A 54,979-nucleotide genomic window follows, 5' to 3' on the forward strand; every position below is an offset into this window, starting at 1 on the left:
CGACGATGACCGACTTGCCGGTGTCGACCAGCCGGTCGAGCATGCCCAGTAGCTGCTCGACATCCGCCAAGTGCAGTCCGGTGGTCGGCTCGTCGAGGACGTAGACCCCGCCCTTGTCCGCCATGTGCGTGGCCAGCTTGAGCCGTTGCCGCTCGCCACCGGACAGGGTGGTGAGCGGCTGGCCGAGGCTGATGTAGCCGAGTCCCACGTCGTCGAGCCGGCCGAGGACGCGCCGCGCGGCCGGTGTGGCGGCCTCGCCGTCGCCGAAGAACTCCATGGCCTCGGTCACCGGCATCGCCAGCACCTGGCTGATGTCACGGCCGCCGAGGTGGTAGTCGAGTACCGAAGCCTGGTAGCGCTTGCCCTCGCACTCCTCGCAGGTGGAGGCGACACCGGCCATCATCGCCAGGTCGGTGAAGACGACCCCGGCCCCGTTGCAGGTGGGGCAGGCGCCCTCCGAGTTGGCGCTGAACAAGGCCGGCTTGACCCCGTTGGCCTTGGCGAACGCCTTCCGGATCGGGTCGAGCAGCCCGGTGTACGTGGCCGGGTTGCTCCGTCGTGAGCCGCGGATCGGGGTCTGATCGATCGACACCACAGCCTCGTCGGCGGGAATCGACCCGTGGACGAGGGAGCTCTTGCCGGAGCCGGCGACGCCGGTGACGACGGCGAGCACCCCGAGCGGGATGTCCACGTCCACGTCACGCAGGTTGTTCGTGGTGGCGCCGCGGATCCGCAGCGAGCCGGTCGGTTTCCGGACGGCCTTCTTGACGGTCGCCCGGTCGTCGAAGTGGCGGCCCGTGACCGTGCCGCCGGACCGCAGACCCTCCACGGTGCCCTCGAAGCAGACGGCGCCGCCGCTCGTCCCGGCGCCTGGTCCGAGGTCGACGACATGGTCGGCGATCACGATCGTCTCCGGCTTGTGTTCCACCACGAGCACCGTGTTGCCCTTGTCGCGCAGCCTGAGGAGCAGGTCGTTCATCCGTTGGATGTCATGAGGGTGGAGCCCGGCCGTCGGCTCGTCGAAGACGTAGGTGACGTCGGTGAGCGAGGACCCGAGATGGCGGATCATCTTGACGCGCTGCGCCTCGCCGCCCGACAGCGTGCCGGCCGGACGGTCGAGCGCGAGGTAGCCGAGACCGATCTCCACGAACGAGTCGAGGGTCTGCCGGAGCGCGGTCAGCAGCGGTGCCACCGACGGCTCGTCCAACCCGCGGACCCAGCCGGCGAGGTCGCTGATCTGCGTCGCACAGGCGTCGGCGATGCTCATCCCCTCGATCTTCGACGACCGTGCGCCCTCGCCGAGCCGCGTGCCGTCGCACTCGGGGCAGGTCGTGAACGTGACGGCACGCTCCACGAACGCCCGGATGTGCGGCTGGAGCGCCTCCTTGTCCTTGGACAGGAACGACTTCTGGATCTTGGGGATCAGTCCTTCGTAGGTCAGGTTCACCCCCTCGACCTTGACCTTCGTCGGCTCCCGGTAGAGGAAGTCGTGCATCTCCCTCTTGGTGAACCTGCGGATGGGCTTGTCCGGGTCGAGGAAGCCCGACTCGGCGTACACCCGCACTGTCCAGAAGCTGTCGGACTTCCAGCCGGGGATGGTGAAGGCGCCCTCGGCGAGCGACTTGGAGTCGTCGTAGAGCTGAGTGAGGTCGATGTCGGAGACGGAGCCGCGGCCTTCGCACCGGGGGCACATGCCGCCCGTCCGGTGGAACGTCGCCTTCACCGCCTTCTTGTTCCCGCGTTCCACGGTGATCGCGCCGCTCGCCCTGACCGAGGGTACGTTGAAGGCGTACGCGCTCGGCGGACCGATGTGCGGCGTGCCGAGCCGGCTGAACAGGATCCGGAGCATCGCGTTGGCATCGGTGGCGGTGCCGACCGTGGAACGGGGGTCGGCGCCCATCCGCTGCTGATCGACGATGATCGCCGTCGTCAGACCTTCCAGCACGTCGACCTCCGGGCGCGCAAGCGTCGGCATGAACCCTTGGACGAAGGCGCTGTACGTCTCGTTGATCAGCCGCTGCGACTCCGCGGCGATCGTGTCGAACACCAGCGAGCTCTTCCCCGACCCGGACACCCCGGTGAAGACGGTCAGCCGCCGCTTCGGGATCTCGATGCTCACGTCCTTGAGATTGTTCTCGCGCGCTCCGTGCACGCGGATCAGATCGTGACGGTCGGCATCGTGCGTCGCGGACGGCGTCGCGGTCGTCCTGGCGGCCCTGCTCATCATGTCTCCATCCGTCGGCCGGGGACACCTTCCCCGGCTCCGTGGCGTTCCGCCCCCGCCCGGCACGCCGGTCCGCGACGCCGGCCCCACCGACGCGTCGCCCGAGCCCCTCACTCCTGGCGCGCCCCGCCGTACCCCCGCGTCCCGGAGGCGTGGCGGCCGTGGCCGTCGCACGCGGGTGCCGCTCCGGGCCCGCCGTCGACGGTTTCCGGGGGACGCGGCCCGGGTGCCTCTAGAGGTCCACGGCCGTCACGCTAGTCTCGGCCGGGCGACCGTGCTTCTCGATTTCTGATCGGTCGCGTGACCTGCTTCGACACGCATGACGGCAGCTCCGGCGACGCGGGAGCCGACTCCCGGCGGTAGGCGCTGGGCGGCATCCCGACCAGTTCCGTGAAGCGGCTGCTGAAGGTGCCCAGCGACGCACAGCCGACCGCGAAGCACACCTCGGTCACGCTCAGGTCGCCACGCCGCAGCAAGGCCATCGCCCGCTCGATGCGGCGGGTCATGAGGTAGCTGTACGGCGATTCGCCGTAGGCGAGCCGGAACGCCCGGCTCAGATGCCCGGCGGACATGTGGACGCCGCGAGCGAGCGCCTCGACGTCGAGCGGCTGGGCGTACTCCCGGTCGATCCGGTCCCGGACGCGCCGCAGCCGCGCGAGATCGCGCAGGCGCTCCTGCGTGGTGGGTCTGCTGGTCACTCTCGGAATCGTGCCACAGCGCCGTCGCCGTTGGCCGGTCGACGGCGAAACGTTCCGACGCGGAGGGCCCCGGGGACCGGGCCGGGGCGCCGGGTGTTCGGATCGCTCGTCTCAGCCAGGCGTCGATCGCCGCGTAGTCGGCATCCGACAGGCCCCGGCGCGGATCGACCCGGTGGAGCAGCGCACCGGCGGGGCAGTGGACGGCTACCCAGTCGCGATCGGCGTCCGTGAGCTCGTCGTCGACCCAGACGAACGGGCGTCCGCCCGCCCACGCCGCCAGGGCGCGGGTCTTCCAGTCCAGGCCCTCGCGTGCGTCCCGCTCGTCGGCGTCGGACGGTTCCGGCCAGCGCACCACGGCCGGCCGCGGCAGCCCGAGCCGGGGAGCGACGCACTCGTTGGCGTCCTCGTCCCAGGTGGTGGCCCAGATCAGCTCGCAGGGGAGCGCCGCCAGCCGGGGACCGTGAGCGGGATCGACCCTGTCGAGCAGGGGGTTCGCGGCCGAGTCGGACGGTTCGCCACCCGTCACACAGCGAGGGAGACGGGGCGGATCTCCCCCGAAGGGGATCAGTGGCCCGTCCACGTCGAGGAAGAGCAGGGGGCGGCGCGGGGAGTGGTTCACCCCGGCACGGTATCGGCCCCTCGCGGGACCGGCGGTCCGACCGGGAGGCGGCCGGACCCCGATGGGTGCGGGAGCGCGCCCCGGACACCCCCTGCCCGTCGCGACCGGGCTTCGCGTGGAAGGTCGACGTCGAAGGCCGTGCACCCCCCCGGGCCCGCGGCCGGTCGGGTCAGCGCTCTCCCGTGAACTTCCACGAAGCGATGTCCCGGTAGCGGATCGGCCCCGGGCCGCGGCCGATGTTGCTGGCGACGAGGTGGAGGCGGTCGGCCCGCCAGGGCCGGCCGGTGAAGGAGGCGATTCCGTCGGCGGCCTCCACGACGCCGGAGAGATCGTCACGACGAGCGCGGGCCAGCGTCAGATGCGGACGCAAAGGCCTTTCCTCGAACGCGATCCCGCACTCCCTCACCACGGTGCGGACCTCGCCGGCGAGCCGGTGGAGCCCGTCGAGGTCGCCGTCGATCCCGCTCCACAGCACCCGCCCGTCGAAACTTCCGGAACCGCGGAGCGCCAGGTCCACGGGCCGACGGGCTTCCGCGAGATCCGCCAGCGGTGGACGCAGCGGCGGAACGGCCGCCACCGGGAGCTCGCCGAGGAATGCCAGTGTGACGTGCCAGTCCTCGACGCGGTTCCACCGCAGACGGGGATACGCCCGGTAGGCGGGTTCGAGCTCCCGCGCCAGTTCGTCCTTCGCGTCGTCGGGCGGGGCGAGCGCTATGAACACGCGGACGGTCGAGGAAGGGATCTGTTCGTTCACGAGGGACTTCGTACACCACCGTCCGCCGCGCGTGTCGCGTGGCCCGCCCGGAAGGCGCCCACCCAGCGGCGCTCCGGTCCGTCCTGACCGGTCTCGGAACCCGCCCGTCGGGTCCGCCGGGCGGCGACGGTGATCGGCCGGGTCTGCCGGGACAGGAGGAGGGAGAGGACGTGTCAGGGCGCCGACAGGGCCGCGTGCACGGCGCCGTGGACGGCTCGGGCCAGGCGGGCACCCCACACCGAGCGAGGCCCGGCGACGCCCGGCCACCGTGATCGAGGTCCCGCCGCCGCGCGCCTGCGCCCATCACATCGCCCCAGCTGCCCGGCCAACGGCAGACGGCCGTGCGCCGCCAGGCTCAGGGCCAACCGCAATCAGTCGGCCTCCAGGGCGTCTGCCCGCCTCGTCAGGTCCGCTGCGATGCCATCCCAGTCCGGTCCGTACAGCCACAAGTTCTCGGCAGCCTCGCGCATCAGCGCCGGCTCATCAGGTTGCTGCAGGAGCACCAGCCGATAGGAGAGGTTGCGCACCCAGACCGGGAGACGGCCATCGACCAGGTGCGGGCTGAGCTCACGGAGCATGGCGAGGATCGAATCCGCGTCAGCGAATGTCAGTTCCTCGATGAAGTAGTGCTCCCGGTGGTCGAGATCGCACTCAGGCGCCGGGCGGTACTCGTCTCCGTAGAGACACCGCGCGTGGTCCGTCAGGGTGCTGTGCATGTCGTGGAGCCTATGACGCCTTGACCTGCCGGGACGAACCTGGTCGTCGCCGAGGGCGAGAAGGATCACGAAGAACTCGGCAGTGGTTCCGGCAACGACGACGTCGATACCGTGCCGGGTGATGGGCGTCCACGCACGGCCGTTGCCCATGCCCTCCGTGTTCGTGACCCATCTCGTGCCCCGGCCGAGCGGTTTCGCCGCCCTCGTGGCTGCCCGCCCGGAGTGATCGGGATCCCGGAGAGGAGGGCGCGAGTAGAGGGGATCGGGCCTTCCCCCGCATCGGCAGGTGGATCAGCGACCGCGGTGAGAGGGCCGCGAGCGTTCATAGCCCACCGATTCGGTGGGCGGCATCCTGATCGAGGTAGGTGTCCAGGTGTCGATCGTGGTCGATGAGCACTGCGTGGACCAGGGGGCGGGCGGGTCGGATGACCTTGAACTCCGTGGATCCGAGCCGTGCTTGGTGGATGGTGATGGGCAGCTTCATCGGTTCTCCGGGTCTCGAGCGTGCTCGACAGCAGACAAACGCGGGGTTTAACCAGTTGACCGGGTGGCAACGGCTGGGCAGGCTCCAGCACGACCCGCCTGCCCCTACCGGGAGACCTACGGATGGCTTCGCACCTCTACGCGCTCTGCTTCGACGCGCACGACCCGCTCCGTCTCGGGCGCTTCTGGGCGGACTTTCTCGGCTGGGAGACGTTCGATGACACCTCCGACGGCATCACACTGCTTCCCAGCGATGACACCGGGTTCCGGCTCCGCTTCCGTCCGACCCAGGAGCGGAGGACAGGCCGGAACCACATGCACTTCGATCTGACGAGCACGTCCTTCGACGACCAGAAGCAGGTGGTGGAGCGGGCGCTCCGACTCGGCGCCCGGCACATCGACATCGGTCAACGCCCCGAGGAGGGCCATGTGGTGCTCGCCGACCCCAACACGTCTAACTACCAGTTCTGAGCATACGCGCACGTCAGAGAACACAGAAGCCCCGCACGGCAGTTGAGCCGCACGGGGCGTTTTGCCGTCTGCGAGGGGCTACGCGCCCCGCTCAAGCTCTCCGGGCAGGGGACCGGGGGGCAAGTTCCGCCGCGTGGTCCGGGAACGCGTAGAGGGTCGTTCCGGGGCCGCTGGTGCTCTGAATCCAGCGGACTGCCACGGGGGCGTTCGTGAGCTTGTGGCACTTGATGCACAGCGCCACCGTCACGGCGGGCACGCCGGACAGTCCCTCGGGGCTCACGCTGCCACCCGCTCTCGCTTCACGAGACTGCCGAGCGGCAGCGTCGGATAGTCGTAGTCCACGCCGAGCGCGGCGAACTCGGCAGCCCACACCCGTTCGCGCTGTAGGTCGGGCAGCTCTCGCGTGTGCTCGTTGCGGAAGATGGCGCGCACCTCTTGTGATGACGGTCCGCGCCACGGGCGGGACCAGGGCGACACGGGTGCGGGCTCGGGCTCGGGGGTCTGTGCGGCGAGGAATTCCGCGCTGTGGCGTCCGGGCTTGCGGGGGACGAGTAGGGCGAACACCCATGAGAGGGTGCGGGCGATATTGAGCCGAAACTCATCGGTTGCCTGGTCGTTGATCGGGTGTGATCGAGGGTGGGGATATGCGTCGGCTGTCGCCGGATGCGCAGGAGGATCTTCGGCTGCGGGTGGTTGCGGCGCTGGAGTCGGGGCGGGTGGCGACGTACGGCCGGGCCGCGGAGATGTTCGGCGTGTCCGAAAGGTCGGTGGGCACCTGGTGGCGGGCCTTCAAGGCTGGTGGCAGGCCGGCGCTGCTGGCGGCGGAGCGTGAATCGCGGGCGGGGAAAGGCGAGTTGCTCGATAGCTGCGCACGCGGTGCGGTGTTGCGGGCGATGCGGGACTACACCCCGGCCGACCTGGGGCAGAACGGGGTGATGTGGACCCGTGCCTCGACGAGAGCCTTGATCCGGCTGGTGTGTGGGGTGTCGATGACGGAACAGGGGGTGGGCAAATGGCTGCGTCGGCATGGCTTCACGCCGCAGCGTCCCGCCCGCCGCTCCTACCGGCAGCAGCCCGCACAGGTGCGGGCCTGGCTGGAGGAGGAGTACCCGGCGATCGCCGCACGGGCCCGACGGGAGAAGGCCGAGCTGGTCTGGGCCGACCAGTGCGGCCTGCGGTCCGACACCGCTCCGCCCGGACGCTCCTGGGCCCCCGCCGGGCACACCCCGATCGTGCGGGTCAACGGCCGCCGCTTCAGGGTCAACATCATGTCCGCGGTCGCTTCGCGGGGCGCGCTGTGGTTCACCGTCTTCCCCGGGAAGTTCACCGCGAAGGTGTTCTGCGCGTTCCTGGACCGCCTCGCCGCGCAGGCCCGCCGGAAGGTTCATGTCATCGTCGACCGGCACCCGGTCCATCGCAGCAAGGCCGTCAAGGAGTGGCTCGTCGAGAACGCCGAGCGGATCGAGCTGCACCTGATGCCCGGCTACAGCCCTGAACTCAACCCCGACGAGCTGCTGAACGCCGACCTCAAACACCACATCCACGCGGCCCGCGCCACCTCGATCGACGACCTCGCCCGCGAAACCCGGCGCTTCCTACACCGCCGACAGCGCCAACCCCACATCGTGTCCGGCTACTTCCACGGCCGCCACGTCCGCTACACGATCCAGTAGGAAACCCATCAGTTTCGGCTCAATAACATCGCGCATGGTCGGTTCAGCTCTCTACTAGCTGTCTCGGCAAGCCCCGGCGGACCGGTCCTACGCGGTTCGTCGGGGCGTTTCTCTGTCGACGGTAGCCAACTCCTATAGCAACGTCTACCCACGTATAGGTACGGCCGTCGGCGTGGCCGGTTGTCTACTCTCTCCCTATGAGCCCGAGCATTGACTACGAAGCCCCGATGCCGCCGTATCAGCAGATCGCGGCAGAGATCATCCGGGATATCGAGTCGGGCACTCTCCCGGTGGACCGTCCGATTCCCTCCGAATCGGCACTGATCCAGCGGTGGGGCGTAGCTCGGGACACCGCCCGCCGTGCGGTGCGCCACCTTCGGGAACTCGGGTACGTCTACACCGTGCCGCAGCGGGGCACCTACGTGCGCGACCGCAGCGGCACGGGTGCACGGTAGACCCGCCTATGCACCACGGGGCAGCACAAGGGCGGGACAGTACCGGGGTTCAGACGGCTTTGCGGTGCTCCGACCAACGCTGTGCCGCATCAAGAACCATGGCCGTCCATGGGTCCGGATCGGCACCCGCGATCTCTTCCCAGAGGTTCGCCGTCGCCAGGGCGAAGGCCGTGACAGCTTCCTGCGCTCCGGTCTGCCACGCTGGAATTCGCGCCGCCCACTTCTCCGCCGACTGGGGGTCATGCTTGCCCGCTGCCATGAGCCATACGACCCAATAGGCAGCGTCAAGCCATGCAGCACCACGGGATGCCCACGCCCAATCAACGAGGTAGGCGGAGCCATTCACCATGACGTTCTCGTTGTTCAGATCCGTGTGAACCAGTGAGTTCCCCGCGAAGTGCTCAACGTCAGTGGGCTTGGCCGCGTACGCCGCAAGGCGCTGGTCCGCGCGCCGCAACTCGATATCCGGGCAGGTGACTCCCCCGAGCCGGCGTAGCAGGTCAACCACCTTTGGAAGGTCCGCAGACCCCGGTGAGTAGTCCGCGTGGTGGCCGCTAAGTGCCTCAAACCCCAAGAGCACCCATCCGGCGTCTTCCACCTGCCAGAGAAGCGCGGGCGCGATTCCTCGTAGATACGGATTGACTTCGGCTTCGCGGCGCTGAGTCCATACCCGCTTGTGGTCGGCTCTCAGACCCTTGACGAAGAAGGAACCGCCAGCGGTGAAAATTCGCGCCGCGATTTCGCTATTAAAGCCCTGCCGTACCGTTTCGGTCTTGATGATCTCCCCGGCGCGAGATTCAACGCCATCAAGTACGGCGGACGGTAGATCATCGAATGACATTCGCTGAGTTGCCACGGTCCCCAGACTCTCACACGACGGCCCGCACGGGCCCCGCAGCGGGTATACGCCATGAAGCCCGCACGGAGTCCCACGGGTGTACCGGCGCGGCTACCGGTACGGGTTGTCGTCGTTGCAGCCCGGCACGGTGCCTTCGGTCAGCGACTCGACGTCGTCCACGATGACCAGTCCGGCCGGTTCCGGGGTCGTCGGCTGGTCGCCCGTGGCCGGTACCAGGCTCACCGCCGGGCGGGCGGTGATTTCGACTGCTACAGCGCTCATACTGTGTCGTCTCCATTTCCGTGTTGACAGTAGGTGTTCAGTGGTGCCTTCGCTTCCTGGTACGCCTTAGCGAGTGGCCGACATACCCGGCATGTAGCCGAGAGTTGGCAGCCGCTACAGCCACCGGAGCGAAGCATTTGGGCATCTGCGATTGCCGGCAGACGCGAAAGGCCGTCCAATCCCTCAGCCATAAGGCTTACAGGGTTTTCACGGCCAACCTTGCACATGGTGGCGAACCCGTGGGGGTCCACGTGAAAGAACGTGTGTCCAGCCGGGCAGCCCTGAAAGACCGTGGACTTATCCAGGAAGCCGGGAGCCTGAGCGGCGAGCGGTTCAGGGTTGCCGTCATAGGTGGGCGAGATGTTCGCGTATTCGGTGTACGCCGCTGCGTACTCTCGTGCGATTTCTCGCATGGTCTCAACTTCGTGCGCGTTGTGCTTGGTGACGATCAACGCGAGTTCGAGCGAGACGCCCGCCTCCTTGGCTGCTTTGAGCCCTTTCATGAGAAGCCGGTAAGCCCCCGGCTTGCGCGTGAGGGAATCGAAACTCTCGGCACTTGCGCCGTACAGGGAGACCGTCACCTTGTGCGGGGGCAGCGAAGAAAGAAGCTCGATGGTTTCCGGTCGGTGCAGTCGAGACCCGTTCGTCAGAATCTCGATGAGCATTCCCAACCTGAAGGCCGTCCGATAGGCGTGCGGGAAGTCCTGGTCAATGGTGGGCTCTCCGCCGGTGAACTGGAGCCACAGCACCCCCGCGTCACGGAGCATGGAGAGCAGACGGTCCTTCTCTTCGCACGGCAGTCCCTCAAATTTCCGTTCGGCAAGGTAGCAGTGCTCACAGTTGAAGTTGCAGCCCTTGTTGATCTCCCACGTTGCCCGGCTGTAATTCAGCGGGGTGAGGGGGCGAACCAGAACGGTTCCCTTGGCTCGGCACCCGGCAAGGTCAATCCCCCATGCCTGCCGTGCAGCGTCGGCCATCCATCCCGGTACCGCCTGCCCGCTGGCCACGGCACCGGCAAGCTCCTGGTGCATGGCGTACGGAACGTGCATTCCCTTACGCGCACCGGGGCGCGCAATGATGAACTTGTCACCTTGCGGACTGGCAATGACCTGATGCATTGGGGATTCCTCCGGGGTTGTGGTTCCCCGCCCGACTACGGCTGTCCGTTCACGTAGCCGGGCGGAGGATTGCCCCGCCCCTGCCTTGAGTGGATTTCCGTGGGAACTGGAGATCCGGTTAGACCCGACAGGGGCGGAAGTTTCAGAGGCGAATTGCCGTTCCGATGACGAAACCGCATGATCCGCTGATAGCGATGATCAGCAACGGTCCCGCGTAGGCGGCAATTCGGCAGTAGAGGGTTCTCACGGTGCGTTCTCCTGGTCTCGACACCCGCGCTTGCATGACTCCCACCGGCACGGGACGTGCTTGGAACCGGGCGGGAAGTAGACCACTCCGGATTTCACGTCCAGCGCTCCCCCGTATTCGGTCCACCAACCTTCGGGACTGTTTTCGTACGGGGTTCCGGCGAAGGGGTCCACGGTGGCCTTCTCTACCGTCTGAGCGTTCACAGCAGCCGCCCCAGCGTGCCCAGCCGACGCCGACTCTCGAAGTCCTCGCGGATGCGCTCACGGAGCGCCGTAAGGGTCGGGCTGTCCGCCTCTTCCCGCTCGTGCTGGACGTTTGGGGGCCTCTTGAGCTTGCAAGTCGGGTCGGGGCACTTGCACGGGCCGAAGCCTGCGGACGGCATCCGGCCCCATTCGACCGTCACTGTTTCGCCCCCTCGTCCTGGTCGGCCCGGTGGGGGGGGTGCGCAGAGATCACCCGGTTGAAGTGGGTAACGCGCTGGGGGGGGCCTGTTGTGTCCGTGCGGCCGTCCGGCCCCGGTCCGCCGCGAAGCACACCCGGCAGTCAGGATGCGCCACGGGCTCAAGGGCCGGCCTGGCGGCTGCCGCCGCCAGCTCCTCTATGCCGCGCGTCCGGGCGGGGCTCGTCGGCCGGTCGGTCATGGTGTTGCCGTCCCCTTCGTCTGCGGGTACTGCTGTCTGTAATGACGCACTCACAGAGTCGGGCTTTGGCTCTACGCTCGATAGACGGCAGCGCTGGACACTGCAAACTGTCCAACGATCAAAGGGCGTTCGTTCGCATGAGTGTCGAAAACGAGAACGATGATCTGACCGACCCGTCAGCGTCTCCCTTGGTGCACTTTGGCAGCGAAGTGCGCATTGAGCGTGAACGTCTCGGTTTGTCCCGCAAGGAGTTAGGCGCGGAAGCGCACTGCGGGTACTCCCTGGTGGCCAAGATCGAAGCAGGCGAGCGCGTACCCGCGTTGGAGTTCGCGGAAGCGTGCGACCGCGTGTTCCCCAACGCCAACGGGCGCTTCGTTCGACTCTGGCCGTTGGCGCTTCGCTATGCGTTCCCGCCCTGGTTCCGTCGGTACGTGGAACTGGAGGCGAAGGCGACCGTGGTCCGGATGTTCCACCCCACGCTCCTGCCGGGGTTGGTGCAGACGCGCCCCTACGCCGAAGCGGTCTTGCGCACGGGGCGGCCGTCCAACCTTGAGGACTTGCTGACTGCCCGGATGGAGCGGCAACGCATCCTCACCCGCGAAGACGGCCCCGCTCGCTTGTGGTTGGTGTTGAACGAGAGCGCCCTACGCAACCCCGTTGGTGACGCTGCCGCCATGCGCGCTCAGCTTGAGCACTTGCGGGACCTTGCGGAGATCCCCCGGCACCGGGTGCAACTCGTTCCCCAGCGCAAGGCGAACAACCTGGTGGTCAGCCCCTTCGGTTTGCTCGGGTTCAAGGAAGGGGCCGACGTGGTGCACGTGGACGGCTTCCCAAGGGGGTACATCCTTGCTGAGGAAGCGGACGTTGCGGCGGCACAGGATGCCTATGATCTGCTGACCGCCATGGCTGCGCCGCCGGATGAGACGGCAGACATGATCAACACCATTGCGAAGGACTGTTACTCATGACGCACAACCTTGTTCCCGACTGGACCAGTTCGAGCTACAGCCAGAGCAACGGCGGTGAGTGCGTCGAGTGGGCCCCGGAGTACGCGCGCGCCACGGGTGACTTCCTGGTCCGTGACAGCAAAGACCCGAACGGCCCTCACCTCGCCCTGACTGCCGAAGGGTTCGCCGGTCTGGTGGCCTTCGCCAAGTCTCAGGGCTGATCGCTTCCGCAGCATGCGGGGGGGGGGAGGATCAAAACCCCCAAAAGGAAATGCCCCGCGCTCTGGCGTCCAATCCGACGCCAGCACACGGGGCATTTCTAGCTCCACAGAAACGCTCAAATGAGCCACGCGAGTTTTTTGCCTCCCTGCCGTGCTTCCAGGGCTCGGGGAGGGGGTCACCCCCTGGTCGGGGGCTCGGGCAAGCGAGGACGGACACGCTCGGCAGCCCATCCACCGGGCTGGTGCTTCGCGGTCTCGCGGTTGTGACACGACGTACACAGCGGACGCAGCCGCGACCACGCATCCGGATCGGACACGCCACGCGCGAGCAGCGAACGACGCGACTCCGGGAAGTGGTCAGCCACCGTCGCCGGCTTCGTGCACAGCACGCACCACGGATGGGCGTAGAGGTAGCGGCGCCGGATGTTCGGCCACCGTCGCCCGTACGCGCTCGTCCCCGGTGTCTCCCGCTGTGCGTTCGCCTCACGCTCGTGAGCGGCACAGCGGCCACCACGGGCAGTCAGCTCGGGGCACCCGGGTACCGAGCAAGGGGGGCGGGGTCTACGCGGCATGGTTACGGCAGCATCGGCAGCGGATCACCGCGCTAGTGGGCGGTGCGGTGTCTTCCGGACCGTCTGCGGAAGTGGCCTTCCCGAACTCCGTGCTCGTCTTGAGCTGGTGACACCCTCGGCACAGCACTTGAACGTTGCCGTCCGTGTCGGTCCCTCCCATCGAGAGGGGCCGCACGTGGTCCACGTCCACGTCCACCGCGGGGAAGTCGTTCAGGCACCAGTCACACCACGCGGTCCCCTTCCGCTCGATGATCCGGCGGAGCCGTGCAGCAGCATCGTTCCGGGCCGCTCGTCGTCGGCTCCGTGCTCGCCGTGTGCGGACGGTCGGTCGTCGCTCGTACGCCGCGTGGTGCGTCTTGCAGCGGCCCCGATGGGTCGCCGGCTCCGTGCAGTCGATACAGCGCATGGCGCCCCCTCGATGTCGTCGGCCTGGTCGTCGTTCTCTGCGTGCCCACCCCCGGACTCGAACCGGGAACCTTCGCGGTCTAAGCGCGACGCCTCTTGCCATTGGGCTAGGCGGGCTCCGATGGGGTGAGGGACCGTTTCCCCACCCCGGGGCATTCGTTCAGCAAGACATGAAGAAGATCGTTACTGCCGCAGCACTCGCCCTCTCGGCGCTCGCTCTCGCCGCTCCCGCCCACGCCGCAGATGACCCGGACCTCTCCGGTGCCATCAGCGCGGCCGACAACTGGTCGCACGTCCCTGGCCTCACCCCCGTGGCCCCGACCGTGGACCAGGCAGCCGCAGGTATTGAGCCGAAACTGATGGGTTTCCTACTGGATCGTGTAGCGGACGTGGCGGCCGTGGAAGTAGCCGGACACGATGTGGGGTTGGCGCTGTCGGCGGTGTAGGAAGCGCCGGGTTTCGCGGGCGAGGTCGTCGATCGAGGTGGCGCGGGCCGCGTGGATGTGGTGTTTGAGGTCGGCGTTCAGCAGCTCGTCGGGGTTGAGTTCAGGGCTGTAGCCGGGCATCAGGTGCAGCTCGATCCGCTCGGCGTTCTCGACGAGCCACTCCTTGACGGCCTTGCTGCGATGGACCGGGTGCCGGTCGACGATGACATGAACCTTGCGGCGGGCCTGCGCGGCGAGGCGGTCGAGGAACGCGCAGAACACCTTCGCGGTGAACTTCCCGGGGAAGACGGTGAACCACAGCGCGCCCCGCGAAGCGACCGCGGACATGATGTTGACCCTGAAGCGGCGGCCGTTGACCCGCACGATCGGGGTGTGCCCGGCGGGGGCCCAGGAGCGTCCGGGCGGAGCGGTGTCGGACCGCAGGCCGCACTGGTCGGCCCAGACCAGCTCGGCCTTCTCCCGTCGGGCCCGTGCGGCGATCGCCGGGTACTCCTCCTCCAGCCAGGCCCGCACCTGTGCGGGCTGCTGCCGGTAGGAGCGGCGGGCGGGACGCTGCGGCGTGAAGCCATGCCGACGCAGCCATTTGCCCACCCCCTGTTCCGTCATCGACACCCCACACACCAGCCGGATCAAGGCTCTCGTCGAGGCACGGGTCCACATCACCCCGTTCTGCCCCAGGTCGGCCGGGGTGTAGTCCCGCATCGCCCGCAACACCGCACCGCGTGCGCAGCTATCGAGCAACTCGCCTTTCCCCGCCCGCGATTCACGCTCCGCCGCCAGCAGCGCCGGCCTGCCACCAGCCTTGAAGGCCCGCCACCAGGTGCCCACCGACCTTTCGGACACGCCGAACATCTCCGCGGCCCGGCCGTACGTCGCCACCCGCCCCGACTCCAGCGCCGCAACCACCCGCAGCCGAAGATCCTCCTGCGCATCCGGCGACAGCCGACGCATATCCCCACCCTCGATCACACCCGATCAACGACCAGGCAACCGATGAGTTTCGGCTCAATATCGCCCGCACTTACCCCGCCTGTCGGCAGCGCCGTACTCCCGCAGCCGTAACCCGTGCCCACCCCGGGACTCGAACCCGGAACTCTGCGGCCGATATCCCCGAACCGGGGCCGGTACCGCGCACCTCTACCGATTGGGTCAGGTGGGCTCTGGTGGCAGGCGATCCGCATCACCCCCGCCTCGGGCACCCCGACCTGTCGCCGTTCGGTGCCGTTCCCCGTCGTCCTGGTGGCCCTCGCCGGCTCGGCCGGGTCGGGCCACTCCAGAAGTTGCCGATTCGCCCCGTGAGCGAGTTTCTCTAGGGCATGATCGTTAACGGTGCGGGCAGCAGGCCCGCCCATAGCACCTGGAGCGAATATGTCCGAACGTCAGAATGGCGTAGTGAAGTGGTACAGCGATGAGAAGGGCTACGGGTACATCACACCTGAGAACGGCCCGGACCTGATGGCTATGCGCGCGCGCATTCAGAACTATGGTGCTGTGCCGATCGTCGAAGGCATGCCTGTCACGTTCGTAGCGACGCAGACTCATCAGGGCGTTCTGGCTGACCAGGTTATTCTCGGAGGCTGATCCTCCCCGCTCGGGGACTGCACGCGCTTACAACCCCTTCCGGCGACTCGTAGACGAGCCGGTTACTCATGGGCGGTGTGGTCTCCCCGCGCTCTGCCTCACGACCCCTGCGGCCACCCTCGCGGGTGCGTGGTGCACGGGCAGAGCTGGTGTGAGGGTCGGGCACTCAGTCCGCCGATTCCGGGCTAGCGGGGTGCGCGGTAATCCCTGTCCCTCTGGAAGTAGTAGGGACGGAGGGATTCCCGAGCCCGGCCCATGACGACATGGCGGTTGGGATGCCGTCTTGGGTTTCTCTCTTATTTTTTATGTGTAATGCGAGAACAACCCTTAACCGTCATACCGTCATGGCTCCGCCCGCTGGTCGCCCCGCTGCGGGCACAAAAGAGCCCCGGCGGGTCTCGGAGACCTACCGGGGCTGTTCAGGGGCGTTCGTGAGGGCTACGCGGCGGCGGGGACCAGCTCGGGGGGCGTGCTCGGCGAGCCGTGCCGCGCTGCCCGGTGCCGGGGGCGCGTCGTTGCGGGTCTCGGCTTCCTGGTCCGCCACGGTGGCGATAGCGGCTTCCGCGGCGGGGTCCAGCTCTCCGCGCATGGTGAAGTCCACGCGGCGCGTGTCCAGCTTCCGCCACCCGCCACGGGTGCCGCGCCGTACGTCCAGCCGAACCCCGGCTTCAATGAGCACGGTTCGCCGGCCCGCAGTGTCCTTCTCCGCCCACTCGTCGGCGAACGTGCGGCCCGTGGGGGTCACGATGCGCTGTGCCTCGCGCTTCTCTCGGGTCTCAAGGTCGGCAATGCGTGCGTCCAGGGCATCCGCGCGTTCCTGCCATGCCTGCCGCGCGTGACGGGACTTCTGGCGTCCCTTCTGTTCCTGGTGCTCGTTGAACTCGGCGAGGGTGGCGCGCAACTCGGGTTCGGGGTCGTAGCCGGGAATCTCGACTACGTGTGTCGTCTGGACGGAGCCGACCAGCCGCAGGAACTCGGCGGTCACGTACTCGTCCGTCCAGTCCCCGCGGATGTTGGCGAGCGTCGCACTTGTCGCCCCGCGCGTGGCTGTTGCACTTGTACGTGGGGGCTTGGTTCTTCTTGCTGTCTTGCTTGTTCAGGTACATGCGGCCCCCGCAGTGCGCGCAGTGGATCACGCGCAACAGCAGTGCGTCCGTGTCGGACCGGTCCGCGTTGTTGATGCTGCGAGAGTCGAGAACCGCGCCGATCCGGTCGAACTCTTCGCGGGTCATGATCGGCTGTTCCGTCTGCATGACCGGGTTGCCCTCGGCGTCCCGGACGGGCTTGCCGTTGTGCATCTTCCAGCCGATGAGCGAGGGGTTCCGGAGCATCCGCGTAATGACCGCGGGGTTCCAGAGGAACGCGTCTTTGGTGTTGCCCTTGACTCCGCCGGTCCGGCCCCCGGTCTTGCGACCGTTCTTCACTGCCCAGTGATCGCGCGGGCTCGGCACCTGGTCCACGTTGAGCCCGATAGCGATAGCGGAAACGGTCTTGCCTTCCAGCAACTCACGAACGATGCGCTCAATGACCTTGACGGCATCCGGGTCCGGTACGAGCGTCCAGCCCACTCCGCCGTGTTCCTTGGGCATGGGGGCGGGCATGTAGCCGTACGGGGGACGACCGCCACCGCGCCACCGAAGGGGCATCTTGCGGATTGCCGCCATGGCACCGGTTACCCGGTCCTTGATGCTCTGTGCCTCCACCTGCGCGGCAAAGGCAAGCATCATCATCATGAGTTCGGACGTGGGGTCCATGGGGTTGCGGAAGTCGAACGTGAGGCGACCCCCGCCGATGCCCTCGGCAAAGACGAGCATCTTTCGATGAGCCTTTGCCCACTTGGCTAGTACTCCAGTTGTAGATCGCGATCTTCATGTCCGGTCGACTTAGCATTGATAGTGGCTGGCCTGAGATCTGGCCTGGTGGCGGCATCGCCAGCGGGACCAGACGAAACGGTGGGCCGCGTCATGGACGGACTGGACGATGATGGTCATGAATACCGCTGGATTTCGTTGCAGGACTGCGGGATCAGGTCGGTGGGGCCGGCCACTGTGGGCGCTTCTCCCTACCCGCCTTCGACTCCATGAGTCATCCACCATGCCTGGCCTGACCTACTTTGACAGGGCATGGGGGTACACCTCCGAGTACAGGGGTCAATTCGCGCCACCAAGCTGACTTCCGGCCCTCTTCTCGAGAGTGATGGACTGGTGCCGCTCCGTGATGCGACGCTCTGGCCGGGTCGGTATTGCGCCGGCAAGCAAGGAGAGGCCATGACTGAGACCACGCCCGACGCAAAAGGACCGGCCCCGGTTCAGCTCACACCTGAAACAGCGGTTCCGGCGCCGATCTCGGCTGACGAGGTCAAGCCCGAAGACGTGGGCACACTGTCGATCGAGTACCGCGACAGCAAGCCCGTGATCGTCGTTAGCGGAGGTAAGTACCTTCCGGCGGGGCTCATGGTCGTGAACGAGTCTGGGCCTGTTGCGATGTACAAGGCAGAGCTTGTCGCCGCGCGCGTGGCCACCTGGCCCACGAATTTGATCGTTTTCGACAATTACCGGTGATCATCGGTGTGTGAAGACAGAAGATCAGACGGTGGCCGCGGGTCACAGTATAGATCCTGCCCGTTGGCAGGAGGCGTTCGAGGCCCTGATGGGCCGTATTGCGGGACGGTTCGTCCGGGTGGAACCCCGGCGCCGGGCACGGGCGTTCGTGCTCGGGTTGTTGTCGGGCCTGCCGCGCAAGAACTGCTGGACGCTCGCCGAGCATGCTGGGGACGCGGCCCCGTACGGTCTGCAGCACCTGCTGTCGAGGGCCAGGTGGGACGCCGACGCGGTACGCGATGACATCCGCGGCTTCGTCGTTGAGTACCTGCACCACGAGGACGCGGTGCTGGTCGTGGACGAGACCGGCGACCTGAAGAAGGGCACCGGCACGGTGGGCGTGCAGCGCCAGTACACCGGCACCGCAGGCCGCATCGAGAACAGCCAGGTCGCCGTCTACCTCGCCTACTCAACCCCGCTCGGGCACGCGGCGATCGACCGGGAGCTGTATGTTCCGCGCTCCTGGACCGAGGACCCGGCCCGCTGCCGGGCCGCCGGGATACCCGACGCCGTCGGCTTTACCACGAAACCCGCCCTCGCCGCCCGCATGATCGGCCGCGCCCTGGATGCCGGCGTTGCCGCATCCTGGGTGGCGGGCGATGAGGTCTACGGAGGCAACCCGCATCTGCGGACCGAGCTGGAGAGACGCGAGACCGGCTACGTGCTCGCCGTGGCCTGTGACCACCAGATCGCCACCCGAGCGGGCAAGCTCCGCGCCGACGCCCTGGTCAAGATGCTGCCGAAGCGGGCCTGGCAGAAACTCTCCGCTGGTGCCGGCGCCAAGGGGCACCGCTTCTACGACTGGGCCCTGGCCGACATCGCCGACGACCGGCCGGGCCACCGTCAGCTGCTCGTCCGCCGCAACCGGCGCACCCGTGAACTTGCCTTCTACCGCTGCTACTCGGCAATCCGGGTTCCGCTGTCCACTCTGGTGCGGGTCGCCGGGCGCAGATGGACGGTCGAGGAGACCTTCCAGTCCGGCAAGGGCCTGGCCGGACTGGACGAGCACCAGGTCAGACGCTGGACGTCCTGGCACCGCTGGGTCACCCTCGCGATGCTCGCCCACGCCTTCCTCACCGTCGTCCGCGCCGACGAACATGCCCGCCACTCGAAGCCGGACGGGCTGATACCGCTCACCTGCAACGAGATCCAGCACCTGTTCACCGCGCTCGTCGTCCGGCCCGTCCACGACGCGGCTCACCGGCTCGACTGGTCCCACTGGCGACGCCGCCACCAGGCCCGATCCCAGGCCAGCCACTATCAGCGACAAGCCGCCCAGACATGAAGATCGCGATCTACAACTGGAGTACTAGGTCGTGCATGTCGCCCATGGACCGGATGGCACGGTCAAAGCGCCACCACACCAACACGTCAAACTCGTCCGGACGGGCGAGCCACGACCCGAGGGCGGGACGGTCGAACGGGGAAATCTTGCTCGCGGACACGTCAAGGTCCACGGCTTCGCGGAGCCCGTCACCCTCGCCAAAGTCGATGTTGAGCGCTGCCGCGGCTATGTCGTCTGCCTCGCGCTGCCGCTCGGGGCTGGTGGTCTCGTCGGTGAGCACGGAGAGCCGGACGCACCGCACACCCCGAAGGGTCTCGGTGTAGACCGTGCCCCCGAGCGGGTTCCTTGGGGTGCTAGTCGTCATCCCCTGTGTAGGGACGGACGGGTTCCCGTTACCAGGCTTGACCAGGACCGATGCCACCATGCCGACACTCCAAAACCGCTAGAACGGAGTGTTGGGAGACCCCGACGGTCACGAGTTCTGTGTGCTGACCCCCCGATAAGCCCGCACCTCGGCCTCCGTCGCGGTGGAGACCGCGTTGACGAGGGCGGCGTGGTGAGGGCCACCGGCAGCGCGACGACGATGTCGATCGTGCCGGGGCCGCCCGTCGCGGGGGCGGGTTCCCCGGCCACCGCGGCCCCTCCGCGGACCCAGATGCCGGCGGTCGCGACGACTTCGGCGCCGTCGTCACATGTGATCGCGTGCCGGCATACGTCGGCGGCCGTCATCAGTCCGGTTCCGGTGCCTCGTGCCCCCGCTGCCCGGGGGCGGCGCGGGGTGACGGGACAGCGGGGGAAGGGCCGGGCTCCAGAGGCGAGGTCGGTGATCAGTCGATGGTACGCGCGCTCCCGCGGCCCGCCCCCTGTCCCCGCTCCGCCGGCCTCAGGCTCCGTCCGCGGCGGCGATCAGCGCCGCCACGTCCAGCTTCCCCATGCCGAGCATGGCCTGCATCGCACGCTGGGCGCGTGCCGGGTCCGGGTCGGCGAGCAGGTCCTCCAGCACGGCCGGTACCACCTGCCAGCTCACGCCGAACTTGTCCTTGACCCAGCCGCACGGTCCGGGCTGCCCGCCCTCGGACAGCCTGGCCCAGTAGGCGTCGACCTCCTCCTGGTCCGCGCAGCCGACGAGGAACGACACGGCCTCGTCGATGGAGAACTCGGGACCGCCGTTGAGGGCGGTGAACGGGGTGCCGTCCAGTACGAAGTCGACGGTCAGCACAGTTCCGGCCGGGCGTGGTCCCGCCTCGCCGTAGAAGGACACCTTCCTGATCTCCGAGCGGGGGAAGACCGAGCAGTAGAATTCGGCGGCCTCCTTGCCCTGCGTGTCGAACCAGAGGGTGGGGGTGATCCGGGGCATGCCGTCCTCCTGAAGGTCGTCGAAAAGCGCCGGGCCGTGGCGCCTCCTCATCCGTACAGACCGCCCGGCAGCCCGGGACTCATCGGTCCTCGCGGTCCGGATCGGCGGCCCTCTCGCGGGGCAGGGGGGAACACGACGGGGCGGGCGAAGCCGGGGCGAGGGGACGCACCGGACACCGGGTCAGGTGCGCGGAACCCGTGGCTCGATGCGGAAGTCGAAGGCGAGCGTGCCCGGGTCGAGGGTCGTCGCGCCTCCGTCGACCGTGAGTACGGCCCCGTTGACGAAGGAAGCGGCGGGTGACAACAGCCAGGCCACGGCCTCGGCGACCTCGCGCGGCTCGCCGGGACGTCCAGCGGGCAGGACCCGCGTGACCTCCTCGTAGGCCACCTCGACACCGTCGTCTCCCAGGCCCGCGTCCTCGGCGAACCGGTTCATCCGGCGGTCCGCCATGTCGGTGCGTACCCAACTCGGGCACACCGTGTTCGCGCGCAGCCCCGCGGGGCCGTAGTCGACCGTGAGCGAGCGGCAGAGCTGGAGGAGCGCCGCCTTGGAGGTGGTGTAGGCGGCGCTGCCCGCACCGTTGCGCAGCGCGGCCACCGAGGCGACCGCGACCACGGCGCCGCGTGCGTCGAGCAGGTGGGGCAGCGCGGCGCGCAGCAGATGGAACGGGCCGGTGAGATTGGTCCGCATGACGGTCTCCCAGTCCTCGAGCGTCACGTCGCCGACGCTTCCGCCGCGCCCGATGCCGGCGTTGAGGACGAGACCGTCGAGGCGGCCGTAGGTGGTGACGGCCGTCTCGACAAGCGCGCGGACCGCGTCGGGGTCACCGATGTCGGACGGTACGGCCAGTGCTCCTGTCTCCTCCGCGACGAGTCTCAGTGGTTCGGGCCGGCGCCCCGAGACCACCACACGGTGTCCCGCGTCCCGCAGCAACCGGGCGGTCGCGGCTCCGATTCCCGTGCCGCCGCCGGTCACGAGGTACACCCGCTGGTCCGCCATCGTCGAGCCTCCGTCGTGGATCGGTCGTCCGGATCGTCGTCCGCCGTACGGGCATGCGCCGGGGGCGTTCGCGCGGCTTCATGATCACATGTCCGGTGGTCGCGGTCCGCGCGAACCTCCTCCACGGTGGGTCATCCGGTCCCGGAAGGACCGACGGCGGGTCGGTCCGGCCGGGGTGGCGCACGCGACGAGAAGAAAGATGCTACCGACCGGTAGTGAAGAGGTCGCCTGGCGGTCATCATGTTGCGCGAGCATGACAACTCCTTCGGCTCGGTCCCCGGATCGCGCCGTCGACAGGTTTCACACCCCAGGAGACCCCCCATGCACCCACGCCCCACGGCCTCACGCGCCGCCGCGGCACTCGCCGCGACCTTCGTCCTCATCGCGCTCCCCGTCACCTCGGCCGCCGCCGCGGAGCCGGTCCCGGCCCGTGCGCCCGCCGCGACCGCGCACGCCCTCTCGGCCACGGCCGGCGGTCAGGCGGTCGACTACGCCGCCTGGCAGCGGGACGTCGCCGCCGTCGTCGCCGAGGCGCGCCCCTGGATCGAGGCGCGCACCGCGAACGCGGGCACCCGGAAGCAGGCCATCGTGCTCGACATCGACAACACGTCCCTGGAGACGCACTTCCACCCGTTCTGGCAACTGCCCACCCCGGCCGTCTCGTCCGTCCGTGACCTGGTCCGCTACGCCGACTCACGGGGCGTGGCCGTCTACTTCGTGACGGCCCGGCCGGGCATCATCCGCTCCCTCACGGACTGGAACCTGAAGAAGGCCGGTTATCCGGTCGACGGGTTGTACGTCCGTGACCTTCCCGACCTGTTCGCCGAGGTCAGCGCCTACAAGACGGAGAAGCGCGCCGCGATCGAGGCCAAGGGCTACACGATCATCGCCAACATCGGCAACAACACCAGCGACCTCGTCGGCGGCCACGCTGAGCGTGCGTTCAAGCTCCCGGACTACGACGGCCGACTCGACTGACCGACTGGGCCGCCCCGAGAACGTGGCGGCGGGCGCGATCCCGGCCCCGTACCGTCCGCGGCGCCCGCACCGGCCCCCGTGTCCACGGTCGGGCGCACCCCGGGCCGGTGGGCGGGTGCCGACGGCCCGGCGGAAATCCGTGGCGGCGCCGATGCCCGGCGTGCGAGGCTTCACCCACCGAAGGGGTGTAGCTCAGAGGCCAGAGCGCCGGTCTCCAAAACCGGATGCCGCAGGTTCGACTCCTGTCACCCCTGCCGAGACCGTGCCGGACCCCCGCCCGTGGCGCCCTCACCGCGCCTCGGCCGGGAGTCCGGCACGGGCGGCGCGTCTGCCGTCCGTGCCTTCTGTCGTCCGAGGGAGCGGGGCCGCGCGACCCGGCGAGGCGTCGGGTGCCGCTCCCACCACGGTGACACCGACGGGCACCGCCCGCGGCGCTCGAGCCGTGCACGAACCGGCCCGACCTGGCGCGCCGGGTGAGCGGACCCGAAGGGGGCAGCGGAGGCGACGCCGCCGGTCCCGCCGCGGACATCGGACGCGGACATCGGACAGGGCTCCGGTCATCGACGCGTGCGGCCCGCCCCGTGCACGGCGGCCAGGAGCAGCACGACGACCGCGACCGGCAGGAGGACGCCGGGTACCGGCCACCCCAGGTGGATGAGCGACGCACCCAGCAGCCCGCCGCCGAACATCGCCGCGAGTGATACCGCGCGTCGGTGCACGGAGGCGCTCCCGGTGCTCAGCGCGGGGTCGCGGCCGAGGACGGAACCGCTCAGCAGGGCCGTCATGCCACGCGTGACCACGGTTGTCGGCATCTCGGGGATGTTGATCCGTAGCGCGGTCACGTTACGGATGCCCATGGCCAGGGCGAGGAGCCCGATGACGACGGCGTGACGAGCGGAAGGGGCGCCGTGCGAGGGGGCGAGTCCCCAGCCGACGAAGCCGGCGAGGGCGATGAGCAGCCCTTCGGTCACCAGCGCCGTCACGAACCACCGATGGCGGTGGGCGCCGAGCCGCGCGTCGATCCGGGCGGCGATCACCGCTCCCGCGGCGAACGTGCCGACCGACACGGCCGGGGCCAGGACCGACAGTCCGCCCACTCCCACCAGGCCGAAGGCGAGGAACAACAGGCTGCCCGTCTGGGCCGCGGTGAACACCGGTCCGAGCTGCAGTACCGACACGGCCTCCACCACGCCGGTCGTCAACGTCAGGACGGCCATGAACGGAGCGAGGATGCGGATTCTCTGGTTCGCGTCCGTGTCCATGGTGGCTCCTCCGGTGCTTCGGCTTCCCCGAGTCTCGGCGCGGCGCCCCGACCGGCGTGGCATTACGCCGATCAGGGGCAGCGGCGGGACCAGGCAGTGCCGGCAGGAGGGCGTGTACCGGCCCGGATCGTCGGACTCCGCGCGGGTCCGGACTCCCCGCGGTTCCGGCGAACGGCCGCGCGGGCAACGCTTCCGGCCGTTCTCGCATGGGTGCGTCACCCGCCGCATCCGTACCGGGCCGGACGGCGGTAGGAGGGTAAGCGGCCCCCACCTCCTGACGTCGGCGGAGGTGGGGGCTCGCGTGCTCGCCCGTCCGGCGGGCCGCGGTCATGGCGGGGGAGGCACGCACAGCACCGGGACGGTCGACAGATGCAGGAGGCGGTGCGGGGTCGATCCCAGGAGTGCGCCGCGAAGGGGGCTCTCCCCCCGGCTTCCCACCACGATGACGCGTGCCGCGTGCCGGTCGGCGGCGTCGGTCAGGGCCTCGGCCGGCTTCGCGTCGAGCACCTCGACGACGCTCCTCACCCCCGCCAGGTCGGCCTCCCGGACCGCGTGTTCCAGCGCGGTCCGGCCGGCCTGGCGGATGGCCTCGTGGTGGGCGCGGTGTTCCTCGCCCGCGGTGCCGGGGACGGCGGCCCCGTAGACCAGGACGAGCCGCTCGTCGAACGCAGCCGCCACCTCGATGGCCAGGCGCAGGGCCGGGACGGCGCCCGGCGACTCGTCGTATCCCAGTACCACCGACATCCTCAGTTCTCCTCGCCGAGTACCAGCCGGGGGTCGACGACACCTGGGCGCTCCGCCCAGAACGCGGGTGCCCGCAGCCGCCACACGCACATGACGACGACGCCGACGAGGGCGATGCCGATGCCGATGACCAGTGGGGGCCCGAGGCCGAGCCACGAGGTGCCGCTGTAAGAGTTCGCCGGATCGGACATGTCGGCGACCGAGCGCACCAGGAGCCATCCCAGGAGGGCGGCCCCGGCCACGGGGCCGACGCCGATCAGCAGGAAGTCGCGGACGCTCCGGAACAGGTGCCGGCGGTAGTAGACGGCACAGGCGATGCCCGTGAGCGCGTAGTAGAAGGCGATGAGGAGCGAGAGGGCGGTCAGCGAGTCGAAGAGGGCGTTGGCGCTGATCTGGTTCACCGCGAGGTACCAGGCGATAGCGATGCCGGCGACCCACCAGGTACTCACGTCGGGTGTGCGGAAGCGTGTGCTGATGTGCCCGTAGTACGCGGGTAGCGCCTTGCGGCGGGCCATGGACAGCGCGGTGCGGGAGGCGGGGATGATCGTGGTCTGGGTGGAGGCGATGGCGGAGGTGGAGACGGCCAGCAGGAGGATCCAGTCCCAGCCGCCGAGCACGTCGGTGGCGAGCTGCGCGAAGATGAACTCCTCCTCCTCGGCGTTCTCGGCCAGGAACGCCGGACCGGCGTACGCGACGACCGCGAACCCCACGGACACGTACGTGACCAGCAGGATGACGGTCGACCAGACACCCGCCTTGCCCGGCGCGGTGGCGGAGTCCTCCACCTCCTCGGTGAGGTTGACCGCCGATTCCCAGCCCCAGTAGATGAAGACGCCCAGGAGGAGCCCGCTGGTGAGCGCCGCACCACCGGCTCCGAACGGGTTGAGCCAGTCGACTGAGGGTTCTACCGAGTCGTAGGCGCTCGTGCCGGCGTACACGCTGTACAGGGCCACCCCCACGAAGACGAGCAGGAAGGCGACCTGGGCCAGGATGAGGACGTTCTGTACGTGGGCGGACAGTTCGGTGCCGATGACGCAGAGGGCGGTCATCACGAGGATGACCAGCACGGTGAGTGACTGGCGCACGAAGGCGTCGTCGACCCAGGAGTCGAGGCCGACGGCGAGCAGGGCGAAGCTCACCGCCACGTCGGCGAGGGAGCCCACGACCAGGACCCCGGTCATCGTGATGGCCCATCCACCGAGCCATCCGGCCCAGGGGCCCATGGCGCGTGTCACCCAGGAGAACGTCGTGCCGCAGTCCTGGTCGACCTTGTTGAGGTAGTAGAAGGCAGAGGCGATCAGGAGCATCGGTACGAACGACGCGAACATCACGCCGGGGGCGTAGATCCCGACCAGGGCGACGATCGGTCCGATGACGGCCGCGAGGGAGTACGCGGGGGAGGTGGAGTTGAGCCCGATGACCAGCGCGTCGACGAATCCGATCGCGTTCGGCTTCAGGCTCGCGGACCGGTCCGCTGGTGCGGCGTCGTGCGCGGCCATCGATTCCCTCGTTCCGTTTGCGCCTGACAGCTCTCGAAAGAAGGGGCGTCAGGCGATACGCCGGACTTCAGGGTAGGAAGCTGTGGTTCCGTGCGCATGCCAGGAACGGCCGCACGGGTGGGAGGGCGAAGAGGCGCCGCTGCTCGGGCGCGCCTCACGGTGGCATGTCCGGAGTCACCGGGCCCGGGCGGACGCGTCGTCCCGGGTCCGCACGAGGTGCGGTCCCGGGAACTCTCCGCCGGGAGCTGTCCGGTGCGAGCGGCCGTGAGCGTTCACGGAATCCGGACCAGGAAGACTTCGTCCGGGAAGCACCAGGCCCATTCCTCGCCCGAGGCGAGGGACACCGCGACCGGATGCCCCGTCGCGAGATGGTGCGCGTAGGCGTGCGCGCCACGGGAACTGTCGCAGCATCCGACATGGCCGCACGTCGCGCACCAGCGGAGCCGTACCCAGCTCCAGCCGCGCCTGACACACGCGCCGCACGTCCGGGAGACCTCGTCCGTCGGAACGCTCGCGGTCCCGGCATGAGCACACGTCCGCCCTCGCGGACGTCCGCCGTCTGTCGCGACGGTCCAGGCCGCCGGGTGCCGGGGAGGTCCGGGGGCGTCATCGGCCTGATGCGCGGCGGAAGACATGAAGCACCCCTCGTTCGTCGTCGTCCCTCTTTCCGGCCCGGGATGTTCCCGGATGCACCAGAGCCCCGCCGCCCGCCCGGGCGAACCGGCCACACGGCCGCCCCCGGGTATCCGTCGGACGTCCGTCCCGTGCGGCGCGGCCCGGTCCCCGGAGCGGGTGTCGTCACCCCCGGTCGGAGTACAGGGTGTCCCGGTGCCCAAGCAGGAAGCGGGCGTAGAACAGGTGGCCCACCACTTCGGCGGTGATCAGGAGGACCACGAGCCACGGTGCCAGGTGATCCGACCCGGCCACCACCAGCAGGGGGATCGCGATCCCGGGCACCGCCCAGACGGCCACCGACCGCGCCGGCCGGCCGAAGCGGAAGGCGATCGCGGCGTGGGCGGCGTGGTAGAGGGCCAGGCCGCCGGCCAGCGCCCAGACGGCGCCGCGCGGCAGGTGCGCGTGCCCGGCGTCCTCCACCGCGGTGGCCAGCCCCGCGGCCATGCACAGGACGGCCGCCGTGACGAAGAAATGCAGGAAGCCGGCGACATCGCGCGCCAGCAGATACAGGTCACGTCCCCGGGCTGCGCCGAACGTCAGCTCCGCGGCGGTGGAACCGAAGTCGAAGTACGACCACCACAACGCCGCCAACAGCACGAAGCCCAGCAGGGCGACGATGGCGGCCCGCCGCGTCCAGTCGGCGTCGAGGGAGGTCACGAGCGCGATGACCGACTCGCCCAGCACGATGATGACGTAGAGACCGACCCGCTCCACCATATGACCGGCGTCCAGCCGCCCGGGAACCCCCTGCCCCCGCGCGGTCAGCAGCAGCACCATCTCGGCGAGGAGTACCGCCGCCCACATCCCGTACCGCCAAGGCGAGGGGACCACGGCGGAGACCGCCCACAGCACGGCTGAACCCAGGCAGTAGCCGAGGGGCCGCCAGCGTGGGACCCGCAAGGGCTCGGGGTACTTCGTGGCCGGCCACCACAGGCCGAGGAGCACCAGGCGCGTGCCGGCGTAGCCGAGCGCGTAGGCCGCCGCCCGATCGCCGGCCGCCTCGGGCACCGCCGCGGCCATGGCCGCCAGGCACAGCATCGCGAAGAGCATGAGCAGGCGGCGCCGTGCGGTGTCCTCGACGAACAGGTTCGCCGAGACGGTGAGGTTGATCCACATCCACCACGGCGGGAAGTACAGCGCCAGGAACCGGGCGAAGTCGCCGAGATCCGGATCTCCGTGGAGCTGGTGGGAGAGCTGTGCGGCCAGCGCCACGAAGACGAGATCGAAGAACAGCTCCAGCCAGCCGGCGTGCCGTGGCTCACGGGCCTCGGTCTCCACGCCCGCCTTCGCCTGGGGTCCGTCCATGTGTTCCGTCCGGTCCGCTTGGAACCCGCGCGGGTGCTCTGCCTGCGGCGCGGGTGCTCTGACTCCCGTATGACACCACGACGCGCCCCGTGGCGCCTGCGACGCTGCGCCGTATCACGCCCGCGCCCGGGTCCCGCGCCCGCCGGGTCCGCGTGCGCACCCGGAGACGTCCCCGGTCCGCTCCGGCGACGGACGCGCCGCCCGGTCCGTACCAGCGGCCTGCCCCACACGGGCGGGTCTGAGGGGGTGCCCGGAGTGTTCGGCCGGAGCGAGGGCATCTTCCGGACATAGTGCGAGGCATGACACGACGTCTTCCCCCCACACGTCTGCGTGCCCGTGCGCGCGCCGCCCGCAGAACCCTGCTCTGCGCCGCGCTCCTCGCTCTCACGGCCCAGACCACCGCTGTCGCGCCCGCGTTCGCCGGAGACCCCGGCCGCCACGGCGCACGCGACTGCGTGCGGACCCGGCACCCCCTCAGCGGCCAGGCCCGTCAGATCCTCGACATCACCCGCAAGGCCAAGGACGAACTCCGGCTGAAGGCCGTGGAGCTGCGGGTCACCATCGACGGACGCGAGATCGTCACCGACGCCCTCGGCGAGACCATGACCGGCGTCCCGGCCGAACCGGACATGCACTTCCGCGCCGGGTCCGTCGCCTTCGCCCAGATCGGGACGGCCCTCCTCCAGCTGGTCGAGGAGCGCAAGGTCCGCCTCGACGACACGGTGGAGCGCTGGCTCCCGCGCCTGCCCAAGGCCGACCGGATCACGCTGCGGATGCTGGCCACCAACACCAGCGGCCTGCACGACTACGTCACCGACCCGGACTTCCTGGCCGAGCTGGACGCCCACCCGTTCCGGCACTGGACCCCCAAGGAGCTGGTCGGCTACTCCCTCGACCACCCGTTCTGGTACGAGCCCGGCACCAGCTGGAACTACTCCCACGCCAACTACGTACTCCTGATCAAGGCACTCGAGAAGATCACCGGCACCCGGATCGACGTGCTGCTGAAGCAGCGGATCACGGAACCCCTGGGACTCCGTGACACCCGGAACAGCTTCACTCCCGAGATCCCCGCTCCGGTGCTGCACGCCTTCACCTCCGAACGCGGCACCTACGAGGAGTCCACCTTCTGGAACCCCTCCTGGACCACCGGGCCCGGCGCGGTCATCACCACCCACGTGTGCGACCTCGCGCGCTCGGCCGAGGCGCTCGGCGGCGGTGAACTCCTCTCCCCGCGTGCCTACCGCACCCTTCTCAACCCCGGCACGGTCGGTCTCGGCGGAGGCACCGCGACCTGCCCGGAGACGGTCTGCCAGAAGCAGACCGAGGCCACGCACTTCGGCCTCGGCGTCATCGTCCTGAACCGGTGGGTGATCCAGAACCCGTCGTTCTCCGGCTACGCGGCGATCCAGGCGTACCTGCCGTCCGAGCGCCTGGCCATCGCGGTCTCCACGACGAAGACCGAGGACACGCCCGACGGCAACACGGCAGGAGTGATCGCCGGACGTATCTCGCGGGCACTCGCCCCGGAGGACCCGCTGGTCACCGGCTGACCCGCCACCGGGGTCCGGGGGCGGAGGAGGCCCGGGGGGGCCGGCACGCCCGGGACGGGCCCGCCGGTCCCGGACCCCGCCCGCACGGTGTCCGGGCGCGGGGCGTCCGGACGGACGTCAGTCGACCCGTTCGACGACGAACAGGGGGATCTCCCGGTCGGTCCTGAGCTGGTAGTCGGCGTAGTCGGGGAACGCGGCCACGGCCCGCTCCCACCATGCCGCCCGTTCCTCGCCGTGGACGACACGGGCCTCCATGTCCCAGGTTCGCGTGCCGTCCCGCAGCTCGACCCGCGGGTTCGCGACGAGATTGTGGTACCAGACGGGGTGTTTGACCGCGCCGCCGTTCGACGCGACGAGCGCGTAGGCACCCTGGTGTTCCACCCGCATCAGGGGCGTCTTGCGGACCTTGCCGCTCTTCGCGCCCAGGTTGGTCACCAGGACCACGGGAAGGCCCCGCATGGTGGTGCCCCGCGTCCCCCCTGAGGACTCGTAGAGCTCGACCTGATCCCGTACCCACGTCGAGGGACTGGGCTCGTACTCCCCTTCGAGCGGCATGTTTCTCCTTCCCCGGGCGACGGCCACGCCGTGATCCTCGGCAGGCCACGACCGTATCGGAGGCACTACCCGGTGGCGACCCGCCGACGCCCCTCAGCACACCCGACAGCCCCTCAGGCTCCGGGCGCGCCCACCGGCAGCCGCAGGCCCCCGGCGTCGGGACGCGGGACGCCGGTCGCCCGACGGCGGGTCCACCCGCCCACCCCGACGGCCACCGCCGCCACCGCGTACGCCCATGTCGTCGCACCCGGCACGAGGTAGGCGACGGCCCCCGCCGCGGCGACGCCGAGCCACTCCCAGCGTCCGTCCAGGGCGACCAGAGCGACGAGCAGGAGCGCGTACCAGGAGTATCCGGGGGTCAGCAGAAGGAACGCCGTCCCCACGGTCACCATCGCGCCGCGCCAGGGTTCTTCGGCAGGTCCCCGCCACCAGACCGCCACCGCGAGGCCGGCGAGAGCGAGCAGTACGGCGGGCAGGGCCCACGCGTCGGGCAGCACGAGCCGCACCAGCGCGTACCGGCCGCCGGCGGAGGCGTCGTCGTAGCCCTCCTCCTGCGTGTATCCCCCGAGGTAGCCGAGGACGGAGCCGTCCGAGAGAAGGACGTACGGGAGATACAGCGCGGTGACCGCGGCAACGACCGGTACCAGTATCGCCAGCGCGGCGCGCGGCCTGCGCGCCCCGGAAAGCGCCCCGGGCACCAGCAGCGCGGGCAGCAGTTTCGCCGCGACGGCCACACCGAGGAGCACCCCGCCCGTGACCCGGCGCCGTGCCACGACGACGAGGGCCGCGACCGAGAAGAGGACGGCGAGGACGTCGACATGGGCGTTGTTGACACCCTCGACGGGGACGGCCGGGCACCAGGCCCAGAGGGCCGCGAGCCAGGTGGGGCCCCGACGGCGCAGGACGGCGACCAGCAGTCCGGCCACGGCCAGGCACAGCAGGGCGCCGCCGGCCTGCAGGACCTTGTGGCGGACACCGGTCGGGGACAGTTCGTCCACCAGGAGGAACCAGCCCTCGGCGACCGGCGGATAGATGGTGTGCACGAAGGGCCGGTTGATCCGTGTGCAGCGACCGTCCGCGATCGGAGCCAGGTCCGGGTCCTTCTTCGCGCACACGGCGGCGCCCGGGAAGAGCCACGCGTCACGCAGGCCGGTGAGCGCCGGGTCGGCCGGGGCGTGGTCGTACGGGGAGATCCCGGCGGCCTGCACCCGGCCGTCCCACGCGTACCGATAGGAGTCGGTGCTCGTGCGCGGCCCCGCGACGAGACCGGTGGCGGTGACGGCCACCGCACCGGCCATGATCAGGGGAACGACCCTGCGGGCGGGGACGTGGCGCAGGACCACGACGGCCAGCGCGAACACCAGCCACGCCCCCGCGTACCCGGTCAGGAAGCGCGCACCGCGCGACTCCCCGTGGAGCAGCGCCGCCAGCGCGGCGGTCAGGGCCGTGAGCAGCAGCACGAGCGAAGCGGTGGTGACGGCGAGGCGCGGGCGTGTCATGGTCGCAGCCTCGCAGCCGCCCGGGCCGGCCGGGGGGTGACCCGACGGGGCGTTCGGGTTTCGTAAGGTGTCGCGTCGCCACAACGGCGGCCCAGGGCGGTGTCATGGACGGCATGACTTCCTCTCCGCGCCAACGGCGCCTCGCGCTGCCACCGCTCCGGCCGCCCGCCTTCACCGGGCGTCTGCACGACGCGCGTACGGCGACGGCCGTGGGACGGTTGCTCGGCGTGGCGTTCGCCGTCTGTTTCCTGACCGGTCTCCTCAGCCACTATCTGCAGCATCCCCCCGGCCCGCTCGCCGACCACCTGCCGGCACGGCCGGTGTGGGGCTACCGGCTGACCCAGGGCGTGCACGTCGCCACCGGGCTGGCCGCGATCGTCCTGCTGCTGGCCAAACTCTGGACCGTGTACCCGAGGCTGTTCGTCTGGCCGCCGGTGCGGAACGTACGCCACGCGCTGGAACGCCTGTCGGTCGCCGTCCTCGTCGCCGCGGCCGTCTTCCAGGTACTGACCGGACTGCTCAACATCGTCGAGTGGTATCCGTGGCCGTTCTCGTTCGTCCCGGTGCACTTCGCCGTCGCCTGGGTGGTGGCCGGCTCCATCCTGCTGCACATCGCCGTCAAGGCCCCGGAGATCAAGGCCCACTGGACCCGCCGCTCGGCCGGCACGCTCACCCTGCCGGCCGAGGACGCGGCCGACCGGCGCTCGCTGCTGCTGGGGGTGGGCGCCGCGGTCGGTGTGGTGACGCTGACGACGGTCGGCCAGTCCCTGACCCCCTTGAAGACGCTCAACCTGCTGGCGCCGCGCCATCCCGACCACGGGCCGATGGGACTGCCGGTGAACCGGACGGCCGCCGCCGCCGGAGTGTCGGCCCGCGACCTCGCGCAGTGGCGCCTGGAGGTCGCCGGCCCCCGCCCCTACGCGCTGACGCTCGACGCGCTGCGGGCGCTGCCCCAGGCGCGGTCACAGCTGCCGATCGCCTGCGTCGAGGGCTGGAGTGTCGACGCGGGCTGGGCCGGGGTGCGGGTGCGCGACCTTGTGGACATGGCGGGTGCCCGACCGGACGCGGCGGCGGTGCGGGTGACGTCCCTGGAGGAGAGTGGTGCCTACCGCGTGATGGACATGGGCACCACGTACGTCGACGATCCGCTCACCCTGCTGGCCCTCAGCCTCAACGGGCAGCCCCTCTCCCTCGACCACGGCTTCCCGGCGCGAATCATCGCACCCAACCGGCCCGGAGTCCTGCAGACCAAATGGGTCTACCGCCTGGAGGTGCTGTGAAACCGGTGAGTGTGCTCCGATGGGTGACCGGCGGCCTCGGGCTCGTGCTCGTCGGCATCGGCGCGTGGCTGATCGTGACGCAGCCGGCCCCCTGGGAGGTCCTGGTGTGGATGGCCGGCGCGCTCGTCCTCCACGACGGGATCGTGGCCCCGCTGGTCCTCGCCGTGGGTCTGGTGCTGCTGGGGCGCCGTGAGCGCGGCCTGTTGCGCGGGGCGTTGATCGTCGGCGGAGGTGTGGTCTTCGTGACGCTCCCGGTACTCCTGCGCCCGGGACCGGCGCCCAACCCGTCCGCGCTTCCGCTGCCCTACGGACGGAATCTCGTGATCGTGCTGGCGGCGGTGGCCGTGGCCACCGGCGCGCTGTTCCTCGTGCGGCGGCGGTGGCAGTGGTGGGAGGCATGGCAGGTGTGGCTGCGTGGACGAGCCGCCTCCGACGACTGACTGACGGACGGCGGGCCGGCCGGGGGAGCGGGGCCGTGCCGGGACCCGCGGTGCCGGGGGAGGCGTCGGAGCGCCCGCTGAGCGGAGCGCGCCGCCCGCCCCCGGAGGCCCGGCTGCCCCGCCCGTCCGCGCGGCCCCGGTCCGTCCGGCGTTCCGGCGGCGCGGGTGTCAGCTCACCGGCTCGCCGCGAGGGAGAGGAAGGTGCGTCCGCGCTCCGTCCAGCGCTCCGTCACCCGCCATCCGGTGCGCGACGCGTACCCGGTCAGAGCCCCGGCGCCCGCACGCGCCCATGGGAACGGCGCCCCCCGGGCCCCCCGCCCGTCGTCGACCCGCACCTCACAGCGCTCGTCGACCTCGATGGGCGCGCATTCGGCGATCACCAGACCCGAACGGGACACGACGCGCCGCAGCCGGCGCAGCAGGGCCGCCGGATCGCCGCCGATCCCGATGTTTCCGTCGATCAGCAACGCGGTGCCCCAACGCCCCTCTCCGGGAAGGGAGTCGAAGACCGAACGGCACAGGGCCATACCGCCCAGCCGCACCGTGCTGGCCACCGCCTCCGGACTGATGTCGATGCCCAGGGCCCGCCGGCCGTCCGCGGCCAGCGCGGCGGCGAGCCGTCCCGGACCGCAGCCGACGTCCAGGACCGCGCCCCGCGACCGCTCCAGCACGGAGCGGTCGGCCCGGTCCGGCGCCTCACACCAGCGCTCGACCTCAAGCGGAAGCAGCCAGCCGTCGTCCCGGCGCAGGAAGAGCGGTCCCTGCCCCGTGCGCAGGGCGTCGGTGTACGGATCGGCGAGCCAGGTGGTCGTCGCGGTCACGTACCCACTCCCGCGCCCGCCACCTCGTGGGCCGTCAGCGCCGTGTGCACGGCCGCGAAGCGACTGCCCGGTGCCAGCGCCGCGACCCGTCGGGCGTCCGCGGCCGTGTCGACGTCCCGGACGGTGGGCAGCGTGCCGACGCGCAGTCCGGCCGCTCGCAGGCGTTCGTACTGGACCGCCCCGGTGTCCGGCCGGGACATCGGCACCCCCCGGACGAGGGCGGGGTCCGGGGACGCGAGACCGAGGGCCCAGAATCCGCCGTCGGCCGCCGGGCCGAACCAGGCGTCGTGCGCGTCCCAGCGCAGCGCGGGCGCGAGGAGCGCCGGGGTGACCTGCGGGGTGTCCATGCCGATGAGCAGCGCGGGCCCCCGACAGGTGGCGAACGCCGCCGCGAGGCGCGCGTCGAGGCCGCCCGCCGCCTGGGGCAGCACGGCGAATCCGGCCGGAAGCCAGGCGCCGGGCTCGCCGTCGAGGACGAGGACGTGCCGGTCCGCCGGAACGCGGGCGGCGGTGGCGAGCGTGTCGGCCAGCGCCGCCTCCGCGAGAGCGGCGGCCTCCTCGGGCGTGAACGGGGGAGTGAGCCGGGTCTTCACCCGGCCCGGCAGGGGCTGCTTGGCGATGACGAGGAGCGTGGTCATCCGCGCCCACCGCCGACGGCCACCGGTTCGTCCAGGACCCGCCGCATGTCGTGCACGGCCTGCCAGGTGCCCTTCCACGTGCCGGTCACCTTCGACCGGCCCGCCCGGGGCAGGTAGGGCACGTCGACCTCCCGCACCCGCCATCCCGCGTCGGCGGCCCGAACCACCATCTGCAACGGGTATCCGCTGCGCCGGTCGGACAGGTCCAAGCCCAGCAGAGCCTCCCGGCGTGCCGCGCGCAGCGGGCCGAGGTCCCGGAGCCGCAGCCCGGTGCGGCGCCGCAGCAGCCGGGACAGGGCGAGGTTGCCCGCCCGCGCGTGCAGCGGCCAGGCGCCGGGCGTGGCGGGACGGCGGCGGCCCAGGACGAGATCGGCCGAGCCGTCGGCCACCGAGCCGACCATGCCGGTCAGCAGCCCGGGGTCCAGGGACGCGTCACAGTCGCAGAAGCAGACGAACTCGGCTTCACCGGCCAGCAGTCCGGCGTGGCAAGCGGCGCCGAAACCCCGACGGGGCTCCTGGACGACGGTCGCGCCGAGCCGCTCCGCCAGGGCGGCCGAGCCGTCGGTGGAGCCGTTGTCGACGACGATCGGCCGCCATCCGACGGGGACGTGGGCCAGGACCCAGGGCAGGGCCTCGGCTTCGTCGAGACAGGGAAGGACGACATCTACGGTCATGGGTGTCACACCTCCCACCGTAGGAAGCGGCGGGGCGATCGGGGCCGCGGAACTCCTTACGAAACGCGGACGTCGGCGTTCGTACGCCCGTGTGGCGGTGCGCCCCGGGAGCCTGTGCGACGCTGTCTGCCATGAACGAGCGCAGCGCCCGGGAGCCCACCGCCCGGATCCTGGTGGTGGAAGACGACCCGACGGTGGCCGAAGTGGTCACCGGATACCTGCGGGGGGCGGGCTTCTCCGTCGAGCACACGGCCGAGGGCACCGACGCCCTCAGGCGGGCCGCCGACCGGTGGCCGGACCTGGTCGTGCTCGACCTCATGCTGCCGGGTCTCGACGGTCTCGAGGTGTGCCGGCGGCTGCGTGCCACCGGACCCGTCGCGGTGATCATGCTCACCGCGCGGGGCGACGAGGAGGACCGGATCACCGGTCTGGAGGTGGGCGCGGACGACTACGTCACCAAGCCGTTCAGCCCGCGGGAACTGGTGCTGCGGGTCGAGTCCGTGCTGCGCCGCACCCGCGCGACGGCCCTCGGCGCGGGGGCGGCCCCGGTGGTCCTGCGGGCCGGCGACCTCACCGTCGACCCCGCGACCCGCCGGGCCACCCGCGGGGGTGAGCAGCTCGCGCTCACCCTGAGGGAGTTCGACCTCCTCGCGTACTTCCTGGAGTACCCCGGCGCGGCGCACACCCGGGAGGAGCTGATGCGCCGTGTGTGGGGTTGGGACTTCGGAGACCTGTCCACCGTGACCGTCCACGTCCGGCGGCTGCGCGCCAAGATAGAGGAAGACCCGGCCCGGCCTCGTCACATCCAGACGGTATGGGGTGTCGGATACCGCTTCGAAGCGGCTCGCGAGGCGGCGGACCAAGGGGACGTGGCATGAAGGACGTCCTGCTCATCGCCGCGTTCGCACTCGCCGGAGCGGCCGGCGCCGGGATCGCCGGGGCCGTGGTCCTGCGTCTCGTACGCCATCGTTCGGTCGCCCTCTCGCTCACCGTGGTCGCCGCCGTCACGGTCACCGCGATGCTCGCCGGCACGCTGGCGGTCGCGCAGGCGATGTTCCTGTCGAGCCACGACCTGTGGGTGGTGACCGTCGTCGTCGCGATGGCGGCCCTCGTGTCGCTGGGCACCGCACTGGTGCTGGGCCGGTGGGTGGTCGCCCGGAGCCGCGCGCTGGCCCGCGCGGCACGGGACTTCGGCGACGGTGGCAGTTTCTTCGCCCCCGACGGAGCCGCCACCGCCGAACTCGCCGCCCTCACCCGCGAACTGGCCGCCACCAGCGCCAAACTCGACGCCTCGCGGCAGCGTGAGCGTTCTCTGGAGGCATCCCGCCGGGAACTCGTCGCCTGGATCTCCCACGACCTGCGCACCCCGCTGGCCGGGCTGCGGGCGATGGCCGAGGCCCTGGAGGACGGGATGGCCGCCGACCCCGCCCGCTACCACCGGCAGATCCGTACGGAGGTCGAGCGCCTCACCACCATGGTCACCGACCTCTTCGAGCTGTCCCGCATCCACGCCGGCACGCTCGGTCTGAGCCCGAGCCGGATGTGCGTGTACGACCTCGTCGGGGACGCCCTGAGCGGGGCCGATCCCCTCGCCCGCGAGCACGGCGTGCTCCTCGTGGGGGAGGAGGTCGAGGCCGTCCCCGTCGAGGTCGACGGCAAGGAGATGACCCGGGTCCTCGCCAATCTGCTGGTCAACGCCATCCGTCACACCCCCGCCGACGGCACCGTGGCGGTCGCGGCCCGACGTGGCGACGACGCCGTCGTCGTCCTCTCCGTCACCGACGGCTGCGGAGGCATTCCCGACGAGGATCTGCCCCGGGTGTTCGACACCGGCTGGCGCGGCACCGAGGCCCGCACGCCTCCCGCGGGGGCGGGCCTCGGTCTCGCCATCGTCCGCGGCATAGTCGAGGCACACGCGGGCCGGGCCGAGGTCCGCAACGTCCCCGGCGGCTGCCGCTTCGAGGTCACCCTGCCGGCCGTCTGACCCCGGGTACGGCCCGGCCGTCCGAACCGGGCCGTACCCGGGAGAGCCGTGTGTCAGGCACGCGAGGGCTCCGGGCCGTCCGGCCGTGCCGGGCGACCGCGCCCGGACGCCGCGGCGTGCTCAGCGTCCGAGCGAGGCCGAGGCCCGCTGCCCGGCTCGGGCGAAGTCCGCCATCCCCTCGGCGAAGCCGAGCGCGGGACGCCAGCCCAGCTCCCGGCGCAGCCGGGCCGAGTCCGCAGTGATGTGCCGCACGTCGCCGAGCCGGAACTCCCCGGTGACCACCGGTTCCGGTCCGCCGTGTTCCCGGGCCAGGGCCGACGCCATCTCGCCCACCGTGTGCGGCTCCCCGCTGCCGGTGTTGTACGTGCTGAGCGAGCCGGCCGGCAGGCCGGGGGCCGCCTCCAGCGCGAGCACGTTCGCCGCCGCGACGTCCCGCACGTGCACGAAGTCCCGCCGCTGGCCGCCGTCCTCGAAGACCCGGGGGGCCTCCCCCCGCGCCAGCGCCGAACGGAAGAAGGAGGCGACGCCCGCGTAGGGGGTGTCCCGGGGCATCCCCGGCCCGTACACGTTGTGGTAGCGCAGACTGACCGCGGACCCGTCGACGGCTCGCGCCCACGCCGCCGCCAGGTGCTCCTGGGCCAGCTTCGTCGCGGCGTACACGTTCCGCGGGTCGGCTGGGGTGTCCTCGTCGACCAGCCCCGGCGCCAGCAGGGCTCCACACGTGGGGCAGCGCGGTTCGAAGAGCCCCTCCCGGAGGTCCTCGGCGCTGCGGGCGCCGGCCCGGACGCGTCCGTGACGGGGGCACTCGTACCGTCCCTCCCCGTACACGACCATCGACCCCGCGAGGACGAGCCGCCTCGGGCCCGTCTCGGCCATCGCCGCGAGCAGCACGGCGGTGCCCAGGTCGTTGCAGCCCACGTACGCGGGCGCGTCGGCGAAGTCTTTGCCCAGGCCGACCATGGCGGCCTGATGGCAGACCGCGTCGACGCCGCGCAGCGCCGCCCGGACGCTCGGCGCGTCCCTGACGTCGGCGCCCACGAACTCCACCCCCGGCGGCGGCTCCGGAGCGGTCGGGTGCGCGCTGGGCAGCAGCGCGTCGAGGACGACCGGCTCGTGGCCCGCCCTGCCCAGTGCCGTGACGATGTGCGAGCCGATGAACCCGGCTCCTCCTGTGACAAGTACACGCATGGCGGGGACGCTACGGAACGAAGGGCCGCGGCGGAGCGGCCCACGCCGCGCCGTAAGCGTTTCGTCATCACCGTGGCCCTCCCGTCCGGGCCCGTGTTCGCGTTGGATGGCCGAAGAGACATCCGGAACGGAACGAGTGGACGAGGAGGTGCGCCGTGGGGCGCGTCACGAGGAAGTGGTGGTGGACCGGGGCGGCGGTCGTGGCTGTGGCGGTCGCCGCCGGGCTGGTGTGGTTCAAGCCCTGGGCGCTGTGGGTGGACGAGACCGTGCACGAGGCGCTGCCCTCCGCGAGCGCGCCGGCCGCGCCGCCCGCCGCGACCGAGGCCCCCTCGTCCCCGCAGACCACACCGGCCGCCGGCCCGGTCACCCTCGCCGAGGGCACCTTCATCAGCCACGAGCACGCCACCAGCGGCACCGCGAAGATCGTCCGCCTGTCGGACGGCACCCCGGTGCTGCGCCTCGAAGGTCTGGACACCTCCAGCGGCCCGGACCTCCGCGTGTGGCTGAGTGACGCACCGGTCAAGGAAGGGAAGGACGGCTGGCGCGTCTTCGACGACGGCAAGCACGTGAGCCTCGGCAAGCTCAAGGGCAACAAGGGCGACCAGAACTATCCGCTGCCCGCCGACGTGGACTGGGAGGCATACCCGAGCGTCAGCATCTGGTGCGACCGGTTCGACGTGTCCTTCGGCGCCGCGGGTCTCGTACGGACCTGACGGGCCGCGTCTCCCGCGCCGGACGGCCGCGCGCCGTCCGGCCCGCCGGCGGGGACGCGTCCCGCGCGCGCCGGACGGCAAACCGGTCCGCCGTCGCGGCCCGACGGGTCCGTCAGGACAGTCCGGGAAGCGCCACGTCGAGTACCGGCACCGCACGCGGTGAGCCGTCGGCGTCGATCGCGACGAAGGTCAGGAACGCCGTGGCGACCTCGGTGGCGGGCCCCGAGCTGTTCCACCGCTCGGCCGTGACACGCACGCCGACGGTCATCGACGTCCGACCGGCGCGCTCCAGCCCGGCCTCGACGCTCAGCAGGTCCCCGGCCCGCACCGGAGCCAGGAACGTCATCCGGTCCACCGAGACGGTCACGGCCGGACCGTCCGCGTGGCGTCCGGCGGCGGCCGCCGCGGCGTCGTCGATGAGTTTCATCATCACGCCGCCGTGGATGGTGCCGTAGAGGTTGGTGTCGTGGTCGCTCATGATGTGGGCGAGGACCACCCGGGAGTCATCCGGGGTCTTGGTCGTACGTGCGGGGCGGGAGACGGTGCGATCGGCCACGTCAACTCTCCTTCGCGAGTCGCGGCGGTGCTGGGCCGCGCGCACGGGGTACCGGCGCGCGGGCAGCGGCAGGTCTTCGGACTCGCGGGCACGTCCACCGGGGTCGACCGGGGGACACCTAGTGGCCGTCGCTTCCCGGGCCGGTGCGGGCCCAGTGCGTATGACGGCGGTCGTTCCCGCTCACCGCTGCGGGGCAGTCCCGGATTCCCACCGGGTTCCCTCTCGCGATCCGGAAGTACCGAAGAGCGGGCTTCGCTCCCGGATCGTGTCGACGCCCGGCGGCCCCCGTGCCGGAGGCAGGGGGGAGCGGGGCGAACCAGCTGCGGGCACCACCCTACGTGCCGGGCGGTGACCGCCCGGCAGGTAGGGCCACCGGGAGGGCCGCGCTCAGGCCCGGCCCTCCCGGAAGGCGCTCAGGATGCGCTCCGCCGCGAGCGTCGCGGTCAGCCGCCCGTCCCGTACCTGGCGCTCGACCTCCGGCGTGAGCGCCCGTACGGCGGGATCGGCGTGCAGCCGGCCCAGCAGTTCGTCACGCACCATCGTCCAGGCCCAGTCCACCTGCTGGTCCCGGCGCCGGGCGGCCAGCCGGCCCGCCGCGTCCAGGAGCGAGCGGTGCCCTTCGAGGCGCTCCCAGATCTCCTCCAGGCCGGTCGACTCGCGCGCGCTGCAGCTGAGGACCGGCGGCGTCCACACCGCCTCCCGGCCGTGCATCAGCCTCAGCGCGCCCGCCAGTTCCCGCGCCGCGGCGCGCGCGTCGGTCGCGTGGGGCCCGTCCGCCTTGTTCACCGCCACGACGTCGGCCAGCTCCAGGACACCCTTCTTGATCCCCTGCAGTTGGTCCCCGGTGCGTGCCAGCGTGAGCAGCAGGAAGGAGTCGACCATGTTCGCCACGGCCGTCTCCGACTGCCCTACACCCACGGTCTCCACCAGCACCACGTCGTACCCCGCCGCCTCCATGACCACGATCGACTCGCGCGTCGCCTTGGCCACACCGCCGAGGGTGCCGGCGGTGGGGGAGGGCCGCACGAACGCAGCCGGGTCGACCGCCAGCCGCTCCATACGGGTCTTGTCGCCCAGGATCGAGCCGCCGGTGCGGGTGGAGGACGGGTCCACGGCGAGCACCGCCACCTTGTGCCCGAGGCCGGTCAGCATCGTGCCGAAGGTGTCGATGAAGGTGGACTTGCCCACGCCGGGCACGCCGCTGATCCCGATCCGCCGGGCCCGGCCGCTGTGCGGCAGCAGCTCGGTCAGCAACTCCTGCGCGAGGGCCCGGTGGTCCGGGCGGGTGGACTCGACCAGGGTGATGGCACGCGCGACCAGCGCGCGCCTCCCCTCCCGGACACCCTTCGCGTACGTGTCGATGTCGATGGCCATGGGGTCAGCGGCCGTGCCCCAGGTCGGCCGCCAGGCGGCGTACGAGGTCCGCTGCCGCGTCGGGGATGACCGTGCCGGGCGGGAAGACGGCGGCCGCCCCCATCTCCAGGAGGGTGGGCACGTCCTGGGGCGGGATGACTCCGCCGACCACGATCATGATGTCCTCGCGGCCCTCCGCGGCGAGTTCCTCCCGCAGCGCGGGCACGAGCGTGAGGTGTCCGGCCGCCAGCGAGGAGACGCCCACGATGTGGACGTCCGCCTCGACGGCCTGTCGGGCGACCTCCGCCGGGGTCTGGAAGAGGGGACCGACGTCCACGTCGAAGCCCAGGTCGGCGAAGGCCGTGGCGATCACCTTCTGGCCGCGGTCGTGCCCGTCCTGGCCCATCTTGGCGACCAGGATGCGCGGGCGACGGCCCTCGGCCTCCTCGAAGGCGTCCACCAGGGCGCGCGTGCTCTCCACGGACGGGGACTCCCCGGCTTCGTTGCGGTACACATCGGAGATCGTACGGATCTGGCCCGCGTGCCGTCCGTACACCTTCTCCAGGGCGTCGGAGATCTCACCCACCGTCGCTTTCGCCCGAGCGGCCCGCACGGCCAGCTCCAGCAGGTTCCCCGAACCTCCGGCGGCCCGGGTGAGGTCGTCGAGCGCGGCCAGGCACGCCCGCTCGTCCCGTTCCTCGCGCAGCCGTCGCAGCTTCTCGATCTGCCGGGCGCGCACGGAGGAGTTGTCGACCTTGAGGACGTCGATCTCCTCGTCGCCGTCCACGCGGTACTTGTTCACACCGATCACCGGCTGCCGGCCGGAGTCGATCCGGGCCTGCGTGCGGGCGGCGGCCTCCTCCACACGCAGCTTCGGGATGCCCGCGTCGATGGCCTGCGCCATGCCGCCGGCGGCCTCGACCTCCTCGATGTGCTGCCAGGCCCGGCGGGCCAGGTCGTATGTCAGCCGCTCCACGTAGGCGCTGCCGCCCCAGGGGTCGATGACCCGGGTGGTGCCCGACTCCTGCTGGAGGAGCAGCTGGGTGTTGCGGGCGATGCGGGCGGAGAAGTCGGTCGGCAGGGCGAGGGCCTCGTCGAGGGCGTTGGTGTGCAGCGACTGGGTGTGGCCCTGGGTGGCCGCCATCGCCTCCACACAGGTGCGGGTGACGTTGTTGAACACGTCCTGCGCGGTGAGCGACCAGCCGGAGGTCTGCGAATGGGTACGCAGGGAGAGCGACTTGGCGTTCCGCGGGTCGAACTGCCTCACCAGCTTCGCCCACAGCAGCCGGGCCGCGCGCAGTTTGGCGACCTCCATGAAGAAGTTCATGCCGATCGCCCAGAAGAACGACAGGCGCGGCGCGAACGCGTCCACGTCCAGTCCGGCCTCCCGGCCCGCGCGGATGTACTCCACTCCGTCCGCGAGCGTGTACGCCAGCTCCAGGTCGGCCGTGGCCCCCGCCTCCTGGATGTGATATCCGGAGATGGAGATGGAGTTGTAGCGCGGCATGTGCTGCGAGGTGAAGGCGAAGATGTCGGAGATGATCCGCATCGACGGTTTCGGCGGATAGATGTAGGTGTTGCGGACCATGAACTCCTTGAGGATGTCGTTCTGGATGGTCCCGGTCAGCTTGTCCGCCGGTACGCCCTGCTCCTCCGCCGCCACGATGTACAGCGCGAGGACGGGCAGCACGGCGCCGTTCATCGTCATCGACACGGACATCCTGTCCAGTGGGATGCCGTCGAACAGCGTCCGCATGTCGTAGATCGAGTCGATGGCGACACCCGCCATGCCGACGTCTCCGGTGACACGCGGATGGTCGCTGTCATAGCCCCGGTGTGTGGGCAGGTCGAAGGCCACCGACAGGCCCTTCTGTCCCGCCGCCAGATTGCGCCGGTAGAAGGCGTTCGACTCCTCCGCGGTGGAGAAACCCGCGTACTGGCGGATCGTCCAGGGCTGGTTGACGTACATCGTCGGGTACGGGCCCCGCAGATACGGCGCGACGCCCGGGTACGTGCCCAGGAAGTCCACGTCCTCCAGGTCACGCCCGGTGTACAGCGGCTCGACCGTGATCCCCTCGGGCGTCTCCCACCGCGGGTCGTCCCCGCCGGACGCCCGCTTCACGGCGGTGCGCCACTCCTCGGTGCTGCCCGCCGGAGACGGGGTCCCCAGTTCGATCCCGGTGAAGTCGGGGATTCCCATCAGGACACTCCCATACGGTCGAGGGTGGCGGAGAGCACGGCGACCGCGTCGCACCCCGAGAAGACGTACGCGTCCACACCGGCGTACGAGCCGGGACGGCCCGCCAGCGTGACGTGCCGGGCGCCCGCGGCGCGCAGGTCCGCGGCGGCGGACTCGGCCTGCTGCTCGTAGAGGGTGTCGCTGGAACACAGACAGACCTCGGCGGCCCCGCTGTCCTCGAAGGACCCCTCGGAGACGGACTCGACGCCGCCCGCCTGGAACAGGTTGGCGGCGAAGGCGAGCCGGGCCGTGTGCGCGGCGGCCGGCCCGAGCGGCGCCAGGAAGACCCGGGGCCGGGAGCCGGTGGCCGCGAGGTGGGCGTCGGAGCGGGCGCGCAGCTCCTCGTACGCCTCGTCGCGGCGCACGCGCGGAAGGCCGCCGTCCGGGCCGGCCGGTGCCGGCTCGCGCACCAGCGGCTTCTCCGCCAGGTGCGGGAACTCGCTGACACCGGTGACGGGTTCCCGCCGTTCGGCGAGCCGACGGGCCCGCGCCTCCCACGTCGCGGCCAGGTCCCGACGGAGACGACCGGTCCGCAGCGCGCGCGCCTGGCCTCCCGTGCGCTCGATCTCCTGGAAGAAGTCCCAGGCGGCCCGGGCCACCTCGTCGGTCAGTGTCTCCACGTACCAGGAGCCGCCCGCCGGGTCGATCACCCGGGCCAGGTGCGACTCCTCGACGAGGATGGTGGAGGTGTTGCGGGCGATCCGCCGCGCGAACGCGTCGGGCAGACCCACGGCGTGGTCGAAGGGGTGGACGGAGACCGCCTCGGCGCCCCCGACCCCGGCGGCCAGGGTGGCGATCGTCGTCCGCAGCATGTTCACCCACGGGTCCCGCGCCGTCATCATCACGGAGGACGTCACCGCGTGCTGGAGCTGTGCCCCGGCCGCGGGAGCCCCGCACGCCTCCGCCACCCGGGCCCACAGCCGTCGCGCGGCACGCAGCTTGGCGATCGTCAGGAACTGGTCGGCGGTGGCCGCGTACCGGAACTCCAGCTGCCCGAGGGCCTGCTCCAGCGTCAGGCCGCCGTCGGTGAGGGCCCGCAGGTAGGCGACGCCGGTGGCCAGCGCGGAGCCCAGCTCCTGTGCGGCCGAACCGCCCGCCTCGTGGTACGGCAGGGCGTCCACGGTCAGTGCCCGCATCCCCGGGTACTCCTCGGCGCACCGCCGCGCGAGACCGACGGCGACGGGGAAGCCGTCCGCGTCGTACGCCGCCCCGGTCCGGGCCTCCGAGCCCAGCGGATCGGCGCCGAGGTTGCCGCGGGCCGCCTCGGGGGAGACACCGCGGCGCGCCTGGAGGCGGAGCAGTTCGGACGAGGCCGCGGCGGTTTCCGGGCCCGCGTCCAGGACGACGGGAGCCAGATCGAGGTAGACGCCCCGCAGGACCCGGTCCAGCGCGTCCGCCGGAATGGCGTCCCGTCCCACGGACAGCCACAGGGAGGTGACCCCGTTCTCCAGATCCGTGAGGACCGCCTCACCGTCCGCCACCGCGTGCCGCTGGCGTACGTCCCAGCCACCCGCGGTGTTGCCCTCGGCCCGGCCGGACCGGACGAAGGGCGCGAACCCGGGCACGCCGGGGTCGGGTGCGCCGCCCCCGGCCGTGTACAGGGGGCGGGCGCGCAGGCCGTCCTCCAGCGCGGTGGACAGGACGTCCTCCGCCTCGGCGTCCGGAACGTCCTTGCCCGACCTGCTCAGCACACCCGCCACGAGGCGTTGCCACTGCGCATGGGTCGCTGCGGGGAATTCGGCGGCCAGAGAGAGGCCGTCGTCAGGCAGCACAGTCATGCTCGGATGCTAGGCCAGGCCCACAAAGGAGCGCAGGGGAGGTGGCTGTGACCTTGGCCTCCCCGAGGTGACCTTGATCGAGACGGGGGTCCGTGCTGGCCGGGCCGGCCCCCGGGCGCGGCGCCACCGCCCCGTGCCCCGCCCCGGGAGGCCGGGCCGGCCCCGCGACTCCTCGCGGGAGGAAACGGAGCCCTCGCGACGGCGCCCCGTAGCGGTCCGGGGGTGCGCGGCAGCGGCGCGGGAGCCGGTCCGCACCGGGACGGTCCCCCTCGCGGCGCGGGTCCCCGACGCGCGATCAGGTCCGTTCCTCGCGCGTGCCGTTCGCGCCGGCACCGGGTTCCGTGGCGTGCGGGGTCTCCCGCGTGCGGGCCAGTGTGGCCTCGGCGCTGTCCAGCAGCATCTCCAGGGCCGCCGGGTAGGCGCTGTTGTTCATGCGGGCCACCAGCAGGGGGGCCGTGGCCGCGATATGGGGGTGGGTCTCGGCGGGCAGTCGGGCGTAGGTGGCCTGCCAGACCGCTTCGTCGGCGGCCCTGGCGGCGTGCGGAAGGGCGAGGCCGGCCGCGTCCAGCGCGGCGAAGGCCAGCGTCTGGTCGATGAACGCGTGATAGATCCGCACCGCCTCCGGGGCGGGGAGACCCGCGGAGCGCAGCACTCCGAGGATCGCCTCGTCCGCCGCGATCTCGTGCGCCCGGCCGCTGACGCGGCTGGCCGTCAGCACGGCCGCCTGCGGGTGGGCCAGGTACGCGGTGTAGATGCGCACACCCAGGTCGCGCAGGTCGGTACGCCAGTCGCCGGTGCTCCGCCGGCCGTGCATGGCACGTCCGATCAGCGCGTCGGCGATCGCCAGCGTGAGGTCGTCCGAACCGCGGAAATAGCGGTACAGGCTGCTCGGGTCGGCGCCGAGCGCGGCGCCGAGCCGCCGCACTGTCAGCCCTTCCCTGCTGGGCTGCTCCAGTAGGCGCATCGCGGTCTCGACGATGAGTCGCTCGGACAGGACGACCCCCTGCTTGGTTGGTTTTCTTCGCCTGCGTGCCGCCTCGGGCACCACTTCCTTCGGCATCACACCGCCCTTCCTCGTGCTTTCCCAGGATATGCCAACAGCATTGACGCATGTGATGCGGGGGGCCTTCCATGTGCGCATCCGAAAGGCCTCGGCCTGTTGCAGATGAAAGGCAGCCCTGCCATGCGAGTACTGCTTGTGGGCGCGGGTGGCGTAGGCACCGCGATCACCCGGATCGCCGCCCGCCGCTCCTTCTTCGACCACATCGTCGTCGCCGACTACGAGCTTCCCCGGGCCGAGGCGGCGGTGGCCGCGCTGGGCGAGGCCGGGACGCGCTTCAGCGCGGCGCGCGTCGACGCCTCCGACCGGGCCGCGGTCGAGACCCTGCTCACCGAGCGACGCTGCGACGTCCTGCTGAACGCCACCGATCCGCGGTTCGTGATGCCGTTGTTCGAGGCATCCCTGGCGGCCGGGGCGCACTACCTCGACATGGCGATGTCCCTGTCCTACCCGCACCCGGAGGCGCCGCACGAGCGGTGCGGGGTGAAACTGGGCGACGCCCAGTTCGAGCGCGCCGACGACTGGGAGAAGTCGGGGCGGCTCGCGCTGGTCGGCATCGGAGTCGAACCGGGCCTCTCCGATGTGTTCGCCCGATACGCCGCCGAGGAGCTCTTCGACGAGATCGAGGAGATCGGTGTCCGGGACGGCGCCAACCTGACCGTCGACGGCTACGACTTCGCGCCGTCCTTCTCCATCTGGACGACCATCGAGGAATGTCTCAACCCGCCGGTGGTCTGGGAGAAGGACCGCGGCTGGTACACCACCGCGCCCTTCAGCGAGCCGGAGACCTTCGACTTCCCCGAGGGCATAGGTCCGGTCGAGTGCGTCAACGTCGAACACGAGGAGGTCCTGCTCATCCCGCGCTGGGTGGACGCCGGGCGGGTGACGTTCAAGTACGGTCTCGGCGACGAGTTCATCGAGACCCTCAAGACCCTCCACAAACTGGGCCTGGACCGCACGGAGAAGGTGACCGTGCCCGGCGGGGCCCAGGTCTCCCCGCGGGACGTCGTCGCCGCCTGTCTCCCCGACCCGGCCACGCTCGGGGACCGGATGCGCGGCAAGACCTGCGCGGGCACCTGGGTCAAGGGCACCAAGGACGGAGCGCCCCGCGAGGTGTACCTGTACCACGTCGTCGACAACGAGTGGTCGATGCGCGAGTACGGCTCCCAGGCCGTGGTCTGGCAGACCGCCGTCAACCCGGTCGTCGCCCTGGAGCTGATGGCCGCCGGCACCTGGAGCGGCTCCGGGGTGCTCGGCGCCGAAGCCTTCGACCCCCGTCCTTTCCTGGATCTGCTGACCGCGTACGGCTCCCCCTGGGGCCTGCGCGACCAGTAGTCGCCCGACCGGCCCCCGCCCCGGGGAGAGGGCCGGGGCGGCAGGAGGGCGTGCCGCGGCCGGTCAAGGGAGGAGGGGAGGCCGCACGGCCTCCCCTCGGTCAGATCGCGGCGCGCGTCCTGCTGAAGTCGACGGCGTGGTCCACCTCACGAAGGATCTTCTCCGCCGTCCGGCTCACCTCGGCCGGTATGTCGCCCAGTTCCTTGACGAGCCCCGCGTAGATGGGAGCGTCGCCGGGCGTTGCGTGGGCACGGTCCTGCAGATTCACGGCTCTCGTCCTTCTCCGTCGGTGGAAACGGCTAGCGAGTGTACGGGGGTGGAACACCCCGGCCGTCACGCGGGTTCCGCGCGCCCCCGCGCCCCCGCGCCCCCGCGCCCCCGCGCGCCCGCCCTGCCGGAACGCCCACCGGCGGGCCAGGCGTCAGCAGGCGAGCGTCCCCCTGCGCAGCGCGTGACCGTCGGTGTTGTCGTCGTCGGACCAGTAGACGGGCTTGGAGCCGCCGACGCACTCACTCGCGCCCGCCACCGTGAAGCCCTCGTTGTTGAGGTCGGACATCCCGCTGGGGCGGTCGAAGACGGCGGTGGTGGCGAAGCCGCCGGAGGCGTCGACCCGCATGGTCCGGTGCATGCCGTGGCAGGTGTCGTCGCAGACCACCCAGAGGCGCTGGGCCTGCGGCTCCCACTGGAGCTCCATCACCCCCGCCGTGCCGCCGGCGGCCGAGGTGACGCGGGTGAAGGCGCCCGAGTCCTCCAGGACGTAGCCGTGGACCATGCCGGTGCCCTCGACGCCGACGAAGAACACCCCGCCGCTGTGCGCGCCGTATCCGGCCGGATCGTAGGCCGCGCCGGTCGCCACGTCCGTGAGGCCGGCGCCGGTCAGGTACGCGTCCGGGACCCAGGCCACGCCCTCGAGCCCGAGGTTGGCGCCCACCGACGGCAGGTCTGAGGTCAGGTTCCACTCCTTGGCGGCCGTGAGGGTGGAGCCCGTGCCGTTCACGTCGTACCTGAGGACGGAGAGGCGGCTGGTGCCGGACGCGTTGCCGTCCCGCTCGCTGGAGACGAACACGCCGCCCGCGGACCCGGCGTCCGTGAGGGTGACGCCCTCGCTGTCGGGGACACCGGAGCCGCCCGGGAAACGGAGCGTCTTGCCGGACGACCAGCCGCCGGCCGTGTCCGGCGTCCAGCCGCCGGAGCCGTTCGGGAGCAGTCGCCACAGCCGGCCCGAGTTCTGGGCGGCCCACATCACCCCGGCCTCCTGGTACAGGCCGCTGAGGTCCCGGCCGAAGACGTTCGACGCGTCGGCGGTCGCCACCGAGCCACCACCCGGCCAGGCCCCCGCGGCGGGCCCGCCGCCGCAGGCGTTCGCGGCACCGAGGGTGACCGCCGCCGCCGTGAATCCACCGGTGCCGTCGGCGCAGCGCGACCAGGAGGGCGCCGAATGGGTGCGCCAGGAGAAGGAGTCCACCAGGGTGCCGCCGTCCGGCAGGTACAGCCGCGCCTTGTCGTCGGAGCCCAGGCCGAAGGAGCCGTGCACGTCGAAGGCGAGGAACGCTCCGGGTGCCAGGGTGGTGCCCGACGCGATCGTGTGGCGGGAACCGTTCTTCTCGTCCTTCAGGATCCAGCCGGAGATGTCGACCGAGCCCGTCCCCTTGTTGTACAGCTCGATCGAGTCGCCGACGTCTCCGGTGGTCACCACCTCGTTGATCCGGACGTCGTCGGCCGGCGCGGCGTGAGCCGGTGCGGCGGTCAGGGCGCCGGCGGCCAGCACCGGGCCGGCGACGAGGAGGAGGGCAAGGCTGCGGCGCCAACTGCGGTCGCGTGAGTCCGTCACGAATTTCCGTCCCGGGGTCGTTACGTCAGGGCGGCACGAGCGTCGCGGCACCGGCCGAACCGCCGCCCTCCGCGGGACGGGCGTGCGGTGAACGATGGGCCAACTGTCCCGTGGCCCCACCCTCGGCGCCCGGGGAGCCGGGCCGCCGGGGCAGGCGGTCCGCCCGCGCGCGACGGTGCCCGGCCAGGCGGCGGCCCGTGCCCCGGACCCTCACTGCAGCGCGCGCACCGCGGCCCGGAAGAGCAGCGGCGCACGGGAAGCCGCCGGCACGATCATCGCGGCGCGGCCCGGACGCAGGGCCGTACGCACGAGTGCCTCGGTCAGGAGCCGGTGACGTCTCGTCAGTCTGGCCCACCGCCGCGGATACTCCTCCGGGCGGCCGGCGACCAGACAGCCGACCGCCGCGGTGGCCGTCATGGCCGCCAGCGCGATGCCCTCGCCCGTCAGCGCGTCGACGTAGCCCGCCGCGTCCCCGATCAGCAGGACCCGTCCCGCCCGGCGCTCCCGCGCGCGGCTGCGCAGCGGCCCCGCGCCGCGTACGGTTCCGGCCTCCTTGCCCCGGAGTGAGGCGGCGAGGGCCGGAAAGGCGGTCAGGTGCTCCTCGTACGGGCGGCGCTCCCGGCTGAGCACCGCGACGCCCACCAGCCCGTCGTCGACCGGCGTCACGTACGCCTCGCCGTGGCGCGACCAGTGCACCTCCACGAAGTCCGTCCACGGGGCGATCCGGTAGTGGCGCCGCATACCGAAGCGCCGCCCGGCATCGATCCGTACGTCGAGCCCCAGCGCCCGGCGCACCGGGGAGTGCAGACCGTCGGCGGCGATCAGCCAGCGTGCCGTGAGGCCCGCCGCGCGGACCCGGTCGTCGCTCTGGCGGATCTCCGCGACCTTCCCCTGCTCGACGCGTACGCCGAGCTCGCATGCCCGCCGCAGCAGCGCCGCCTGCAGAGCGGTCCTCCGTACGCCGAGGCCCCGTGCGTCCCGGAAGGGCGCCTCGACGCGGCGCGTGCCGTCCGTGTACCGGATTCCGCGCAGCTCCCGGCCGGGCGGCCGGACCCCGAGGTCGCGCAGGGCCGCCACGCCGCCGGGCATGATCCCCTCGCCGCACGCCTTGTCGAGGAGGCCGGTCCGAGGTTCGACCACGACCGTGTCCAGACCGGCTCGCGCCGCCTGGATCGCGGCCACCAGTCCGGCGGGTCCGGCCCCCGCCACGATGAGGTCGATCACGCCCGCACGTCCGCGACGGCGCGACTCCCGGCGAGCGCCTCGTTCTCGCACCGGATCCGCACGCTGAAGAGCACGGTGTCGAGCAGGGTGAACACCACGGCGGTCAGCCAGGCCCCGTGCACCAGGGGCAGCGCGAGTCCCTCGACGGCCACCGCCACGTAGTTGGGGTGACGCAGCCACCGGTACGGTCCGCCGGTGACCAGCGGAAGGCCCGGCACCACGATGACGCGGGTGTTCCAGCGCCTGCCCAGCGTGCGGATGCACCACCAGCGCAGCGCCTGCGCGGCGAGCACGAGGGCCATCATCGGCCAGGCCAGCCAGGGCAGGAACGGACGCCCCGCCAGCGGGACTTCCACGAGGCACCCGGCCAGCAGGGCGATGTGCAGGACGACCATCGCGGGGTAGTGCCCCCGCCCGCTCTCGATGCCGCCGCGGGCCAGACTCCAGCGCCTGTTGCGTAGCGCGACGGCGAGTTCGACCCCGCGCTCCACGGCGACCGCCAGCACCAGGCAGACGTACCACAGCATCCCCAGCCCTCCGTCCTACCAGCTCAGCAGCACGAGTTCGCAACAGAACCCCGGTCCCATCGCCATCAGCAGGCCGGGCGTCCCCGGTGTGGGCCGTCGCTCCGCCAGCGTGTCCCGCAGCACGTGGAGCACCGACGAGGACGACAGGTTCCCCACCTCGGCCAGCGAGCGCCGGGTGATGTCGAGCGCTCCGTCGGGCAGTTCGAGCACCTCGGTCACGGCTTCCAGGACCTTGGGGCCTCCCGGATGGCAGACCCAGTGCGCGATGTCCTTCGGTTTGAGACCGTGGTCTTCGAGAAAGCCCCGCACGTCGTCCGCCAGATAGCGGCGCACGACGTCGGGCACGGCCGGGTCCAGGACGACCCTGAAGCCGGAACTGCGGATGTCCCAGCCCATCACACGTTCGCTGTCCGGGTACATCCGGCTGCGGGTGGCCACGACCCGTGGGCCGCCCGCGCCGTCCGCCGCGCGTTGTCCGCCCGTGGCCACCACCGCCGCGGCGCCGTCGCCGAACAGCGCGGTCGCCACGAGGTTGGCCGGCGTCGTGTCCTGGCCCTGGAACGTGAGGGAGCAGAGCTCGACCGAGAGCAGGACGGCCACGTGGGAGGGCCAGCCGAGCAGGTAGTCGTGCAGCCGGGCCACGCCGGCGGCTCCGGCGACGCAGCCCAGGCCGAAGACGGGCAGCCGCTTCACGTCCGGGCGCAGACCGAGACGGCCGACCAGCCGAGCGTCGATGGAGGGAGCGGCCACCCCGGTCACGGAGGCGAACAGCAGCAGGTCCACCTCCTCGGGGCGCAGCCGTGCCGCCCGCAGCGCGCCGCGCACCGCCTGCGCCCCGAGTTCGACGGCTTCACGGATGTACACGTCGTTGGCCGCTCCGAACCCGTGGAGTCCGCCGTAGCCCTCCAGCGGGAGCACGGTGTGCCGCGTCCGTACCCCCGCGTTGCGGTGGAGCCGGTCCAGAAGTCCGCGGTCCGCGCCCGGCGGCAGGCAGGTACGCGCCACCATGTCGGTGACGTCGCGCTGCGCGTGGCGATGCGGGGGGACGACGCCGTGTACGGCCGCGATGCGGGTCATCCTGACTCCTGAGGGTGAGGTGACATGGCGTCATCCTGCCTGCGCGGTCCTGAGGAAGGACGCATATTTCCCGCGCGTCAGGTCATTTCCTGCGTGTATCTCCCTTTTGCTTCGCTTCTTGGTGCCTACCATCGGGTCCGTGGACACACCGCACGTGCTGGACGCGCCGGGAGTCCGGGCCCCGGACGGGAGCCCGGCGCCGGGCAGAAGCCCCGGATGGCGTGCGCTGGCCCTCGCCTGTCATCCGGGGCCCGTCGTCGCGGTGACCGCGCTCACCACGGCCCTGTGCGCGGGGGCCGGTCTCGGCGCGGCCCGGAGCCTTCCGGTGTGCGCGGCCGTGCTCACCGGCCAACTGTCCGTCGGCTGGTGCAACGACGCCTTCGACGCCCGGCGGGACGCGGCGGCCCGCCGGGCGGGCAAGCCGGCGGCCGACGGCACGGTGGGGGTCCGCCGGGTGTGGGCCGCCGCCGCGGTCGCGCTCGCGGTGTGTGTCCCGCTGTCCCTGGCCGCGGGCCTCGCCGCGGGCTCGGTACACCTCACCGGGGTCGCCGCGGCGTGGCTGTACAACCTGCGGCTCAAGGCGACCGTGCTGTCCTGGCTCCCCTACGCGGTCGGCTTCGGCTCCCTTCCGGCCTTCGTCGCCCTCTCCCTGCCCGGCCACCCCCGTCCCGCCTGGTGGGCCGTCGCGGCGGGCGCCCTCCTCGGGGTCGCGGCCCATCTGGCGGACACGCTCCCCGACATCGCCGACGACCTCGCCGCGGGGGTCCGCGGCCTCCCGCACCGGCTGGGCGTGCACGGCACCCGGCTGCTGTTGCCCGTCCCCTTGGTGGCGGCGACGGCCCTGCTGCTGACGGGCCCCCGAGGGGCACGGTACGGAGTCTGGGAGGCGATCGTCCTGGGGCTGGTGGTCGTCGTCGGACTCGCGGGCACGCTGCTTCGCCGGTGCGGGCGCAAGGCCGCGCTGGCGGGGGCGGTCGTCGTGGCGGCGGTGGATCTGGCGCTGCTCCTCGCCCGGGGCATCACGATCGCGTGACGACGTCCGACGGCCCGTCACTTCACGGTCCGGGAAAGGCGTCCCGCGTGAACGGAGCGGCCCGCGTCCGCGGCCGGCCGGACCGGCCGCGCCGCCGCCTCCTAGACTCACGATCATGATTTCCCCCGACTTCGTCACCGAGCCGGACGACCCGGCGCTCTTCGCGACCATGTCGACCATGCGCGCCATGCGCCGCCTCAAGCCCGATCCGGTGCCCGACGCACTGGTCGACCGGCTGATACAGGCGGCCGTCTGGGGGCCCAGTGGCGGCAACATGCAGCGCTACGAGTACGTCGTCGTCACGGACCGCGCCGTGATGGCCTCCCTGGCGCCCCTGTGGAAGCGCTGCGTGGACGCCTACCTCGCCACCACGGGCAAGTACGCCCCCGAGGGCATGGACGAAGCCGCCTACGGACGCATGGTCGCCGCCATCGAGTACCAGCGCGACCACTTCGCCGACACCCCGGCACTGATCATCCCCTGCTACCGGTTCCCGGAGCCGAGGATCGAGGAGGAGGGGCTACGGCTCTACGCCGAGTCGCTCGGCGCGGAGGCCGTGACCCGCATGGCGGGGACACAGGACCGTTTCGCCGCCCTGGCGGAGGGTTCCTGCGTCTACCCCGGTGTGCAGAACCTGCTGCTGGCCGCCCGCGGGCTCGGGCTCGCCGCCAACATCACCATCTGGCACCTGATGCTCGAGGACGAGTGGAAGGCGGCCCTCGGGATCCCGGCGGACATGAACACCTTCGCGGCCATCCCGGTGGGATGGCCGCGCGGCCGGTTCGGCCCGGTCGGCCGGCGTCCCGTGGCGGACGTCGTCCACCGCGACCGCTGGTAGCCGCGCACGACGCCGCCCCGGGCGGGGCGCGGAACCCGCCGCGACGTTCAAGCGCCGGGTTGCGCGGCCGACGAGGCCGCTCACCGGTCCCGGAGCGCCCGGCCCTCGAAGCGTCCGGCCTCGGCTCGCTCCTGCGGAGAGGCACCGCCTCCGGCGTGGTGCTCAGGTCTTTCGGGCGAGGAAGGCGGGCCGGAGGGAAGGGTCGACCGGGTCGTAGTAGCGGTGGAAGACGGGGGTGGCGGAGCCGGAGAGCGGGGGGACGATCCAGCTCCAGTCGGCGGGCGTCGGCCTGCCCAGCCGGCTCTCCCGCTCCACGTGCCGCAGGAACCGCTCGGACTCGGTGTGGTGGTCGGCCATCGTCACCCCCGCCTCCTCGAAGGAGTGCAGTACCGCCACGTTCAGCTCGACCAGGGCCCGGTCCCGCCACAACGTGCGCTCCGACGAACGATCGAGCCCCAGCCGGTCCGCGATCAGCGGAAGCCGGTCGTACCGCCCGGCGTCGGCGAGGTTGCGGGCCCCGATCTCGGTCCCCATGTACCAGCCGTTGAAAGGAGCCGCCGGATAGCGGACTCCGCCGATCTCGAGGGTCATGTCGCTGATCGCCGGCACCGTGTACCAGCGCAGCCCCAGGTCGGCGAACCAGTCGTGATCCGGGTGCCGCAGTGTCACCTCGGCCACCGCGTCGTCC

Annotated in this window: 55 protein-coding genes, 3 tRNA genes, 3 pseudogenes and 1 riboswitch (2 of these 62 only partly in view); of the genes and pseudogenes, 19 read left to right on the top strand and 42 right to left on the bottom strand. The window is 71.3% G+C overall.

Going from position 1 to position 54,979, the window contains the following annotated elements; translation table 11 throughout:
• The 6 genes and pseudogenes from OG393_RS31555 to OG393_RS31580 all read right to left on the bottom strand — a co-directional run.
• Window positions 1-2,224, bottom strand: the 5' portion of a protein-coding gene (locus tag OG393_RS31555) for an excinuclease ABC subunit UvrA (protein WP_327378608.1). It extends 167 nt beyond the left edge of the window; only the first 2,224 of its 2,391 coding nucleotides appear in the window; it begins with the start codon at window positions 2,222-2,224; the stop codon falls past the left edge of the window.
• A 254-nt stretch (window positions 2,225-2,478) separates the two neighbouring features.
• Window positions 2,479-2,922 carry a helix-turn-helix transcriptional regulator gene (locus tag OG393_RS31560; RefSeq protein ID WP_327378121.1) on the bottom strand — a complete coding sequence of 148 codons (444 nt, stop codon included), beginning with the start codon at window positions 2,920-2,922 and terminating at the stop codon, window positions 2,479-2,481.
• 106 nt (window positions 2,923-3,028) lie between these two features.
• Window positions 3,029-3,541: pseudogene (locus tag OG393_RS31565) on the bottom strand (HAD domain-containing protein); the annotation flags it as partial.
• Window positions 3,542-3,710: 169 nt separating this feature from the next.
• The gene (thpR, locus tag OG393_RS31570; RefSeq protein WP_327378122.1) at window positions 3,711-4,295 is read right to left on the bottom strand and encodes an RNA 2',3'-cyclic phosphodiesterase; all 585 of its coding nucleotides are present in this window, start codon (window positions 4,293-4,295) and stop codon (window positions 3,711-3,713) included.
• Between the two features lie 371 nt (window positions 4,296-4,666).
• A complete protein-coding gene (locus OG393_RS31575) occupies window positions 4,667-5,011 on the bottom strand; it encodes a hypothetical protein (RefSeq protein ID WP_327378609.1) in 345 nt (114 codons plus the stop codon).
• A 322-nt stretch (window positions 5,012-5,333) separates the two neighbouring features.
• The gene (locus OG393_RS31580) at window positions 5,334-5,495 is read right to left on the bottom strand and encodes a hypothetical protein (RefSeq protein WP_327378123.1); all 162 of its coding nucleotides are present in this window, start codon (window positions 5,493-5,495) and stop codon (window positions 5,334-5,336) included.
• A 122-nt stretch (window positions 5,496-5,617) separates the two neighbouring features.
• On the opposite strand from OG393_RS31580, the gene OG393_RS31585 reads away from it, so the two are divergent.
• Window positions 5,618-5,965, top strand: a complete 348-nt coding sequence (locus OG393_RS31585; protein ID WP_327378124.1) for a VOC family protein — start codon at window positions 5,618-5,620, stop codon at window positions 5,963-5,965.
• Between the two features lie 276 nt (window positions 5,966-6,241).
• Here the strand turns inward: OG393_RS31585 and OG393_RS31590 are convergent, their stop codons facing one another.
• Window positions 6,242-6,529 carry a hypothetical protein gene (locus OG393_RS31590; protein ID WP_327378125.1) on the bottom strand — a complete coding sequence of 96 codons (288 nt, stop codon included), beginning with the start codon at window positions 6,527-6,529 and terminating at the stop codon, window positions 6,242-6,244.
• 80 nt (window positions 6,530-6,609) lie between these two features.
• On the opposite strand from OG393_RS31590, the gene OG393_RS31595 reads away from it, so the two are divergent.
• Together OG393_RS31595 and OG393_RS31600 are read left to right on the top strand one after the other, a co-directional pair.
• Window positions 6,610-7,638 (top strand): IS630 family transposase, encoded by a 1,029-nt coding sequence (locus OG393_RS31595; protein WP_327372647.1) that lies wholly within the window; start codon window positions 6,610-6,612, stop codon window positions 7,636-7,638.
• A 197-nt stretch (window positions 7,639-7,835) separates the two neighbouring features.
• Complete coding sequence (locus tag OG393_RS31600) at window positions 7,836-8,093, top strand: winged helix-turn-helix domain-containing protein (protein WP_327378126.1); 258 nt, start codon at window positions 7,836-7,838, stop codon at window positions 8,091-8,093.
• 49 nt (window positions 8,094-8,142) lie between these two features.
• Here the strand turns inward: OG393_RS31600 and OG393_RS31605 are convergent, their stop codons facing one another.
• The 3 genes from OG393_RS31605 to OG393_RS31615 form a co-directional block, all read right to left on the bottom strand.
• Complete coding sequence (locus OG393_RS31605; protein WP_327378127.1) at window positions 8,143-8,949, bottom strand: aminoglycoside phosphotransferase; 807 nt, start codon at window positions 8,947-8,949, stop codon at window positions 8,143-8,145.
• A 93-nt stretch (window positions 8,950-9,042) separates the two neighbouring features.
• Window positions 9,043-9,213: a hypothetical protein gene (locus OG393_RS31610; RefSeq protein WP_327378128.1), complete on the bottom strand. Its 171-nt coding sequence runs from the start codon at window positions 9,211-9,213 to the stop codon at window positions 9,043-9,045.
• Window positions 9,210-10,331, bottom strand: coding sequence for a radical SAM protein (locus OG393_RS31615; RefSeq protein ID WP_327378129.1), 1,122 nt, complete (start codon window positions 10,329-10,331; stop codon window positions 9,210-9,212). The genes OG393_RS31610 and OG393_RS31615 overlap by 4 nt, the downstream gene beginning before the upstream one ends.
• 1,025 nt (window positions 10,332-11,356) lie before the next feature.
• On the opposite strand from OG393_RS31615, the gene OG393_RS31620 reads away from it, so the two are divergent.
• Entirely contained in the window at window positions 11,357-12,187 is an 831-nt protein-coding gene (locus tag OG393_RS31620) for a helix-turn-helix domain-containing protein (RefSeq protein WP_327378130.1), read from the top strand.
• Complete coding sequence (locus tag OG393_RS31625; RefSeq protein WP_327378131.1) at window positions 12,184-12,387, top strand: DUF397 domain-containing protein; 204 nt, start codon at window positions 12,184-12,186, stop codon at window positions 12,385-12,387. Before OG393_RS31620 ends, OG393_RS31625 begins: the two co-directional genes overlap by 4 nt.
• Window positions 12,388-12,948: 561 nt before the next feature.
• On the opposite strand, the gene OG393_RS31630 is transcribed toward OG393_RS31625, so the two are convergent.
• From OG393_RS31630 to OG393_RS31645, 4 genes are all read right to left on the bottom strand, one after another.
• The gene (locus tag OG393_RS31630) at window positions 12,949-13,365 is read right to left on the bottom strand and encodes an HNH endonuclease (RefSeq protein ID WP_327378132.1); all 417 of its coding nucleotides are present in this window, start codon (window positions 13,363-13,365) and stop codon (window positions 12,949-12,951) included.
• 42 nt (window positions 13,366-13,407) lie between these two features.
• Window positions 13,408-13,481: transfer RNA gene (locus OG393_RS31635), tRNA-Leu, on the bottom strand.
• A gap of 251 nt (window positions 13,482-13,732) precedes the next feature.
• Window positions 13,733-14,761 (bottom strand): IS630 family transposase, encoded by a 1,029-nt coding sequence (locus OG393_RS31640; protein ID WP_327372647.1) that lies wholly within the window; start codon window positions 14,759-14,761, stop codon window positions 13,733-13,735.
• 115 nt (window positions 14,762-14,876) lie between these two features.
• Window positions 14,877-14,969 (bottom strand) — tRNA-OTHER (locus OG393_RS31645).
• 209 nt (window positions 14,970-15,178) lie between these two features.
• On the opposite strand from OG393_RS31645, the gene OG393_RS31650 reads away from it, so the two are divergent.
• Window positions 15,179-15,391 carry a cold-shock protein gene (locus tag OG393_RS31650; protein WP_327378133.1) on the top strand — a complete coding sequence of 71 codons (213 nt, stop codon included), beginning with the start codon at window positions 15,179-15,181 and terminating at the stop codon, window positions 15,389-15,391.
• Between the two features lie 406 nt (window positions 15,392-15,797).
• Here the strand turns inward: OG393_RS31650 and OG393_RS31655 are convergent, their stop codons facing one another.
• Both OG393_RS31655 and OG393_RS31660 read right to left on the bottom strand, forming a co-directional pair.
• A complete protein-coding gene (locus OG393_RS31655; protein ID WP_327378134.1) occupies window positions 15,798-16,136 on the bottom strand; it encodes a hypothetical protein in 339 nt (112 codons plus the stop codon).
• Between the two features lie 31 nt (window positions 16,137-16,167).
• Entirely contained in the window at window positions 16,168-17,205 is a 1,038-nt protein-coding gene (locus tag OG393_RS31660) for a recombinase family protein (RefSeq protein WP_327378135.1), read from the bottom strand.
• Between the two features lie 453 nt (window positions 17,206-17,658).
• On the opposite strand from OG393_RS31660, the gene OG393_RS31665 reads away from it, so the two are divergent.
• Window positions 17,659-17,952, top strand: a complete 294-nt coding sequence (locus OG393_RS31665) for a hypothetical protein (protein ID WP_327376133.1) — start codon at window positions 17,659-17,661, stop codon at window positions 17,950-17,952.
• A gap of 88 nt (window positions 17,953-18,040) precedes the next feature.
• Complete coding sequence (locus tag OG393_RS31670) at window positions 18,041-19,276, top strand: IS701 family transposase (protein WP_327378430.1); 1,236 nt, start codon at window positions 18,041-18,043, stop codon at window positions 19,274-19,276.
• Window positions 19,277-19,301: 25 nt separating this feature from the next.
• Here the strand turns inward: OG393_RS31670 and OG393_RS31675 are convergent.
• The 4 genes and pseudogenes from OG393_RS31675 to OG393_RS31690 all read right to left on the bottom strand — a co-directional run.
• Window positions 19,302-19,640 (bottom strand): annotated as a pseudogene (locus tag OG393_RS31675) (recombinase family protein); the annotation flags it as partial.
• Entirely contained in the window at window positions 19,637-20,005 is a 369-nt protein-coding gene (locus OG393_RS35565; protein ID WP_442817383.1) for a hypothetical protein, read from the bottom strand. The pseudogene OG393_RS31675 and the gene OG393_RS35565, both read right to left, overlap by 4 nt.
• 154 nt (window positions 20,006-20,159) lie before the next feature.
• Complete coding sequence (locus OG393_RS31685; protein ID WP_327378136.1) at window positions 20,160-20,633, bottom strand: VOC family protein; 474 nt, start codon at window positions 20,631-20,633, stop codon at window positions 20,160-20,162.
• Window positions 20,634-20,813: 180 nt separating this feature from the next.
• Window positions 20,814-21,632: an SDR family NAD(P)-dependent oxidoreductase gene (locus tag OG393_RS31690; protein ID WP_327378137.1), complete on the bottom strand. Its 819-nt coding sequence runs from the start codon at window positions 21,630-21,632 to the stop codon at window positions 20,814-20,816.
• Between the two features lie 321 nt (window positions 21,633-21,953).
• Here OG393_RS31690 and OG393_RS31695 point away from each other — a divergent pair, with 321 nt between their 5' ends.
• A complete protein-coding gene (locus OG393_RS31695; protein WP_327378138.1) occupies window positions 21,954-22,610 on the top strand; it encodes an HAD family acid phosphatase in 657 nt (218 codons plus the stop codon).
• Window positions 22,611-22,791: 181 nt separating this feature from the next.
• Window positions 22,792-22,864, top strand: a tRNA-Trp gene (locus OG393_RS31700).
• Window positions 22,865-23,167: 303 nt separating this feature from the next.
• Here the strand turns inward: OG393_RS31700 and OG393_RS31705 are convergent.
• The 5 genes from OG393_RS31705 to OG393_RS31725 all read right to left on the bottom strand — a co-directional run bounded on the left by OG393_RS31705 (window position 23,168) and on the right by OG393_RS31725 (window position 28,095).
• Window positions 23,168-23,872, bottom strand: a complete 705-nt coding sequence (locus OG393_RS31705; RefSeq protein WP_327378139.1) for a YoaK family protein — start codon at window positions 23,870-23,872, stop codon at window positions 23,168-23,170.
• A 327-nt stretch (window positions 23,873-24,199) separates the two neighbouring features.
• The gene (locus OG393_RS31710) at window positions 24,200-24,616 is read right to left on the bottom strand and encodes a universal stress protein (RefSeq protein ID WP_327378140.1); all 417 of its coding nucleotides are present in this window, start codon (window positions 24,614-24,616) and stop codon (window positions 24,200-24,202) included.
• Between the two features lie 2 nt (window positions 24,617-24,618).
• Window positions 24,619-26,115 (bottom strand): APC family permease, encoded by a 1,497-nt coding sequence (locus OG393_RS31715; protein ID WP_327378141.1) that lies wholly within the window; start codon window positions 26,113-26,115, stop codon window positions 24,619-24,621.
• A 272-nt stretch (window positions 26,116-26,387) separates the two neighbouring features.
• A complete protein-coding gene (locus OG393_RS31720) occupies window positions 26,388-26,750 on the bottom strand; it encodes a UBP-type zinc finger domain-containing protein (protein WP_327378142.1) in 363 nt (120 codons plus the stop codon).
• Between the two features lie 163 nt (window positions 26,751-26,913).
• Window positions 26,914-28,095, bottom strand: coding sequence for a low temperature requirement protein A (locus tag OG393_RS31725; RefSeq protein ID WP_327378143.1), 1,182 nt, complete (start codon window positions 28,093-28,095; stop codon window positions 26,914-26,916).
• 299 nt (window positions 28,096-28,394) lie between these two features.
• On the opposite strand from OG393_RS31725, the gene OG393_RS31730 reads away from it, so the two are divergent.
• Window positions 28,395-29,648, top strand: a complete 1,254-nt coding sequence (locus OG393_RS31730; protein ID WP_327378144.1) for a serine hydrolase domain-containing protein — start codon at window positions 28,395-28,397, stop codon at window positions 29,646-29,648.
• A gap of 117 nt (window positions 29,649-29,765) precedes the next feature.
• Here the strand turns inward: OG393_RS31730 and OG393_RS31735 are convergent, their stop codons facing one another.
• Both OG393_RS31735 and OG393_RS31740 read right to left on the bottom strand, forming a co-directional pair.
• Window positions 29,766-30,203, bottom strand: a complete 438-nt coding sequence (locus OG393_RS31735; protein ID WP_327378145.1) for a nitroreductase family deazaflavin-dependent oxidoreductase — start codon at window positions 30,201-30,203, stop codon at window positions 29,766-29,768.
• Between the two features lie 113 nt (window positions 30,204-30,316).
• Window positions 30,317-31,702 carry a glycosyltransferase family 87 protein gene (locus tag OG393_RS31740; protein WP_327378146.1) on the bottom strand — a complete coding sequence of 462 codons (1,386 nt, stop codon included), beginning with the start codon at window positions 31,700-31,702 and terminating at the stop codon, window positions 30,317-30,319.
• A 113-nt stretch (window positions 31,703-31,815) separates the two neighbouring features.
• On the opposite strand from OG393_RS31740, the gene OG393_RS31745 reads away from it, so the two are divergent.
• Together OG393_RS31745 and OG393_RS31750 are read left to right on the top strand one after the other, a co-directional pair.
• Window positions 31,816-32,982: a molybdopterin-dependent oxidoreductase gene (locus tag OG393_RS31745; protein WP_327378147.1), complete on the top strand. Its 1,167-nt coding sequence runs from the start codon at window positions 31,816-31,818 to the stop codon at window positions 32,980-32,982.
• A 5-nt stretch (window positions 32,983-32,987) separates the two neighbouring features.
• A complete protein-coding gene (locus OG393_RS31750; RefSeq protein WP_327378148.1) occupies window positions 32,988-33,422 on the top strand; it encodes a hypothetical protein in 435 nt (144 codons plus the stop codon).
• A 173-nt stretch (window positions 33,423-33,595) separates the two neighbouring features.
• On the opposite strand, the gene OG393_RS31755 is transcribed toward OG393_RS31750, so the two are convergent.
• From OG393_RS31755 to OG393_RS31765, 3 genes are read right to left on the bottom strand one after another with little or no spacing between them, the layout of a single operon-like run.
• Window positions 33,596-34,243: a class I SAM-dependent methyltransferase gene (locus tag OG393_RS31755; protein WP_327378149.1), complete on the bottom strand. Its 648-nt coding sequence runs from the start codon at window positions 34,241-34,243 to the stop codon at window positions 33,596-33,598.
• Window positions 34,240-34,881 (bottom strand): TIGR04282 family arsenosugar biosynthesis glycosyltransferase, encoded by a 642-nt coding sequence (locus OG393_RS31760; RefSeq protein ID WP_327378150.1) that lies wholly within the window; start codon window positions 34,879-34,881, stop codon window positions 34,240-34,242. Before OG393_RS31760 ends, OG393_RS31755 begins: the two co-directional genes overlap by 4 nt.
• Window positions 34,878-35,555, bottom strand: a complete 678-nt coding sequence (locus OG393_RS31765; protein WP_327378151.1) for a glycosyltransferase family 2 protein — start codon at window positions 35,553-35,555, stop codon at window positions 34,878-34,880. The genes OG393_RS31760 and OG393_RS31765 overlap by 4 nt, the downstream gene beginning before the upstream one ends.
• A 131-nt stretch (window positions 35,556-35,686) precedes the next feature.
• Here OG393_RS31765 and OG393_RS31770 point away from each other — a divergent pair, with 131 nt between their 5' ends.
• A complete protein-coding gene (locus OG393_RS31770; protein WP_327378152.1) occupies window positions 35,687-36,433 on the top strand; it encodes a response regulator transcription factor in 747 nt (248 codons plus the stop codon).
• The gene (locus OG393_RS31775; RefSeq protein ID WP_327378153.1) at window positions 36,430-37,539 is read left to right on the top strand and encodes a sensor histidine kinase; all 1,110 of its coding nucleotides are present in this window, start codon (window positions 36,430-36,432) and stop codon (window positions 37,537-37,539) included. The genes OG393_RS31770 and OG393_RS31775 overlap by 4 nt, the downstream gene beginning before the upstream one ends.
• A 120-nt stretch (window positions 37,540-37,659) precedes the next feature.
• On the opposite strand, the gene OG393_RS31780 is transcribed toward OG393_RS31775, so the two are convergent.
• Window positions 37,660-38,727, bottom strand: a complete 1,068-nt coding sequence (locus OG393_RS31780; protein ID WP_327378154.1) for an NAD-dependent epimerase/dehydratase family protein — start codon at window positions 38,725-38,727, stop codon at window positions 37,660-37,662.
• A 155-nt stretch (window positions 38,728-38,882) separates the two neighbouring features.
• Between OG393_RS31780 and OG393_RS31785 the strand changes: the two genes are divergently transcribed.
• The gene (locus OG393_RS31785; RefSeq protein ID WP_327378155.1) at window positions 38,883-39,440 is read left to right on the top strand and encodes a DM13 domain-containing protein; all 558 of its coding nucleotides are present in this window, start codon (window positions 38,883-38,885) and stop codon (window positions 39,438-39,440) included.
• A 145-nt stretch (window positions 39,441-39,585) separates the two neighbouring features.
• Here the strand turns inward: OG393_RS31785 and OG393_RS31790 are convergent.
• From OG393_RS31790 to OG393_RS31810, 5 genes and pseudogenes are all read right to left on the bottom strand, one after another.
• Window positions 39,586-39,918: pseudogene (locus tag OG393_RS31790) on the bottom strand (acyl-CoA thioesterase); the annotation flags it as partial.
• Between the two features lie 128 nt (window positions 39,919-40,046).
• Window positions 40,047-40,254, bottom strand: a riboswitch (cobalamin riboswitch).
• 129 nt (window positions 40,255-40,383) lie between these two features.
• Window positions 40,384-41,370, bottom strand: a complete 987-nt coding sequence (gene meaB / locus OG393_RS31795; RefSeq protein ID WP_327378156.1) for a methylmalonyl Co-A mutase-associated GTPase MeaB — start codon at window positions 41,368-41,370, stop codon at window positions 40,384-40,386.
• Window positions 41,371-41,374: 4 nt separating this feature from the next.
• Window positions 41,375-43,549: a methylmalonyl-CoA mutase gene (scpA, locus tag OG393_RS31800; RefSeq protein WP_327378157.1), complete on the bottom strand. Its 2,175-nt coding sequence runs from the start codon at window positions 43,547-43,549 to the stop codon at window positions 41,375-41,377.
• A complete protein-coding gene (locus OG393_RS31805; protein ID WP_327378158.1) occupies window positions 43,549-45,366 on the bottom strand; it encodes a methylmalonyl-CoA mutase subunit beta in 1,818 nt (605 codons plus the stop codon). The genes scpA and OG393_RS31805 overlap by 1 nt, the downstream gene beginning before the upstream one ends.
• A gap of 295 nt (window positions 45,367-45,661) precedes the next feature.
• Window positions 45,662-46,426, bottom strand: a complete 765-nt coding sequence (locus tag OG393_RS31810) for a TetR/AcrR family transcriptional regulator (RefSeq protein ID WP_327378159.1) — start codon at window positions 46,424-46,426, stop codon at window positions 45,662-45,664.
• A gap of 123 nt (window positions 46,427-46,549) precedes the next feature.
• On the opposite strand from OG393_RS31810, the gene OG393_RS31815 reads away from it, so the two are divergent.
• A complete protein-coding gene (locus OG393_RS31815) occupies window positions 46,550-47,761 on the top strand; it encodes a saccharopine dehydrogenase family protein (protein ID WP_327378160.1) in 1,212 nt (403 codons plus the stop codon).
• 100 nt (window positions 47,762-47,861) lie between these two features.
• On the opposite strand, the gene OG393_RS31820 is transcribed toward OG393_RS31815, so the two are convergent.
• The 5 genes from OG393_RS31820 to OG393_RS31840 form a co-directional block, all read right to left on the bottom strand.
• A complete protein-coding gene (locus tag OG393_RS31820; protein WP_327378161.1) occupies window positions 47,862-48,029 on the bottom strand; it encodes a hypothetical protein in 168 nt (55 codons plus the stop codon).
• A 153-nt stretch (window positions 48,030-48,182) separates the two neighbouring features.
• A complete protein-coding gene (locus OG393_RS31825; protein ID WP_327378162.1) occupies window positions 48,183-49,592 on the bottom strand; it encodes a lamin tail domain-containing protein in 1,410 nt (469 codons plus the stop codon).
• A 210-nt stretch (window positions 49,593-49,802) separates the two neighbouring features.
• Window positions 49,803-50,816 (bottom strand): NAD(P)/FAD-dependent oxidoreductase, encoded by a 1,014-nt coding sequence (locus OG393_RS31830; protein ID WP_327378163.1) that lies wholly within the window; start codon window positions 50,814-50,816, stop codon window positions 49,803-49,805.
• On the bottom strand, window positions 50,813-51,343 hold the full coding sequence (locus tag OG393_RS31835; protein WP_327378164.1) for an isoprenylcysteine carboxyl methyltransferase family protein: 531 nt from the start codon (window positions 51,341-51,343) through the stop codon (window positions 50,813-50,815). The genes OG393_RS31830 and OG393_RS31835 overlap by 4 nt, the downstream gene beginning before the upstream one ends.
• Before the next feature lie 15 nt (window positions 51,344-51,358).
• Window positions 51,359-52,420, bottom strand: coding sequence for a type III polyketide synthase (locus tag OG393_RS31840; protein WP_327378165.1), 1,062 nt, complete (start codon window positions 52,418-52,420; stop codon window positions 51,359-51,361).
• 139 nt (window positions 52,421-52,559) lie between these two features.
• On the opposite strand from OG393_RS31840, the gene OG393_RS31845 reads away from it, so the two are divergent.
• Window positions 52,560-53,453 carry a UbiA family prenyltransferase gene (locus tag OG393_RS31845; protein WP_327378166.1) on the top strand — a complete coding sequence of 298 codons (894 nt, stop codon included), beginning with the start codon at window positions 52,560-52,562 and terminating at the stop codon, window positions 53,451-53,453.
• A 115-nt stretch (window positions 53,454-53,568) separates the two neighbouring features.
• The gene (locus OG393_RS31850) at window positions 53,569-54,291 is read left to right on the top strand and encodes a nitroreductase family protein (RefSeq protein WP_327378167.1); all 723 of its coding nucleotides are present in this window, start codon (window positions 53,569-53,571) and stop codon (window positions 54,289-54,291) included.
• Window positions 54,292-54,453: 162 nt separating this feature from the next.
• Here the strand turns inward: OG393_RS31850 and OG393_RS31855 are convergent, their stop codons facing one another.
• Window positions 54,454-54,979, bottom strand: partial view of a nitric oxide synthase oxygenase gene (locus OG393_RS31855; protein WP_327378168.1) — the 3' end only. 680 nt of this gene lie beyond the right edge of the window; only the last 526 of its 1,206 coding nucleotides appear in the window; the start codon falls outside the window, past its right edge — the gene reads right to left on this strand; it ends in the stop codon at window positions 54,454-54,456.

The sequence above is a fragment of the Streptomyces sp. NBC_01216 genome (assembly GCF_035994945.1).
In the GTDB taxonomy this organism is placed as follows: Bacteria; Actinomycetota; Actinomycetes; order Streptomycetales; family Streptomycetaceae; genus Streptomyces.

Bases quoted from the DNA above. Each gene is read 5' to 3' on its own strand.
- OG393_RS31575 (WP_327378609.1), bottom strand. From the start codon at position 5,011: ATGCACAGCACCCTGACGGACCACGCGCGGTGTCTCTACGGAGACGAG.
- OG393_RS31580 (WP_327378123.1), bottom strand. From the start codon at position 5,495: ATGAAGCTGCCCATCACCATCCACCAAGCACGGCTCGGATCCACGGAG.
- OG393_RS31585 (WP_327378124.1), top strand. From the start codon at position 5,618: ATGGCTTCGCACCTCTACGCGCTCTGCTTCGACGCGCACGACCCGCTC.
- OG393_RS31595 (WP_327372647.1), top strand. From the start codon at position 6,610: ATGCGTCGGCTGTCGCCGGATGCGCAGGAGGATCTTCGGCTGCGGGTG.
- OG393_RS31600 (WP_327378126.1), top strand. From the start codon at position 7,836: ATGAGCCCGAGCATTGACTACGAAGCCCCGATGCCGCCGTATCAGCAG.
- OG393_RS31610 (WP_327378128.1), bottom strand. From the start codon at position 9,213: ATGAGCGCTGTAGCAGTCGAAATCACCGCCCGCCCGGCGGTGAGCCTG.
- OG393_RS31615 (WP_327378129.1), bottom strand. From the start codon at position 10,331: ATGCATCAGGTCATTGCCAGTCCGCAAGGTGACAAGTTCATCATTGCG.
- OG393_RS31620 (WP_327378130.1), top strand. From the start codon at position 11,357: ATGAGTGTCGAAAACGAGAACGATGATCTGACCGACCCGTCAGCGTCT.
- OG393_RS31625 (WP_327378131.1), top strand. From the start codon at position 12,184: ATGACGCACAACCTTGTTCCCGACTGGACCAGTTCGAGCTACAGCCAG.
- OG393_RS31630 (WP_327378132.1), bottom strand. From the start codon at position 13,365: ATGCGCTGTATCGACTGCACGGAGCCGGCGACCCATCGGGGCCGCTGC.
- OG393_RS31640 (WP_327372647.1), bottom strand. From the start codon at position 14,761: ATGCGTCGGCTGTCGCCGGATGCGCAGGAGGATCTTCGGCTGCGGGTG.
- OG393_RS31650 (WP_327378133.1), top strand. From the start codon at position 15,179: ATGTCCGAACGTCAGAATGGCGTAGTGAAGTGGTACAGCGATGAGAAG.
- OG393_RS31660 (WP_327378135.1), bottom strand. From the start codon at position 17,205: ATGCTCGTCTTTGCCGAGGGCATCGGCGGGGGTCGCCTCACGTTCGAC.
- OG393_RS31665 (WP_327376133.1), top strand. From the start codon at position 17,659: ATGACTGAGACCACGCCCGACGCAAAAGGACCGGCCCCGGTTCAGCTC.
- OG393_RS31670 (WP_327378430.1), top strand. From the start codon at position 18,041: ATGGGCCGTATTGCGGGACGGTTCGTCCGGGTGGAACCCCGGCGCCGG.
- OG393_RS35565 (WP_442817383.1), bottom strand. From the start codon at position 20,005: ATGACGGCCGCCGACGTATGCCGGCACGCGATCACATGTGACGACGGC.
- OG393_RS31685 (WP_327378136.1), bottom strand. From the start codon at position 20,633: ATGCCCCGGATCACCCCCACCCTCTGGTTCGACACGCAGGGCAAGGAG.
- OG393_RS31690 (WP_327378137.1), bottom strand. From the start codon at position 21,632: ATGGCGGACCAGCGGGTGTACCTCGTGACCGGCGGCGGCACGGGAATC.
- OG393_RS31695 (WP_327378138.1), top strand. From the start codon at position 21,954: ATGCACCCACGCCCCACGGCCTCACGCGCCGCCGCGGCACTCGCCGCG.
- OG393_RS31705 (WP_327378139.1), bottom strand. From the start codon at position 23,872: ATGGACACGGACGCGAACCAGAGAATCCGCATCCTCGCTCCGTTCATG.
- OG393_RS31710 (WP_327378140.1), bottom strand. From the start codon at position 24,616: ATGTCGGTGGTACTGGGATACGACGAGTCGCCGGGCGCCGTCCCGGCC.
- OG393_RS31715 (WP_327378141.1), bottom strand. From the start codon at position 26,115: ATGGCCGCGCACGACGCCGCACCAGCGGACCGGTCCGCGAGCCTGAAG.
- OG393_RS31720 (WP_327378142.1), bottom strand. From the start codon at position 26,750: ATGTCTTCCGCCGCGCATCAGGCCGATGACGCCCCCGGACCTCCCCGG.
- OG393_RS31725 (WP_327378143.1), bottom strand. From the start codon at position 28,095: ATGGACGGACCCCAGGCGAAGGCGGGCGTGGAGACCGAGGCCCGTGAG.
- OG393_RS31730 (WP_327378144.1), top strand. From the start codon at position 28,395: ATGACACGACGTCTTCCCCCCACACGTCTGCGTGCCCGTGCGCGCGCC.
- OG393_RS31735 (WP_327378145.1), bottom strand. From the start codon at position 30,203: ATGCCGCTCGAAGGGGAGTACGAGCCCAGTCCCTCGACGTGGGTACGG.
- OG393_RS31740 (WP_327378146.1), bottom strand. From the start codon at position 31,702: ATGACACGCCCGCGCCTCGCCGTCACCACCGCTTCGCTCGTGCTGCTG.
- OG393_RS31745 (WP_327378147.1), top strand. From the start codon at position 31,816: ATGACTTCCTCTCCGCGCCAACGGCGCCTCGCGCTGCCACCGCTCCGG.
- OG393_RS31760 (WP_327378150.1), bottom strand. From the start codon at position 34,881: ATGACCACGCTCCTCGTCATCGCCAAGCAGCCCCTGCCGGGCCGGGTG.
- OG393_RS31765 (WP_327378151.1), bottom strand. From the start codon at position 35,555: ATGACCGTAGATGTCGTCCTTCCCTGTCTCGACGAAGCCGAGGCCCTG.
- OG393_RS31770 (WP_327378152.1), top strand. From the start codon at position 35,687: ATGAACGAGCGCAGCGCCCGGGAGCCCACCGCCCGGATCCTGGTGGTG.
- OG393_RS31775 (WP_327378153.1), top strand. From the start codon at position 36,430: ATGAAGGACGTCCTGCTCATCGCCGCGTTCGCACTCGCCGGAGCGGCC.
- OG393_RS31780 (WP_327378154.1), bottom strand. From the start codon at position 38,727: ATGCGTGTACTTGTCACAGGAGGAGCCGGGTTCATCGGCTCGCACATC.
- meaB (WP_327378156.1), bottom strand. From the start codon at position 41,370: ATGGCCATCGACATCGACACGTACGCGAAGGGTGTCCGGGAGGGGAGG.
- scpA (WP_327378157.1), bottom strand. From the start codon at position 43,549: ATGGGAATCCCCGACTTCACCGGGATCGAACTGGGGACCCCGTCTCCG.
- OG393_RS31805 (WP_327378158.1), bottom strand. From the start codon at position 45,366: ATGACTGTGCTGCCTGACGACGGCCTCTCTCTGGCCGCCGAATTCCCC.
- OG393_RS31810 (WP_327378159.1), bottom strand. From the start codon at position 46,426: ATGCCGAAGGAAGTGGTGCCCGAGGCGGCACGCAGGCGAAGAAAACCA.
- OG393_RS31815 (WP_327378160.1), top strand. From the start codon at position 46,550: ATGCGAGTACTGCTTGTGGGCGCGGGTGGCGTAGGCACCGCGATCACC.
- OG393_RS31835 (WP_327378164.1), bottom strand. From the start codon at position 51,343: ATGCTGTGGTACGTCTGCCTGGTGCTGGCGGTCGCCGTGGAGCGCGGG.
- OG393_RS31840 (WP_327378165.1), bottom strand. From the start codon at position 52,420: ATGACCCGCATCGCGGCCGTACACGGCGTCGTCCCCCCGCATCGCCAC.
- OG393_RS31850 (WP_327378167.1), top strand. From the start codon at position 53,569: ATGATTTCCCCCGACTTCGTCACCGAGCCGGACGACCCGGCGCTCTTC.